Below are 57,671 nucleotides of genomic sequence, written 5' to 3'. Positions count from 1 at the left end.
ACCCAGCTTTGGCCTTCATTATGCAGGTTCATCAGCATCGGCATGGTGCGGTCCAGCACCAGCGCAAAGCGTGCGTCAGCGCTCTCGCCATCTTCATATTCCTGCCACAAAGCGGTGAAATACTCGCGTTGAGCGTCCGGCAGCATGCCAAACAGGCGCCGTGCCGCGGCAACCTCTTGATCGTGGATCGCTGCACGTGCAGCCAGATCGTATACCAGCACGTCGCCGGCATCGATCTCAACGATGTCATGCAGCAGCGCCATTTGGATCACCCGCTGAATATCTACGTCTTTACCGGCGTAAGGAGCCAGACTCATGGCGCCTACGGCAAAGTGCCAACTGTGTTCGGCTGAGTTTTCCTGGCGTTGGGTGCCCAGCACCTTGGTGCGGCGTTGCACGCTTTTCAACTTGTCGATTTCCATCAGGAACTGGATGACCTGGGTCATGGAGCCGAAATCTAACGCGGGTACAGCGGATGACATGGTGTAAACCTCAAGGTAGATGGGTTGAAGCGGATCGATTGTAGACCAGTGAGCGGGGGATTTCGATGGTTACACGCGTACACAGTTTTATTTTAGCGTACACGTGTACACTGAAATTATTCTCAGTTAAGCTGCTTTGCGGTAATTTCGAACAATGTTGAGCGTTTTGAGGGGTTGTGCTTTATGGGAAAAACGGGCGTAGTGAAAGCCGGGACTGAAAAAATCGCCGCTGCGGCCTATCCGTGGGCGGAGGAGATAGCCAACAGCATCAGCCACGGTATCGGGTTGGTTTTTGGCATTGTCGGCCTGGTATTGCTACTGGTGCAGGCGGTCGACAGCGGTGCCGATGTCACGGCCATTACCAGCTACAGTCTTTATGGCGGCAGCATGATCCTGCTGTTCCTGGCCTCCACGCTGTACCATGCGATCCCCCATCAAAAGGCCAAGCATTGGCTGAAAAAGTTTGACCACTGCGCCATTTACCTTTTGATTGCCGGTACCTACACGCCGTTTCTGTTGGTGGGGTTGAACTCACCCTTGGCCAAAGGGTTGATGGCGGTTATCTGGGGCCTGGCGCTGCTGGGTGTGCTGTTCAAACTGGCGTTCGCCCACCGTTTTGAAGCACTGTCGCTGGTGACCTACCTGACCATGGGCTGGCTGTCGCTGATCGTGATCTATCAGTTGGCGACGCGTCTGGCCTTAGGCGGCGTGACGCTGCTGGCGGTCGGCGGCGTGGTTTACACCCTGGGGGTGATTTTCTACGCCTCGAAGCGATTCCGCTTTGGACACGCCATCTGGCATGGCTTCGTGCTCGGCGGCAGTCTGTGCCACTTTATGGCGATTTATCTTTACGTCTGACGTGCACCCCTGCAGCGTTAGTATCATGTTGATTAAGCGTTTCTTTTAAGTTAAAAAAGAGGCGCTTGTTTCTTTCGGGTATCCAGCAAGCCCATTTTTCTGTTTATTCCTGAGCCCGACTTTGCACCTTCGGTGTTTACGTTAATCTTTCAGGACTCATCAATATGATTATTCGCTTATCCAAAGCGCTGCTGGTGTGCGCGATTGCGCTATTTGCCACCCTGGTGGCTTTCGGCAATATTACGGATTACGGTTCCAACTTCGCCTTTGTGCGTCATGTCTTTATGATGGACACCATTTTCCCAGATGCCACCATCACCTACCGTTCCATACAGTCTCCCTGGCTGCATCATGCCGGTTACATCGGCATTATTTTCTTGGAAAGCCTAACGGCACTGCTCTGCTGGGTGGGCGGTGTGCGCCTGCTGTGTGGTCTGAAACTGCCCGCCGTGGCGTTCAACAGAAAGAAAAAACTGGCGGTGGTGGGTCTGACGCTCGGTTTTCTGACCTGGCAGGTGGGGTTTATGTCGGTGGGGGGCGAATGGTTCGGCATGTGGATGTCGAAACAATGGAACGGAGTGCCGGACGCCTTTCGGTTCTTTGTCACCATTATTCTGGTGCTGATTTACTTGGTGCAACGCGATGGGGAGTTAGACGAGTAACGGATATGTCAGCAGGGGCGCAACAGGTTGCGCCCCCAGATAAAGCCGGGAGGTACTCTAGGCTTCCAGTGAATACGGCAGCGGTTTGATCGCCAATTCGCTGGCGGCATCATCGCGCACGCGCAGCTTACTGTCGGCTTCCAGATCGTTATTCAACACCACCTGTACCCACAGCGTGCCGTCGGCAAGTTTGGCGGCGCTCAACACCGTGCCGGTACGGCGCCAGTTTTCACCCAACTGCAGTTCCAGATCCTCGGCCGGCTGCGGCACCCGTCCGGCTTTGCCTTCCAGCCAGTACAGCGCTCGCTTGTTGGCGCCGCGGAATTTGGCGCGCGCCACCATTTCCTGACCGGTGTAGCAACCTTTGCTAAAGCTGATGCCTTCCAGTGCCTGTAGATTGGTGGCCTGTGGGATCAACTGCCCGCTATTGGCGGCGTCAATGACCGGATAACCGGCTTCGATATCCAGCGTCAGCCACTGTTGGCTGTCGTTGAGTTCCGCCTGTTCGTGCAGCCTGGCGACCAGTTGTTCGGCTATCGCTGCGGTGGTAACCAACAGAAAACGTTCCGCCGGTAAAGTGAAGTGCAGCAGGGTGGTTTCACCGTCCTGCACCACCGGATGTTCCGCGTCCGGCAGGCTGTTGAAAATGCCCGTCAGCGCCGCACGCGCCTGAAAACCGGCTACGCCCAGCAGCACCGCTTCGTTATCGGCGGCGATGGTGAGTTTGGAAAACACCGCATATTTTTTGATTTCAGCCAGTTGGCTGTCCAGCACGCTGCGGCGTTCCAGATAGGCAAAGCCTTCGCCACGGTGGAACAGACGCAGGTTGCTCCACATTTTGCCTTTGGCGTCGCAGTGGCCGCACAGCACGTGCTGGTCCGCCGCCAGCGCTTCGATGTCAGCGGTCACCTGGCCCTGAAGGTATTTTACCGTGTCGGGCCCGTTCAGCGTCACCAGTGCCCAATCTTCCAGCGAGATTAAGGTCAGGGGCAGATGGGAAGAGGCGGAAGGCTGACGGGGTGGAAATGGAATTTTATACGCCATAGTAAGATCCTGCTTAACGTTAGCTTACCTGAAGGTGTGTTGGCCCCATGGTAAAAGAGGCGGCGGGCTTTGCAAACTGTTATTCACGCTTGTCGCTGCAGCAGCGCTTTTTTTGACATTTAGCGCTTAATTACGTTTTAGGCAGAGAACGTCCTTCCCGGCGAGTATGTCAAATTGTTACTCTATAGGCTTGCGGCCAAAGGTTACCCTTGCAGACAGATCTTTGGCTGATGGAATTATATCGCGCCGGTGTTGCCATACAGTGTGTCGGTTGAACCCTGCGATGGCGTTGCCACGCTGAAAAGAGGTTAGTCATAACAACATGGATATTAATAACAAAGCACGTATTCACTGGGCTTGTCGCCGTGGCATGCGTGAGCTGGACATCTCGATCATGCCGTTCTTCGAATATGAGTACGATCGGTTGAATGACACAGACAAAGCGCTGTTTATCCGCCTGCTTGAGAGTGACGATCCCGATTTGTTCAACTGGCTGATGAATCATGGCGCTCCGCAGGACAGTGAACTGCAGAGAATGGTGACACTGATCCAGACGCGAAATAAAGACCGTGGCCCAGTGGCGATGTGATGTTCGTATTTCCTGGCGCACCCAGTTACTTTCGCTGTTGACGCATGGCGTTCTGATCCTGCTGATCCTGATTTCACCCTGGCCGGAAGGCTACGGGCCAATCTGGCTGGTGTTGCTGACGCTGGTGGTGTTTGAATGCATACGTAGCCAAAAACGCATTGCGTCGCGTCAGGGGGAGTTACGCCTGCTGGAGAACCAGCGTGTGGGCTGGCAAGGCCAGGAATGGCAGTTGGTCAAGCAACCCTGGATGCTGCGCTTCGGTATTCTGCTGACGTTGCAACCGATGCAGGGGAAAAAGCGTCGTCGCTTATGGTTGGCCTCCGACAGCATGGCCAAGGCCGAATGGCGACATTTGCGCCAACAGCTGTTGTATCCGCCGGCCAGTGATGATGAGGAACCCTGATGAAGCCGACGCTGTGGCTGGTGGAGGATGAACCCAGCATTGCCGATACGCTGATTTATACCCTCGAGAGCGAAGGCTTTCAGGTGCGCTGGTTCGAACGTGGCGAACCGGCCTTGCAAGCATTGGCGCAAGGGGCGCCCGCGTTGGCTATCCTCGATGTCGGCTTGCCGGATATCAATGGTTTTGAACTGTGTCGCCGTCTGCTGTCGCAGGCGGCGGATTTGCCCATTCTTTTTCTTACGGCTCGCAGCGACGAGCTCGATCGCCTGATCGGGCTGGAAATCGGTGCCGACGACTACGTCGCCAAGCCTTTTTCCCCGCGAGAGGTCAGCGCCCGCGTTCGTACCATTTTACGTCGTTTGCAAAAACAACAGCGCTTGCAGCAGCCCACGCTGTATAGCTTCGGCCCCTTTGGGCTGGATGAACCGGCGGCGACCATTTATTACCATCAGCAGCCGTTACCGCTGACCCGCTATGAATTCCTGCTGTTAAAAACCTTACTGCTGGCGCCCGGCCGGGTATTTTCCCGTCAACAGCTGATGGACAGCGTTTGGGCCCAGGCGGAAGAGAGCCTGGACCGCACTGTCGACACCCATATCAAAACCTTGCGCGCCAAGCTACGTCAGATCGATCCGGGCGAACCGCCCATTCATACGCATCGTGGCTTGGGCTATAGCGTGAGCCGCCAACCATGAGAATAGGCCTGCGCCTGCTGCTGGGGTATTTCCTGATTGTGGCGGTCGCGGGCTATTTCGTGCTGAGCATTTTCGTGCAGGAAGTGAAGCCTGGCGTGCGGCGCGCAACCGAAGGCACGCTGGTGGATACCGCCAACCTGCTGGCGCAAATCGCGCGTCTGGACATGCAGCGTACCGACGTCGCACACGGCCAGTTGGCGCAGGCATTCGCCCAACTCAATCAACGGCCCATTGGCGCCAATATTGCCGGTATTCGCAAAGATCGCAGCGAATATCATGTCTATCTTACCGATCGGCAGGGTAAGGTCATTTTTGACTCTAGCGGCAGGGCATTGGGTAAGGATTATTCTCGCTGGAATGACGTGTATCTGACGCTGCGCGGCCAGTATGGCGCCCGCAGTACGCGAAGTGATCCACAGGATGAAAACAGCTCGGTGATGTATGTCGCCGCGCCGGTGCTGGAGCAAGGCAAGATAATCGGCGTGCTTAGCGTCGGAAAACCCAACAGCACCATGGCGCCGGTGATCAAACGCAGCGAACGCCGCATTCTTTGGGCAGGGGCACTGCTGCTGGGCATTGCATTGCTGATTGGTCTGGGTTTTGTCTGGTGGATTAACCGGTCGATTGGTCGATTGGTGCGTTACGCCGACGGTGTCGCGCAAGGTGAAAGCGTGCCACTGCCAAAAATGGGCGGCCATGAGCTGACGCAACTGGCGCAGGCGCTCGAAAGCATGCGGGTGAAGCTGGAGGGCAAAGCCTACATTGAACAGTATGTGCACACTCTGACCCACGAGTTAAAAAGCCCCTTGGCGGCGATCCGCGGCGCAGCGGAGCTGTTGCAGGAGTTCCCACCCCCGGCTACCGCTCAGCGCTTTCTGACCAATATCGAACAACAGAGTACGCGCATCCAGCAACTGGTGGACAAGCTGCTGGTTCAGGCGCGGCTGGAAAGCCGCCCCGGGCTGGAACCGGCGCCGATCGCGATGGCGGCGTTGGTGCGTCAGGCGGTAGCCGGCAAGGAAGCGCAGGCGGTACGGCGCGGTATTTTATTGCAGGTAGACGCTCTAGAAGAGATCACCCTGACCGGCGATGGGTTACTGATCGGCCAGGCATTAACCAATTTGCTCGACAATGCGCTGGATTTCACCCCCGCGGGCGGCACGATCAGCGTGCGTGGCGAACGCGATGAAGGCCATTACCGGATCACCGTCAGCGACGACGGCAGCGGTATCCCGGATTACGCGTTGGACAAAGTGTTCGAGCGTTTCTATTCGCTGGCACGGGCCGACAAGCCGAAAAGCAGCGGCCTGGGCCTGAGCTTTGTACAGGAAGTGGCGCGTTTGCACCGGGGATCTATCCGGTTGCACAATCGTCAACCGCACGGCGTGGCGGCTATTTTCACCTTATCTCTCTGACTTCACCTTCCCTTCACATAACCACATCCTGCTTTCACCGAAGGCCATTATCGTGGCGCCATTACCTACAAGGAGCGCGCAGCGATGATGAAATCGGTACTGTTTTGGAAAATAGCCACCCTGCTGGGATTGATGATTTTGATGATTATCCCGGTGACGCAGTTAATGAATGTGATTGAAGAGCGCAGTGGCTACCGCCAGAGCGTGGTGGGGCAGGTAAGTGAAAGCACCAGCCGCGCACAGCGTATTTTGGGGCCGTTGATTGTCATTCCTTACACCGAAAGGGAAGAAAAGACCGACGATAAGGGGCAGAAAGTGGTGCAAATGGTCAGACATCATCGCTATCTGCTGCCGGAAAACCTGCAGGTGAACGGCAAGCCGAACGTGGAAGTGCGCAAGCTGGGGATTTACCAAACGCAGGTGTACCAAGGGCCGCTGAAGTTTCAGGTGAAATTCGGTCAGCCGGATTTGAGTGACCTGCAACGCAGCAATGTCATGATTGGCCAACCTTTCCTGTTGGTCTCGTTGAGTGATTCACGTGGTATCAAGAGCATCTCGCCGCTTATCAGCACGCAGTCGCAGACGACCTTCGAGCCGGGCACTCAGGTAAACGTGTTGCCGCAGGGGATCCATGCTCCGCTAACATTGGCTTCGCTGCAAAAAACCGGATTGGATGCCGATTTCACCCTTACGCTGGCGGGAACCAGCAGCCTGTCATTGGTGCCGCTTGGGCGCAGCAGCGAATTGACGCTGCAGAGCAACTGGCCGCATCCGAACTTCCTCGGCAACTTCTTGCCAGACGAGCGCAAAGTGACCGAGAAAGGCTTTAGCGCCCGCTGGCGCAGCACCTGGTTCGCTAACAATATCAACAGTGCTTTTCACTACGATGACGGGATCCTCGACGAAGACAAGCTGCCGGCTTTTAGCACCAGCCTGATCGAGCCGGTAGATCACTATCAACTGACCGAACGCGCGGTGAAATACGCAGTGCTGTTTATCGGCCTGACGTTTATGGCGTTCTTCCTGTTCGAAACCCTGACCGGGCTGCGGGTGCATCCGATTCAATATCTGTTGGTCGGTGCGGCGCTGGTGCTGTTCTACCTGATCCTGCTGGCGTTCTCTGAACATTTCGGTTTCGCCACTGCCTATCTGCTGGCCAGTATCGCCTGCAGTGGACTGATCGCCTTTTATCTCAGTGCGGTTCTGCGCGGCCGGTTACGCGGTACGCTGTTCGCCGCCAGCCTGCTGATGCTGTATGGCGTGTTGTACCTGCTGCTGCAGTCGGAGGATAACGCATTGGTGCTGGGCGCGGGGCTGCTGTTTGCGATTTTGGCGGGGATTATGCTGTTGACGCGCAAGCTGGACTGGTATCAGGTGGCCGACCCGGCACGTTTGAGCGGCGAGACGCCAGCAGGAGAAGAGGAAAACCGCTTCCGGTTGTGGAAATAGGCAAGCAATTGGGCGCGGCAACCGCGCCCAAAGGCATTACAGCAGGGGTTCCATTTCCAATAGGATCTGTTCGCACCACTGCTGCATGCGGTCTTCACTCATGTCGTATTGGTTCACATCATCCAGCGCCAGGCCGACAAAGTGTTTGCCGTCGGCGCTCAGCGGTTTAGGGCTGGTGAACTCGAAGCCGTCGATGGGCCAGAAGCCGATAAACTGCACGCCGAGCGGGGCGATATGATCGTGCAGCATGCCGAGTGCATCGAGGAACCATTCGCCGTAACCGAGTTGATCGCCCATGCCATACATGGCAACGATTTTCCCTTTCAAATCCAGCGTGGTCAACTGCGGCCAAATTGCTTCCCAGTCTTCCTGCAGCTCACCGAAGTCCCAGGTGGGGATGCCGAGGATCAGGATGGAGTACTCTTCCATCAGCTTGGGAGAGACGTCTTTCAGGTTGTGCAGGTCGACCAGGTCTTCACCCAGAATCTCACGGATTTTTTCTGCCGCCATCTCGGTGTAGCAGGTGCTGGAGCCGTAAAACAGACCAATCTTCATGTGTAAACCGTTTATATTGCCGTAGGTAGAATTGCGTCGAGTATACCCGATTTGTACCGGTTTAAGGCATAATGCCTGTGGCATAAACGTAACAAAGAGAGGACCGCGTGCAACAGCAAGATCATGCGTTGATTGAGCAATTCCTGGATGCGCTGTGGCTCGAACGCAATCTGGCAGAGAATACGCTGGCCTCTTACCGGCTGGATCTGCAGGCGCTGGTCGCCTGGCTGAACCAACAAAACATTTCGCTGGTAAAGGCGCAGGCGCTGGATCTGCAGGCGTTTCTCGCCGAACGGGTGGAGGGCGGCTACAAAGCTACCAGCTCCGCGCGTTTGCTGAGCGCGATGCGCCGCCTGTTCCAATATTTGTACCGTGAAAATATGCGCACCGACGATCCCACCGCGCTGCTTGCCTCACCTAAGCTGCCGCAGCGGTTGCCGAAAGATCTCAGCGAAGCGCAGGTCGATGCGTTGCTGCAGGCCCCCTGTGTCGATCAGCCCCTGGAACTGCGTGATAAGGCGATGCTGGAAGTGTTGTACGCCACCGGGTTGCGGGTCTCCGAACTGGTCGGATTGACCATCAGCGACGTCAGTCTGCGCCAGGGCGTGGTGCGGGTGATAGGTAAAGGCAACAAGGAACGGCTGGTGCCGCTGGGTGAAGAGGCGGTGTACTGGATCGAAAATTATCTGGAACACGGCCGCCCATGGATGGTCAACGGTCAGGCGCTGGACGTGTTGTTTCCCAGCAATCGTTGCCAGCAAATGACCCGACAGACGTTCTGGCATCGTATCAAACACTATGCGATCCTAGCGGGTATAGACAGCGAGAGGCTGTCGCCGCACGTGTTGCGTCACGCATTTGCCACCCATTTGCTGAACCATGGGGCGGATCTTCGTGTCGTACAGATGTTGCTGGGACATAGCGATCTCTCGACCACGCAAATTTATACGCATGTAGCGACCGAAAGGCTTAAACAGCTACATCAACAGCACCACCCGCGTGCCTGACACGCCGGGTTCAAAAGGATTGGAAGAATGAAGAAAGGTTTAATGCTGCTCTCTCTGCTGGTGGCTTCTGTAACCGGCGCGGCCCATGCCGACGATGCGGCAATTCAAAAAGCGCTTGGCAGCCTGGGCATTCAGCAGGCGGACGTGCAGCCTTCACCGGTGAGCGGCCTGAAAACCGTGCTGACCGATAACGGCGTTCTGTACGTGAGCGAAGACGGCAAACACATTCTGCAAGGCCCGCTGTACGACGTCAGTGGCAAAGAGCCGGTCAACGTCACCAATCAACTGCTGACCGGCAAATTGGAAGCGCTGAAAGATCAGATGATCGTTTATAAAGCGCCGAAGCAAAAGCACGTGATCACCGTGTTTACCGATATCACCTGCGGCTATTGCCACAAGCTGCACGAGCAGATGAAAGAGTATAACGATCTGGGCATTACCGTCCGCTATCTGGCGTTCCCGCGTCAGGGGTTGAATTCCCAGGCCGAAAAAGACATGCAGTCCATCTGGTGTACCGCTGATAAAGCCAAAGCTTTCGACCAGGCAATGAAAGGCGACGCAGTATCCCCGGCAACCTGTAAAACCGACATCAGCAAACACTACGCGCTCGGCGTGCAGTTCGGCATTCAGGGTACCCCGGCGATCATTTTGGAAAACGGCATGATGATCCCGGGTTATCAGGGACCGAAAGAGATGGCCGCCATGCTGGACGCACATCAGACCGCAACTAAAACCGGTGGTTAATCGCCGGTGAGCATCAAAACACAACTTCGCCGCCGTGAAACGGCGGACGGCAGCCATTTGCCTGCCAGCCTGCATCCGCTGCTGCGCCGTTTATACGCGCTGCGCGGTGTGAAGGCGGAGCAGGAGCTGGAGCGCAGCGTCAAAGGCATGCTGCCCTGGCAGCAGCTGGACGGTATTGATACCGCCGTGGGGATCCTGCAACAGGCATTGGCCGATCATCGTCGCATCATGGTGGTGGGGGATTTCGACGCTGATGGCGCCACCAGTACCGCCCTGACGGTGCTGGCGCTGCGCAGTATGGGTGGCAGTGCCGTCGACTATCTGGTGCCCAATCGCTTTGAGGACGGCTACGGCCTGAGCCCCGAAGTGGTGGAGCAAGCGGCGACGCGCGGTGCCGAGCTGATCCTGACCGTGGATAACGGCATCTCTTCTCACGCGGGCGTCGATGTGGCGCACGCTAAAGGCATACAGGTGCTGGTGACCGACCACCACCTGCCGGGAGAAACCCTGCCGGCAGCGGAGGCGATCGTCAACCCGAACCTGCGCGGCTGCGAGTTTCCGTCCAAATCCCTGGCCGGCGTCGGGGTGGCTTTCTACCTGATGCTGGCGCTGCGTGCCCGGCTGCGGGACAGCGGCTGGTTTGAACAACGGGCGCTGGCGATGCCAAATCTTGCCGAACTGTTGGATCTGGTGGCGCTAGGTACGGTTGCCGACGTGGTACCGCTCGACGCCAATAACCGTATTTTGGTGTATCAGGGCCTGAACCGTATTCGCGCCGGCAAGTGCAGACCGGGCATTCGTGCGCTGCTGGAAGTGGCTAACCGCGACGCGCGTCAGCTGGCGGCCAACGATCTTGGTTTTGCATTGGGCCCGCGCCTCAATGCTGCCGGGCGACTGGACGATATGTCGATTGGCGTGGCGCTGCTGCTGAGCGACGATATTGCGCAGGCACGTATGCTGGCGAACGATCTGGATGCGCTTAACCTGACGCGGCGCGAGATTGAGCAAGGCATGCAGGTTGAAGCCTTGCAGCTGTGCGACCAACTGGAACGCAGCAGCACCGCCTTGCCCTACGGGCTGGCAATGTACCATCCGGAATGGCATCAGGGCGTGGTGGGGATTTTGGCTTCACGCATCAAGGAACGCTTCCATCGCCCGGTGATCGCGTTCGCGCCGGCGGGCGAGGGCATTTTGAAAGGCTCCGGCCGTTCGATAGCCGGTCTGCACATGCGCGATGCGCTGGAACGGCTGGATACGCTTAATCCTGGGCTAATGATGAAGTTCGGTGGCCACGCCATGGCGGCCGGACTGTCGTTGGAAGAGGCCAAATTCGACGAGTTCCGCCAGCGCTTTGGCGATCTGGTCGGAGAATGGCTTGATCCGGCGATGCTGGAAGGGGTTATCTGGTCTGACGGTGAGCTGGCCTTGCAAGAGCTTTCGCTGGAAACCGCCGAGCTGTTGCGTGAGGGCGGCCCCTGGGGGCAGGCTTTCCCCGAGCCGACCTTTGACGGCAAGTTTCGCATTTTGCAACAGCGGCTGGTGGGTGAAAAACACCTGAAGCTGATGGTCGAGCCGCTCGGTGGCGGACCGCTGCTTGACGGTATCGCCTTCAACGTGGATACCACGCTGTGGCCAGACAGCAGCGTGCGTGAGGTCGAACTGGCTTACAAACTCGACGTCAATGAGTTTCGCGGCAACCGCAACGTGCAACTGTTGATTCAGCATCTCTGGCCGCGTTGATTCGCACTTCCCTTTAGCCGGGGTTAGCCTGCCTTGCCCCGGCCACATTTCTTGCCCACAAAAACTGAGCAACTCGCTATAAACTGACGCCTGGATCCGATAGAATTACCGGTTCTAATGGCATTTCGCCATCGACGACATCTAACGAAAAAGAACGCTAAAAACCATGTTTGAAATTAATCCGGTAAAAAACCGTATTCAGGACCTGTCCGAGCGGACTGCCGTTCTTAGGGGGTATCTTTGACTATGATGCCAAGAAAGAACGCCTAGAAGAAGTCAACGCGGAGCTGGAACAGCCTGACGTCTGGAACGAACCCGAGCGCGCACAGGCGCTGGGTAAAGAGCGCGCGGCGCTCGAAGCCATCGTTGAAACCATCGACCAACTGGAGCAAGGTGGCGAAGATGTCACCGGCCTGCTGGAATTAGCGGTGGAAGCCGACGATGAAGAAACCTTTAACGAAGCCGTCATTGAGCTTGATCAACTGTCTGCCAAGCTGGAGCAACTAGAATTTCGTCGTATGTTCTCTGGTGAATACGACAGTGCTGATTGCTACCTGGACATCCAGGCAGGCTCCGGCGGTACCGAAGCGCAAGACTGGGCCAGCATGTTGCTGCGCATGTACCTGCGCTGGGCCGAAGCCAAAGGCTTTAAAACGGAAGTGATTGAAGAGTCCGACGGCGACGTCGCGGGGCTGAAATCCGCCACCATCAAGATTATCGGTGACTATGCGTTTGGCTGGTTGCGTACTGAAACCGGCGTACATCGCCTGGTGCGCAAGAGCCCGTTCGACTCCGGTGGCCGTCGTCATACCTCCTTCAGTTCGGTGTTTATCTACCCGGAAGTGGAAGACGACATTGATATTGAAATCAATCCGGCGGATCTGCGTATCGACGTATATCGCGCTTCCGGTGCAGGTGGTCAGCACGTAAACAAAACTGAGTCGGCGGTGCGTATTACCCACTTACCGACCAACATCGTAGTGCAGTGCCAGAACGACCGTTCTCAGCATAAGAACAAGGATCAAGCGTTCAAACAGCTGCGTGCCAAGCTGTATGAGTTTGAGATGCAAAAGAAAAATGCTGATAAACAGATGATGGAAGACAACAAGTCGGATATCGGTTGGGGCAGCCAAATCCGTTCATACGTGCTGGATGATTCCCGCATCAAGGATTTGCGCACTAACGTTGAAACGCGCAACACGCAGGCCGTATTAGATGGCGACCTGGATAAATTCATTGAGGCAAGTTTGAAAGCCGGGTTATAAGGAACAGAAATGTCTGAGCAACAACCACAAGGCGCCGATCAGGCGTTGGATCTCAATAACGAGTTGCAGTCACGCCGTGAGAAACTGGCTGCGCTGCGCGAGAACGGCATTGCGTTCCCGAATGATTTTCGTCGTGACAACACGTCAGACAAGCTGCATGCAGCGTACGGCGAAAAAGACAACGAAGAGCTGGAAGCGCTGGGCGTAGAAGTCACAGTAGCCGGCCGCATGATGACACGCCGTATCATGGGTAAAGCGTCATTTGTCACGCTGCAGGACGTTGGCGGTCGTATCCAGCTGTACGTTGCGCGCGACGATCTGGCGGAAGGCGTTTACAACGAACAATTCAAGAAGTGGGACCTGGGCGATATCGTTGGCGCACGCGGCAAGCTGTTCAAGACCAAGACCGGCGAGCTGTCCATCCACTGCACCGAACTGCGTCTGCTGACCAAGGCCCTGCGCCCGCTGCCGGACAAGTTCCATGGTCTGGCGGATCAGGAAACCCGTTACCGTCAGCGTTATCTGGATCTGATCGCCAACGACGAATCGCGCAAGACCTTCCAGGTGCGCTCTCAGATCATGGCGGCAATGCGTAACTTCATGGTGGAACGCGGCTTCATGGAAGTCGAAACCCCTATGATGCAGGTGATCCCTGGCGGTGCTTCCGCACGTCCGTTTGTGACACACCACAATGCGCTGGACATCGATATGTATCTGCGTATCGCGCCAGAGCTGTACCTGAAGCGTCTGGTAGTCGGCGGTTTCGAGCGTGTGTTCGAGATCAACCGTAACTTCCGTAACGAAGGCGTTTCTCCGCGTCATAACCCAGAGTTCACCATGATGGAACTCTACATGGCTTACGCGGATTACAAAGATCTGATCGAACTGACCGAATCCCTGTTCCGTACCCTGACCCAGAAAGTGCTGGGTAACACTCAGGTACAGTACGGTGATGAAGTGTTCGACTTCGGTAAGCCGTTTGAAAAGCTGACCATGACCGAAGCGATCAAAAAATACCGTCCGGAAACCGATCTGGCCGATCTGGCTGACATGGGCAAAGCGGTGGCTATCGCCGAATCCATTGGCATCAAGGTTGAGAAGAGCTGGGGCCTGGGTCGCGTAGTGACCGAGATCTTCGAAGAAGTGGCGGAAAGCCATCTGATTCAACCGACCTTCATTACTGAATACCCGGCGGAAGTGTCCCCGCTGGCACGTCGTAATGATAACAACCCGGAAATCACCGACCGCTTCGAGTTCTTTATCGGCGGCCGTGAAATCGGTAACGGCTTCTCCGAGCTGAATGACGCAGAAGACCAGGCGCAGCGTTTCGCTGACCAGGCTAATGCAAAAGACGCCGGCGATGATGAAGCCATGTTCTACGACGAAGACTACGTCACTGCGCTGGAGCACGGTTTACCGCCAACTGCAGGCCTGGGTATCGGTATCGACCGTATGGTTATGCTGTTCACCAACAGTCACACTATCCGTGACGTGATCCTGTTCCCGGCCATGCGCCCGCAGAAATAACGTTTCACAGAGTAAATATCAACCGGTGCAGGTAACTGCGCCGGTTTTTTTTGCCCGTTGGGTAGGATAAGAAGCCCATGGCTGCTAACTGCTTAAAACATCAGCAGTTACATGCTATCTCCGCTTGCCCGGCAGGGATAACCGGTTATAATGACTGCCGCACACCGATGCGGGTGTAGTTCAATGGTAGAACGGCAGCTTCCCAAGCTGCATACGAGGGTTCGATTCCCTTCACCCGCTCCAAGCACACTTCTGCAGACATCTCCATTTACTCCAAATTCGAACCCGCTAGTTTTTTGCGTGACAGTATTCTTTTCCTGATAAATTTTTTCACTTCCTGCTGGATGATTTGAAAATTGAATTTGGCCAAAGTGTTTTCGGCCGGTAAGCCAGAATCACTTTTTTGCAAATCTGCCAGATTCATCCTTGGGGTTTTGCTCTCTTGCGTAAGTGATTTTATGCGTAGCTTAGACACCGATCTGACTCCGGTATCCCCCCGGCTGATTTTGACCTCGGCTTGCGGCGTCAGGGCTGAATTGTCGGTTAACTGCCCTTGATGCTTTCCGCTGGTCGGTTGATTTATATCCCCGATCTGATGGCTATTAGGCGACAGGTTATCATCTTGCGTAGAGTGCAAAATCGCAGGAATATTGGAAACGTTAATGATTCTCAAAAGTGATGGCAGTAGCGCCAGCAGCAATAGTAGCATGCTGAGTAAACCAAGCAGGGTTGCACGGTTTAGTCTCACTTTGCGGTTTCCTTCCGTTGTGCAGTCGCTGAGTTGTCGATTACCCGTAATTTATTGTTGACCGGACAATCGAAAACACCGATAAGGCATGCTGTAAATCGAATAGAGAAAATGTATTTATCCCCATATTTAGCCTGCCTTTGGAGAAATAGATGCTTGAAAGTAATGATGGATCTCCCTGTGAGAAGGTTACATCAGAATATGTTTCCCAACGTCCTTCAAACCACCACACAACAACCAAAAATGCAGTTCAGCATTACGTTTGAAATTCAGTTTTCGCATCGCGTTACGTTTATGTTGGCTGATGGTCTTTTCACTGAGATTCAATTTTCGTGAAATCGAAATGTTGGGTAGGCCCAAGGAAAGATAATGAATGACTTCGTACTCTCTGGTAGAGAACTTGGCGAGTCTGGAGGCGTTATTAAAACTGCAGCGATTTCTTTTATTTTGAATTATTTTAGAGAAAATAACACGTTCAATAGCTTCAAATAGAGCCTCTACACTTTTGTTACGCGAGATATAAGTGAATTTCATCCGGCTGGCGCTGTTGGCTACCGGCGTTGAACCTCGTTCCTCCTCAATCAAGAAAACCAATGGACAACAAGCCTTCGCTTGCGAATACAGATAATGAGGCAAGGTGCTTTCGCTTGGATTCGCTGCCAGAAAGATGATGTCGGCGGTCCTGTATTCGAAGGTATTTTCGGTAAATCGCACATTCACATTTTTTGAGTGGAAGTAGATCTCCAGTGCTTGCTGGAGGCCATCTATAAAAAATCGATTTTTGTCTGATAATAATACGGTTATTGATTCTTTGAGCATAAGTGGTTCCTTCCCTCTAAATCGTATTTAGACGCCATATTCACGTTGAACTATAATCGCGTAAGGCGATTGAAGGCGGATATGGGTGATAAGCCTGATCCATGCTTTTGTTGGATGATTATATCGTTAATTATGATAATTATGGATATGGTTTTGCGTTAATGGAATAAAACAGAGTTTTCGACTTAATATGCCATGTTTATTGGTAATCGCGCTCGAAAATCAACTTGTTGTATTACAAGGATGGTTTTTTATTGTGTTAATTGAAAATTACAATGTTGTGTGTTTTTTTATATTTTGTATGTGCTAACTCAGGTAATTATTATTTGTTATGGTAATATTTAAGTGTTTTAAGTAAAACTATGTAACCTTGTACTATCAGTGGCATACCTGAATTGAGTGCGGGTTGTACAATCCGGAAGGGTTTTAATGCTGAGTGACCAGGGAACAATTCCTTTCGCATATTAGAATTGAACCCGTGTTGCCTCCCGTCGAAATTAAGGCTTATCTGTTGGAGTCAGCAAAGACTTGCCGGAAAAGTAGGCGCTAATATTTTCGTAAACCAGTTCCGACATTGCTTTGCGGGTACTCTGCGTGGCGCTGCCCATATGGGGAGTGATCACCACGTTATCGCGTTGCAACAGCGCGCCTGGGACTCGCGGCTCATCGCAAAACACGTCCAGCCCCGCACCGGCAATCAACTTATGCTCAATGGCATGCACCAAAGCCGCTTCATCCACCACCGAGCCTCGAGCGATATTGATTAAAATACCTGTGGGGCCCAGAGCCTGTAATACTTCGGCATTGACCAGGGCGCGGCTGCTTTCTCCGCCAGGGGCGCACACCACCAGGAAATCACAGTTCGCTGCCAGTGCTTGCGGCGTTGCACAGTACTCACCCTCAAAGCCCGCGTGCCGAGTACGGCTGTGATAACACACTGACATATTAAACGCCGAAGCGCGCCGGGCGATAGCCCGGCCAATACGACCCAGACCGAGAATGCCGAGCCGGCTGCCGCTGACCTTGCGTGTCCAGCGGAAGCTCTGGTCGACCCAGTCACCGCGTTCGATAAAGCGCTGTGCGCCGACAATCTGGCGGGCGCAGGCCAGTATCAGCCCAAATGCCAAATCGGCAACGTCGTCGGTGAGCACGCCCGGCGTATTGCTGATCTGAATGTTACGTTTGTGGGCCGCGTGGGCATCCACTCGCTCATACCCTACGCCAAAAACGGCAATCAGCTGCAGGTTGGGAAAGCATGCCATGGCAGCGTCGCTCAAAGATGTTTCACCGTTGATTAATAAAACGCGAACCTGAGGTAACAGTTCAACCTGTTGCTCCGGGGTAAGTTGGGCGTAATTGACTAAGGTGAAATGCTGTTGCAGGCGCTGAGTCAATTGCATGGGCACTGGTGCCATCTGCAAAATAACGTTTGTCATACTTGCTCCTTAATGTTCTGGCATGTCCTGATGTACCGGCAGTTTGGCGATGTGCTTCCGGCGCCCAACTTGCAAACCGATAATTCCCCCTAATACCAACGCAATAGCTACCATAATTAAGGCGGCATCATAGCTGTTGGTCATATCTTTAATTCGGCCAATAACCGGTGGTAACGCCAGCCCAACGATATTGGCCACGGCATTGATCAACGCAATGGAGGCCGCTGCCGCTACGCCGGACACCGTTTCCGTTGTTACTGCCCAGAAGATAGGGATGATCGCCCAGTTCAGCGCAATGGTGAACACCAGCAGAACATAGGCTAACGCCAGGTTGGTGCTGAATATGGCCATTAGTAGCAGCAGTCCGGAAAAGATTAGCGGTAGCCCCAGGGGCAATGCGCGGGCGCGGTGGGTGTCGGAATAGTGACCATTAAAATACATAAACAGGCAGGCGAACAAAAAGGGGACGGCGGAAAGTAGGGTAATGATGAAATTGCTTTGCTCGCTGACCACGCCTTTGATAATCAATGGCAGAAACAGGCCAATGCCGATGGTACCGAAGGCTTGCAATAACCACATTAGGCTCAGCAGCCATACTTTGCGGTTTTTGAACGCGGCCTGCCAATGGTGCTCTTGCTGGGTAGGTGTCTGCCTGGCTTCTTGCGTGAGTATGCCTGTCAACCAGGCGCGCTGCTGGGGTTTCAGCCATTTGGCGTCTTCCGGTTTGTTATCCAGGTAGAAGTAAACCGCGATGCCCAACAACACTGCCGGGGCACCTTCCAGCAGGAATAACCAGCGCCAACCGGCGATACTCAGCACATCATTCATCTGTAAAATAGCGCCGGAGATCGGTAAACCAATGAGCGAAGCCAGCGCTGCGCCGATATAAAACATCGACATGGCGCGGGCACGATCGCTACGAGGATACCAGCAGGAAAGGTAATAGATGATCCCGGGCGTAAAACCGGCCTCCGCCACCCCAAGCAGAAAGCGCATAATGTAGAGCTGCAGAGGCGTTTGCACCAGGCTCATTCCCATGGCAATGATGCCCCAGGTGACCATTATGCGGGCGATCCAGATTTTCGCCCCTACGTGAGTAAGAATAATATTGCTGGGAATTTCAAAGAGAATGTAGGAGACGAAGAATATGCCGGCCGCAATGCCATACATTTCTGCAGTTAATGCCAAGTCGGCATTCATTTGTAATGCGGCCACGGAAATATTTGCACGATCTATATATGCAATTAAATACAGCAGCATGATGAATGGAATTAGTCTTAAATTTATTTTCTTTACAGTTGAGTGATGTAGGTTATTATCCATTTTACCTGGCCTGTATAAAAATTAATGAGGGCGATTTTTTGAATTAATTTTGTGGTTTCTTTGTAACTGTGTTTTTTTGGCTTATTTTCTATGATCTGATTTATCACAGTTGCATCACTGGTGCTATGATTATTTTCTTAAACAAGATTGTCGAGCTTTTAAGTTATTCTTGTTGTTTGTTTTTTTATTTAACTGGTTGAGTTTATCTTGTTGATTGCTGAAGTGATCTGGTAGGTGTTTTAATAAGTGAGTTATTTAATAATTGGTTGGGTGGAATATAACGTTTAGTGTTGTTTTAAATATTAATTAATCTACACTGCAAATGATTGTGTTATCATTGTTACTTGGTTATCAATATATCTGTCAATTAAATATCTCAATCAATCAATCAATCAATCAATCAATCAAGTATTGATGGAGACTTCCTCCCAAAATAGCATCGGCAAGCTATTTTTTGCAGTTATAGCATGTGCAACTGCAGGATCAACTGCGCAATAGCCTGTTTAAAATCCTGCAGATCGCCGGTGAGATTGATTTTTCCCTGATTTAACCGTGTCTCCAATCTTGTCGCCTGCGTGGCCATGATATGGCAATTAAGCGCCCCCAGATCCAATGCCAAATGGCGTACGATCAGAGCTTGCTGCGTGGAAGATCGGCTGGCGGCCAACTGATGCAGCCCATGTTCCAGATTGCCCAGCATCATACTTATGACCACTTTGGCTTTTTCTTCTGAACCATAACGCTTATTCAAGGAGGCCATGTCGACATTAAACAAATGATTTGGGTTGGTTGCGCCAAGGGCTGTTGCGGTCACCATTATTGGCGTGATAAATCGAGTGAGAATTTCCTTCAGTCCTTTAATATCAATGGGTTTTGTCAGGTAAGCGTCCATGCCGGCGGCAATGCACTGATCTTCTTGTTCTTCCAGTACGCCTGCCGTAAGTGCGACAATTTTCAGTCTTGCACTCTTCGTCGCCGCCTCTTTTTGGCGGACCAGGCGGCTTAATTCCAGACCGTCTATATAGGGCATATGGCAGTCGACAATCGCCAGGCCATAACGGTTAGTTTCTATCGCCTGCAAAGCCTGTCGGCCATCCTCGACGAGGTCGAAGCAATAGCCCAGCATTTGCAACTGGTGTTTGATCAGTTCTCGGCTGATAGGGTGGTCTTCGGCGACCAATATCAGGCTTCCGTTCGCCAGGGCATGTTCGCGGTTCTGGATGATATCTGGCACATTTTCTACCGTTGGCTTGTTGGCGTTGACGGCCTGTTTTTTTTGCTCGACGAGCAGAGTGGCGCAGATTTTTTTAACCTTCTCCCACGATAATGGCGTGACGTCGAGGATATGCGGATCGATCGAATTGTCCGGCTGTGATTTTTCAGTCAAAACGATCATGTTGTCCCTGGTGGTGGAAGGCATCGCAAGCGTTGTCAGCGTGGTTTCCTCTATAAACAGTAAATCGCAGCCGGTCATGATAAGCGACGGCGTCTGTGGACCTGACAGGCAGGTGACGGTAACGCCTAATGCCAACAGCATTTCCCGCAGGTTCTGGCTGATAACGACGTCATCACACCAAAGGGTCGCTCGGGTACCTGACAGTTCCGGCAACGCCGCTGACGGTGTATAGACGTCGAAATGAACATCGAAACTGAGGATGCTCCCTTCGCCCGGCTCACTGTGCATAGTGAGCGTCCCGTTCATCTGTTGTGCCAGGCCTTTGGAGATAGCCAATCCCAAGCCGGTTCCGCCAAAACGGCGGGTGGTGGAAGCCTCTGCCTGCTGAAAAGGCTGGAACAGTTGTTGCTGCATATCCGCAGGGATACCGATCCCGGTATCAATAACACTGAAACGCAAAAACTGCCGACCCTTCTGCTCGCCGAGCAGAACCAACCGCAGCGTAATGTCACCCGCATGGGTAAATTTCAGTGAGTTACTGAGAAAATTCATTAAAATTTGGCGTAGCCTGACTGGGTCGAACAACAGTTTTTGGGCAACCCTGCTATCCAGATACAGATGCAGTGACAGACTCTTTTTCAACGCTTGCAGGTTCAGGGTTTGCATCATTTCTGACAGGAATACCCGGATATCCATCGCCAGGTTTTCCAGCGAGACCTGGCCCGCTTCCAGCTTGGAGAAATCAAGAATATCGTCAATCACCTGGGTCAAATGCTGCGCAGAGCTTTGTACCGTAACCAGCATTCTGTTTTGTTCATCGTCCAGTCGGGTTCTTTCCAGTAGCTCCAGCCAGCCAAGAATGCCGTGTACCGGGGTGCGTATCTCATGGCTCATGGTCGCCAGGAAAGTCGCTTTTGCTCGGGCAGCGGCCTCCGCCTTGGTTTTTGCCTCGAGCAGCATGCGTTCCTGGCGGCGGGATTGAGTAATATCTTCAAAGTAGCCGCCCCATAACACATCCCCGTTTTTCTCACGTTTGCCCTTGCCTGAATTGACACGGATCCAGCATTGATTGTTTTTGACCTGCATGCGGAATTCGTTCTGGAAGGGGGCGAGCGTACCTTGCATGCGAACCAAATTCTCTTGCAGCATGGATCGATCTTCGGCATTTACCCGCTGCTGGAAGCTTTCATGGTCTGCCATCATGGTTTCGGCAGATAAGCCAAAGGTGGCCTCTGCAGCACCCGCTACGTAGGTAAAATGTATATCGCCATTGACCGAAAGGCAGACTTGAAACACGGTAACCGGCAGCGATTCGGTCACGTCGGTCAGCAGGGCTTCGGATATCAAAGCTCGTTCTTCAGAACGGCGGATATCCGTGACGTCGACCAAAACGGTAACGCTGCCGCCAGGCCCCCCGTCAACGCTGAAGAAGGGTTTTATCCAGAACAACCCCTCTCGCATTTCTCCTTTGGCATTGGCATAGCGCAGTGGACGGTGGATGCCTTCCTCGGCTGACAAAGCCGCGCGGTTTTCCGGTTCGCGCTCCAGCGATACGATGGCATCGATGTAGCCGCATTCTTCTGGCGTTTTGCCCAACATATGCGCGGACGCATGACCGGTCAGTTTCTCAAAGGCGCTGTTGACCGCGATATAACGATCGCGGTGGTCCTTGCCCAATACCGGGAAAGGGATGGTTTCCAACAGAGCATGCTGGAAACTGAGCTGGTCGTCTAAGGTTATCTGGGCGCGGATCCTGCGGCTGGTCTCCTTGCGCAAACGCCAATAGGCGATGATAAGCAGTGCCATGATGAAGCCGACGGCCAATATGGCGGGCAGAATTTTCCTGATGATAACCATAAGATCGAGGTCTTCATGGAAGGTGATCGGGAACCAGGCGCTGCGGATCTGCTCTTTGCGATCGGTGCTGATATTTGCCAGAGCCTGGTTGATCAGCGGGATGACATAAGCGTACTTTTTGGTGACCGCTACTGCCAGTTCGGCATAGTAACCGGTCGGAGCCGCGACCTTTAATATATTGGGATATTGCTCGGTAATAATGCGATCGGTGACCACCAAATTGCCGATGTAAGCATCTACCTGGCGGTCGGCTAACAGCTGCAAACCTTGTTCGGCTGTATCGGTATGAATCAGCGTCAGCTCCGGGTTTTTACGCAGTAGCGTTGGGATGGGCTCTGCGTCCTCGGATATTGCTACCCGCGCCTTGCCAAGGCTCTCGATACCTTCGATATTGCTGGTTTCTTTACGCGTAGCGATCATCAGTGGAAAGCGCGCGTAAGGTTGGCTGAACGCTAAAAACTGCATGCGCTCTGCGGTTGGCGGCAAACCGGGGACCAGATCGATCTCACCCTCTTTGATCATTTTCATCAATTCATTCAGCGAACGAACCCTGACACGTTCAGATTTAAGCTGCAGCTGGCGGCGTATCAGATCGAAATAGTCCTCGACCAGGCCGCTGGGTTCGCCATGCTGATTGCGGAAAGAGAACGGCGGATAGGATTCCAGGTTGCTGACTTGCAGATGTGGCAGTTGGTTCAGCAAGGTAATCTGGTCGGGAGAAAGATTGATACGTTCAGTTTTTGGCAACCGGGCAGGGAAAGGAGCGACCCATTTTTCAAATAACGCCTGTTGTTCACGCCAGCCAATATCGGTAATGGCCACATCGAATGCGTTGGCCAGTAGCGAGTTTTCCCGTGGAAAGGCGAATCTTAACGTTTGCAGCGGTAAATAGGCATTGCCCACGGTTCTGAAAGCTTCGCTTTTGTTAAGGGCAATATGGTAGCGGATAGTGTAGCGATTGCCGATGAATGCATCGGTTTCGCCCTGCTCGACGCTGAGCAGAGCCGCGGTCTGGTTGGCGAATTCATGCAGCCTGATGGCAGGATAAACGTCCGGGATCAGCTCAGCTTCGGGTGAGCCGGTGACTACGGCGACCGATGCCTTGGCGAGGTCTGAATGATCCAGAATGTGCCGATTGTCGCGGGCGCTGACAATAATCAGATCGTTCTCGCCGTAAGGCTGGCTATAGCGCAGATATTTGGCGCCTGAGAACGTAGGGGACATGTTCATCACCACATCGATTTCACCGTGCCTCAGTGCCTGCATCATATCGAGACGATTTTGATACTCTTTAACCTTTAGCGTTAATTTCAATCGACTGGTGACTTCGTTGAGTACGTCAGGGGCAAAACCGGTTAATTGGTTTTTAACCCTATCTTCCAGTGGAGGTAATCCGCCTTCATAGGTGCCGACCCTCAGTTCCGGGTGGGACCTGATCCACTCTTTTTCTTCCATGGTCAATTCTGCGGCGTGAAGTGCCGGCATGATCAGTGTAAACAGGGTTAATGCGAACCAGAATATAAGGCCGACTAAATTATTTTTAAGCGTTATAAAGAACATATCGGCTTATACCTTGTTTAAAAACGACGCATTGATTATCAATGGCTTTATGTAGAATGCATGGATTTTAATTTCCAGGCTAACGAGGTGTAAATTAGCACTAATTGATAATCATAAAGTCTGGAAATAGTTAAACGGCAGAGGCCGTTGAACCTTAATAAAGTGCAGTTTCTATAGGGATATTGTCAAATGGAGGTGTAGACATTATGGGTGTAAGGCGTTGAGATAGGATATAGATAGATTATAGTGGAGCTTTCCTTTAACCCATCGGAACATACTTTCAATTTTTGTAAGGTAATCCTGATTTTTTTGTAATCATTGACGTTATTTTGTGTAATATTTCCCTTACACAAGCTTTGTGTCTGGAGTCCAGGTTTTCTCCAACGGTCTGGGCGCGAAATTCTCAATAATGATATGATCTGTTAAACAACAAAATAATGAACGGCGCCGGCAGGCAACATCCGCATAACATTAATAAAAACAAATGGTAAGTGAATTATCTCTATGGTGGTGACCGAGAGGGTATAGTATGATTCATTGTTACTGCTAATGGTTTTTTGGGGCTTAATATAAAATAATCTTAGCCATTCATGCCATGTTGAATCGCGTATCGTTGAGCCAGGTTTCAATTGTCCACTGTCATCTTAGTGGGCTTTCCAGGGCAGCAGTAAATTGACGAAAATAATGAGGTAGTGACCGATGAAGAGTGTTTTGGTTGTTGACGACCATCCTGTCACACGTTTTGCCATTAAAGTTTTGTTGGAAAAAGAAGGCCTCAGGGTAATTAGTGAAACGGGTGATGGTTTTGAGGCGCTATCATTAATTGAAAAACACAAGCCGGATCTGGTTATCGTTGATATCGACATTCACTCTATCAGCGGCATTGAACTGGTTCAGCGTTTGCGCAAACGCCAGTTCAGTGGGGCTATTCTGGTGCTTTCGGGGAAAGACGAACCTTACTATATTAAAAACTGTGTGGGCGCTGGGGCGGATGGTTTTATCAGCAAGGCAAATAACCTATGCGATCTGCATAGTGCTGTGGCGGCAATTAGCGCCGGCTATGGCTATTTCCCTTTAAAACAAGCAAGGCAACAAATTTTGCAGCCCGGTGAAGATAAACAAAAGAATGCAATTGCTTCGCTTTCGGCAAAGGAGTTACAGGTATTACGTTATTTGGCAAAAGGCATGCGATTGGTCGATATTGGTTTGCAGATGAACATAAGTGATAAAACGGTAGGGACCTATAAAAGAAGAGTCATGGCCAAGCTGGACCTAAATAGTATGATGGAAACTTATGAGTTTTGCATAAAAAATAATTTGGACTAATGATTTGAGCGAAAAATGCACAAAGCCAACGCGGGGGAAAGTGTAATGGATGATGACAAGTTGTCGTTATCTGCACATGTGGATATCAACCGGCTTTTTCAGGTTGCTGGCAACGACATTTCTTTTATTAAAACGTTACTTTATAAAGCTAATGAAGAAAATATAAAGGAAATTTCCCTGGCCCAAACCTTGGCAAAGCAGGGTGATCGGGTTGGGGTTGCCAAAACGGTCCATCGATTAAAAGGCTCTGCGCAAACCATTTGTGCGAAAGAGATCGCAGCAGCCTGCCTGGCATTCGAGAATCGACGGTTGGAGGATATGCACCCTGATAAAATCTATAGTGGTTTGAAAATAATAGAGTTAATGATATTTTCTCTGAATGATTGTTTAATCCATCTGCGTTAGTTTAAGCACGGTGATGAGGTAATAATAGAGCATTTAAATGCTCACTCCCGGTTATGTCATCTTTACCTTACGAGAGTTACGGGCATTACTCTCACAATAACCGTCAATAGCGTTACGGTGCCGAGCTGAATTCTCATTTTTATCCACTATCTCCAGCGCAATAATGCCCTGACAGGATGAGAAAAATGTCACCAGGAGGGTTTTATGACACGCGATAGCATTGTTCAGGCGCGAATTGACACCAACTTAAAACAACGCGCAGAAGCGGTCTTCAAAGAGATGGGCATGACCGTTTCTGAAGGTATTCGAATGTTCCTTAATCGTATAGTCAAGGAAGGGGCGATGCCGGAAGAACTGCTCAATGGCAGTAGCACTAACCGGGAACAACTTTGCTACCAGGCTTATAATGATATTCTGTCCCAGCTGGAATATCCTGAAATTCAGCGTAACTATTCTCAATATAAATCAGAAAAGCTAGGGGATATGCTGAATGTCGAGAAGCACCGTTAAGTTAATCATTTCTCTATAATTAAATAGAATATTTTCTCACTCGCTCAGCGGTTTCGACCGCTGAGACATATCGCCGACTTTATACAGGAAACCTTCTTGCTGGCTACTTTTAGGAAACGGCAATCAAAACACCCAGAATGGCGAACAGCACAAACCAAAACCACTTAGAGGTTTTTTCAGGCTTCCATTCTTCGCCATACTCAACCCGATAATCCTGCTTACGCTGCTTGTCATCCATTTCATTCCCTGAACATCAAGATCCATAAATATCCGGCTTGCATTTTAAGATAAATCTTAACGACGTTGAATTTAAAATGTATTTTTAGGTAAAAATCCTAACTAGAAGCGTGGGGGAGTCGTAAAAGAATCGTTACGCAGAGCGGTCAATGAGATTGTTGCTGCGGTTTTTCTGAGGGGTATTGCGATGAGGAATTTACTGATTAATACGCTCAGGGTTGCCATAAATGATAAAAGCCCTGACCGTTGCAGCCAGGGCTTTTAAGGTACTATTGACTTCTGATTTAACATTAATGAACTTACTATTATTTACTGCTAGAGTTCTACACTAAATGTACAGGTTAATCACAGATAATATTGGGTTAACTCAAACCTCCCCTATATTTACCAGTTCACAATTACCGCCTACCAAAATAATCAAAGGTATGGCATCTCAACTCGTACATCTCCCCTCGCGATATCTATTCTTTGATGCATAGCCTCACTTCTATTGCGATCTGTTTTCACTGTCTTACTCATTGATCGTAAACAAAAAACAGTTCTATCATGGCCTTACATCATCGCGTTTTGGTACACACCCTGCGATTGTCGGTACTTACAACGTGGCCTTAAAGCTTCATCGAGCAAGACTGTAACTTTTCTCAGCATCGATGACCCATACTAAAAAACTTCGTGGCCTTTATCGCAAAATAACTTAATAACAACTTACTAAACACTTTTACTATTAACAGCTGCTATCATTACGCTGCTGTTGATTACCAATCTACGGATTTATAAAAGAGTGTCAATACTGTTTTTAATGACATGTCTTTATTAACAGTACTTATTAAAAAACATGAACGCTTATTTTAAGTAGTTAAAGCCTATTTTTATCGCCCTCCATTCGCTCAGTGGATTTATTGCAACGAAATTGTTTTTCTGAGCGAAGGTGGGCGCGATGCAATGGGCTGTTTTCGCCCTGTCAGGGCCTGGTAACGAATCGCGCCAGCCGTTGGTGCAACTGGCTGTTCTCTTTACGTAACTGCTCAATCTCTTCGAGCAACGTCAGGGTGACGGCAATACCTGGCCAGTCCAGCGCCAGTTCATGGTGCAATTGCTGAGCTCGATGGAAAGTGATCAAGGCGCGATCGTCAAAGATCCACTCTTCCGTTGCCGGGTTGCGCGGCTCTATCACCCCCAGCCCGACAATCTCCGTTAGCTCTTCTTCTGTCACACCGGTATGCAGACAAAACTCGGTAATGGTGAAGGTTACTTTTAGGTTAGCCATTTTGCTTACTCCACTCTTTGCGCGGATCAAAGCTCGTCTGAGTTTCCGCCAGCTGTTGCCACAGTGCAGCACTCTTTTCGTCCGGCTTCGGCGGCATCACAACCTTGATCACGGCATACAAATCGCCGGTTTCTTTTTTACTGACCAAGCCTTTCCCTTTAACGCGCAGACGTTGTCCGGTTTGGCTACCGGCAGGGATGGTCAACAAAATACTGTCTTTGAGGGTAGGGACTGGCACCTTGGCACCGAGCGCAGCTTCCCAAGGAGCAATCGGCAACACAATTTCCAGGTCGTGGCCTACGACGTCGAACATGGGGTGTGGCGCAATGCGGATGATAAGGTAGAGATCGCCATTCGCACCGCCGTCTATCCCCGGGCCGCCCTGGCCCTTCAGGCGAATGCGTTCGCCGTCGCCTACGCCGGCAGGGATCTTCACATTAAGGGTTTTGGGGATTTCCTGCTCCACCATGCCAAAGGCGTTATAGACCGGCAGGCTATAGCGGATGGTGCGGGCTTGCTCGGCCAGCGTTTCTTCCAGGAAGACGGCCACTTCCATTTCAATATCTTGCCCGCGCATGGCTCGGCTTTGGCGCTGACGCTGGCCGCGCGCATGTTCGCCGAACATGGAGGAAAAGATGTCGGAAAAGTCTTCGGCATTATTTGCATTCGCATGAGCATGCTGGGTTTGGCGGCCGAAGTTAGGGTCATTACGATGTTGACGCAGTTGATCATATTCAGCACGGCGCTCGTCGTCTTTCAGCACCTCGTAGGCTTCGGCCACTTCTTTAAACTGTGCCTCGGCATTTTTTTCTGTGCTGACATCAGGATGATACTTTCGCGCCAACCGACGATAGGCGGTTTTTATCGCCTTGATGTCATCTGATGGTTTGACCCCTAAAATGGTATAATAGTCCTTGAATTCCATAGCGTTATCATCTCATTTCAATCTTTCGTCAGGGGGGAGTAGTTGAACCTGCTTTGCGTGAAACCTTACTAATATTAGGGCACTTGGCCGCCGATGTATCGGGGTAATTGTCGGCTGTGCAGTAGAAAAGCGGAGCCGGGTGGCCCCGCCTGAAATCACGAGCGCTTCAGTTGGCGAGCAACCTGGAACAGGCCAAAAGAGCTGAACAGCATTTCGATGCCGACAATGGTGGTGACCAGAACGACGGAAGTCATAGGATCGGCGCTGAACAGCATCCAGGCAATGATCAGATCCAAAATACCAATCACGTACTGCAGCCAACTGCCGCTGACATCACGTAATTTGTAGCCAGCAATCAGTCGTACGATGCCGCCCAGAGCGAAGAGTACGGCAAGATAGATCGCCATGGCGAAAATGCCTACCGCCGGGGTGGTGATAAACACGTAGCCGATAATAAGGTAAGCGACCCCTAGCAGAATACCGCCGATCATCGGCCAGGTATTTTGTACTCGGTTAGCTATCATACCGAAAATCAGACCGAATCCGCTCAACAGCAAGAAAATGCCCATGACCATACTCAGCGCGGCGCCAGAGGCGAAGGGGCTGAAAAGGCAAAAAATACCGCCTAACAGCAGCAATATAGAGATGATTAACAGCGGGGTACGTTGTTTCTTTAAACTTTGTTCATCGATAATCAGCGAATGGCGTGGACCCATATTTAACATGACGTATCTCCTTAAACTGTTTGGATATCCTATCTCGTATTGTCTTTTTAATTATAATACCTGTCGCCAAGTGCGGGAGGATAATTGTGCGTAATCGTTGTTTTCAATCGAATAAGTCAGCCATCCTGTGCGAAATCTTCGACAACGAAGTCGATCAATGCCCTGACGGCGGGCAGCAGGCCCTGGCGCGAAGGATAAATAGCGACAATTTTGCGCGGCTCCAGCTGCCAGTCATTCAGCACGGTTGTCAGGGTGCCATCGTGAATTTCCTGACGTGCCAGCTTTAGCGGCAAACAACCCGTAGCCCTGCCGCAAAGAATCGCCTCTTTGAGTAGTCTGATGTCGTCACACACCAGGCAGGACTCATTGCTTATCTTGACTTCCCGGCCTTCTTTGTTGAACGTCCATGCGGATTGAAAATGGGAAGATAGCCAGCCAACGGTAGGGAGTTGATGCAGATCTGACGGTTTTTGCACCTGGTTGGGGTGGATCCTGCCGGCAGGATTCAGCATAAAAGAAGAGGAAATGGAGGCAATTTTCCGCATAATCAGATTGCTGTTTTTGGATTCTTTGCCCATCAGTTGAAATGAGATGTCGTACCCCTCTGCAATAATATCCACGTCACGATTGAATATTTTTACCTGAAGTACCACCTCAGGGTAAGCCTGCATAAATTTCGCCAGGGTTTTTGACAGACCGAGATCCATAAGAATCGTGGGGCAGGTAATCCTGATTTTACCCGTGGGTTGGTCACTTTTGTTATTGATCAGGTTTTCCGCTTTTTCTGCCGCAGCGATCATTTGCACGCAATATTGGTAATATTCCTTACCGATTTCCGTGATCATTATATTTCGGGTTGAGCGTTGTATCAGTCTGACATTAAGGCGTTGTTCAAGTGCGGATATTTTTCTGGACAGTGTGGACTTGGGGATACCAAATTTCTTACTTGCAGCAAGAAAGCCTCCGCATTCAATAACCTTGGCAAACATAAACATTTCATTGAAATCTATCATAAAGACCATTTTCCCATTGATGAAACACTCATTTCCAATAATTGGCCTGTTTGCCGATTTGATTCATTGCTAGGTTAAATATGAGGCTTCCATTCATAAGTGCATGCTATATCGATGAAAAGCCTTGGACAATCGGAACTGTCATATTCCAGTCGCCTAAATTTAATGACTCGCTTTAGCCTGCTGAGTTCAGGAAAAGCAGCTCTTTGACCGCTAACGTTTCAGGATGAACAAGTGAGGATCTATGAGTGCCCCAGCAAACTTTAATAACCAGCGTCCGGTAATCAACCCGGCCGATGCCGTAATGCTGCTGATCGACCACCAAAGCGGCTTATTTCAAACCATCGGCGATATGCCGATGCCCGACCTGCGCCGCCATGCGACCGCTCTGGCCAAAATTGCCACGCTGGCCAACATGCCGGTGATTACCACGGCTTCGGTGCCACAGGGGCCAAATGGGCCACTGATCCCGGAAATCCATGCGAACGCACCGCATGCGCAATACGTGGCACGCACCGGCCAGATTAATGCCTGGGATAATGCCGACTTCGTGCAGGCGGTGAAGGCCACCGGGAAAAAACAGCTGATTATTGCCGGCACCATTACCAGCGTCTGTATGGCTTTCCCGGCTATTAGCGCAATTGCCGACGGTTATCAGGTGTTCGTCGTGGTCGATGCGTCCGGTACCTACTCAAAAATGGCTCAGGAAATTACCCTGGCGCGGGTAGTTCAGGCCGGTGCTGTCCCTATGGATACCGGGGCTGTGGCGTCAGAGATTCAACAAACCTGGAATCGTGAGGATGCGGCACAGTGGGCCGAGATCTACACCTTGATCTTCCCGTCATATCAATTGCTTATCGAGAGCTATAACAAGGCGCAAGACGTCATCACGCATCACGAAACCTTAGACTCGGAGAAATAAACCGCTGTGCGCCTCCATGGTCAGCCTAATGCCATGGGGGCCATTGCGTCGATACTTCGGGCTGGGCATTAGGCCTGCGCATGTATGCAGCAGGGATGTAAACATCATGTCATTCCTCACCACCGAGGTGTGCCATTCAGGTGATCAGGGTTCAAAAGAGCCGCATCGGAGAATTGCCGAAGGTTTTTCGTGGCATACGTGCCAGAATATACAAAACCATGCCGCACTGCTGACCGAGACAATTGATACCTGATATGGACCGTTCCCGCTTATTGAAGTTTCTGCTGCCCTACCTGTGGCCCAAAGAGAACCCCCGGCTGCGTTATTACCTGGTGATTGCCTTTGTTTTTATGGTGGTCTCCAAGGTCAGTATCACGCTGGTGCCGCTGGCTTATAAAGCCATGGTCGATGCCTTGAGCGGTGAAACCGCCAAAATGCTGGCCATTCCCATCGGTTTGATCCTGGCTTATGGCGTGGCGCGTGTTGGGGGGGCGTTATTTGAAGAATTACGCAACGTGATGTTCGTGCACGTTAGCCAGAATGCGACCCGGCTACTGGGGCTACGCGTCTTCAGACAACTGCACGCGTTGAGCCTGCGTTTTCACCTGGAGCGGCAGACCGGCGCGCTGTCGCTGTCTATCGAACGCGGCACTCAGGCGGTGGCGACGGTGCTTTCGCGGTTGCTGTTCTCCATTTTCCCCATTCTGTTCGAAATCACCTTGGTTTCGGTGATCATGTGGCATCTGTTAAACGGCTGGTTTGCGCTGGCGATTGTGGTGACTGTTGGCTGCTATATTCTGTTCACCGTGATGGCCGTCAGTTGGCGAACTCGTTTCAGACGTGAGCTCAACCGAGCCAACGCCGATACCAACAGCAAATCACTCGACAGCCTGCTGAATTACGAGACGGTTAAATACTTCGGTAACGAGGACTTTGAGGCCGATCGGTTCAACATGTCGCGTCGCCTGTATGAATACGCCGCCATCAAAAACCAGTTCAGTTTTACCGCCATCAACCTCGGACAAACCGCCATTATTTCCATCGGACTGATCGTGATGATGGCGATGGCGGCGCAGGGCATTGTGCAGGGGCGGATGACGGTCGGCGACTTTGTATTGGTGAATGCCTATCTGCTGCAGCTCTATCAGCCGCTGAATTTCTTCGGATTCATTTATGCTGAAGTCAGACAGGCGCTGATCGACATGGAGAACATGTTCGATCTGCTGCAGGAAGAGCAGGAAATTGTCGACAGGCCGGATGCGTCGGCGCTGCAATTGCGCGCAGGGGAGGTGCGTTTTGACTCGGTCAGCTTTGGCTATGATGAGCGTCGGCCGATCCTGAAAAACGTCAGTTTTACCATCCCGGCCGGCAACACGGTGGCGATCGTCGGTGCTTCGGGGGCCGGCAAATCCACGCTATCCCGATTGTTGTTTCGTTTTTATGACGTCAGCGGCGGCGCTGTCTCGATTGACGGCCAGGATATCCGCAGCCTGAAGCAGGCTAGCCTGCGTGCGGCAATCGGCATCGTGCCGCAGGACACCGTGTTGTTCAACGATACGTTGGGCTACAACATTGGTTACGGTAAAACCGGTTCGAGTCAGGAAGAGATCGAGCGCGCGGCTAGGTTGGCGCATATTCACGAGTTTATCGTCAGCCTGCCTGACGGGTATGAAACTCGGGTGGGCGAACGCGGGCTCAAGCTGTCGGGTGGGGAAAAGCAGCGGGTGGCGATTGCGCGCACCATCCTGAAAAATCCGGCGATCCTGGTGTTCGACGAGGCGACCAGTGCGCTGGATACCCAGACCGAACGCGAAATCCAGGCGCATCTGCGTGAAGTGAGCCGCGACCATACCACGTTGGTGATTGCGCACCGGCTGTCGACGGTGGTGGATGCCGACGAAATCATCGTGCTGGAGGCCGGTGAGATTGTTGAGCGTGGGCGGCATGACGCCTTGCTGGCTGCCAACGGCCGCTATGCTGCAATGTGGCAAAACCAATATAGCGAAGAACAGCAGCCCTGAAAGTGCGTCCCCCAGTCGATGCTCAGTCTGGGGGACAGCGCGCTAAAGATCACCGGTCAGGTATTGTGCCACGCCGTTGCCGAAGCTCCAGTCTCCCTTGCTGTTGGTGGTGATGGATACCATCAAATCACTGCCTTCAATCCCACAACTTTCTTTCAGCTCACGGCTAAGTTCGGCATAAAACTGCTGTTTTTGTTCTTCGGGGCGCGGGCTGGTAATCACCCGAACCACCACCAGATCGCGGGTACGGGTCAGGTTAAGGCCGGTATCTTCAATCACCATATGCTTAGCCTTGTTTTCATGAACAATCTGGTAGCGATCTCGTACGGGAACCTCAAAGGCGCTGAGGACGGCTCGGTGGGCGGCGTCGAGCAGTGTTTGCAGTTGGGCGTCGCTGCGACCTTCGATGACGTCAAAGATGAGTAATGGCATTTTAATAATCCTGTCAGTGGGTTAATAGTTATTGATGCGCGCAGGGCAGCGTTTTGACATCGCCTTTGAGGATCCATCTTAGCCAAACGCTGGCGCGGGAAGAAGCGCTATACTTGAACTCATTGTTTATATAAATGAACAGTCGACGATGAAAAATCCAAAAATAGAAACCCTGTGGACCCATTTACACTGGCTCACCGTATTGGCTGAGCAGGGGAGTTTTACCCGTGCGGCAGAGCGGCTGGACGTCAGCAAAGCGGCCATGAGCCAAAAAATCAAAGAGATTGAAATGCTGGCAGGGGTGCCGTTGGTGCAGCGCACCACTCGCAGCGTCAGGCTGACCGATGCCGGGCTGAGGCTGGTCGAGGAACTGCGCCAGCCTTTCGCACAAATCAAACAGAGCTTTTCCGGCATTTGCGATTCTGCCGGGCCGCTGCGCGGTTCGGTGCGGGTCACGGCGCCGGTGGCGTTTGCCCGCCAGCAACTGGTGCCGCGTATTACCGGTTTTCTACGCGAAAATCCTGAGGTGCGGGTGCAGCTTGAGGTTTCGGATCGGCTGGTGTCGTTGGCCACCGAGGGTTTTGATTTGGCGATCCGCCACAGCGACAGCTTGCCCGACACCCACGTCGCCTGGCGGTTGTGCTCAACCGAAACGGTGGCCGTGGCGTCGGCGGACTACCTGAAACGGCACGGTATGCCGACGTCACCGACGGAGCTGCAACGGCACCAGTGCCTTTACTATCCCCGCGGTACCGAAGCGCCGGAGTGGAGCTTCGCCGCGAAACAGGGGCTGCCGGGCCAAGCTGAAAAGACCCGCGTGCCGGTCAGCGGTCCTTTTGCCACCAACAACAGTGAATCGATACGTGATGCGGCGGCAGAAGGGCTGGGTATTGCCTTGCTGCCGGACTTCAGTGCGCAGCAGGCATTGGCGGACGGCCGGTTGATTGAGGTACTGCCGGCCTGGCGCCCTATAGGTGCTTTTGCCGACAGTCTTTATGTAGTGCGCCCCTATGCGCCGCAGGTATCGCGAGCAGTGACGGAGTTCAGCCGTTATTTGCGCAACGCCTTTGCCGAAGGGTTTTTCATCCGCTGAGTGCCTGGCGGCTTCAGGATCCGCCAGGAGAGGGGGCTAGCCGCGTCCGTGGACCAGAGAGCCGGCGCCAATCTCAGCAATGGTTTTTGCTCCGGTGAGCGTCATGGCGACGCGCATCTCTTTATCCAACAGCTCCAGCAGGTTAGCGACACCGGCCTGCCCGGCGGCGGCCAGTGCGTAAACGAAGGCGCGCCCCAGCAGTACGCTGTCGGCTCCCAGAGCGATCATTCGCACCACGTCCAACCCGCTGCGGATGCCGGAGTCGGCCAGCAGCGTAATGTCGCCTTTTACCGCATCGGCGATCGCCGGCATGGCGCGTGCGGTTGAGAGTACACCGTCCAACTGACGGCCGCCGTGGTTGGATACGATGATGCCGTCGGCGCCGAATCGCACTGCATCTTTGGCGTCTTCGGGATCCAGAATCCCTTTAATGATCATCGGCCCCTCCCAGAATTCACGGATCCACTCCAGATCTTTCCATGAGATGGAAGGATCGAAGTTGGCCCCCAGCCAGCCGATATAGTCTTCGAGACTGGTCGGTTTACCGCGATAGGCTGACACATTGCCCAGATCGTGAGGTTTGCCGAGCAGGCCAACGTCCCAGGCCCACTGCGGGTGAGTAACGGCCTGCAGCACGCGGCGCAGGGAAGCGTTAGGGCCGCTCATACCGGAATGGGCGTCGCGATAGCGCGCGCCGGGGACCGGCATATCAACGGTGAACACCAGCGTTTTCACCCCGGCCGCTTTGGCACGTTCGAGCGCATTGCGCATAAAGCCACGGTCCTTCAGCACGTACAGTTGGAACCACATGGGCCGATCGATGGCCGGCGCGACTTCCTCTATCGGACATACCGAAACCGTAGACAGCGTAAAGGGAATGCCTTTCTGCGCAGCAGCCCGGGCCGCTTGTACCTCGCCACGACGGGCATACATGCCGGTTAACCCGACCGGGCCCAGTATTACCGGCATCGCCAACTTTTCGCCGAACAGGTGGGTTTCCAGACTGAGGTCCGACATATTGCGCAGCACACGCTGTCGCAGGGCGATATCGGCCAGATCTTCGGTATTACGCTTGAGCGTATGCTCCGCGTAGGCCCCGCCGTCAATATAGTGGAACAGAAAGGGCGGAAGCTTGGCTTGCGCGGCGGCCCGATAGTCGGTTGAGGCGGAGATGATCATGTTTTTTACCTTCTTTCGATAACGTACTTTGGATCAGAGAGCCAGGATCTGGGCCATGACGGCGGCGATCCCTCCGTACGCCAGCATCGGCAGCACGGTCTTTCTGATGATTTTTCCTTCGGCGTTGCCGATCCCGAGGATCGAACAGACGGCGATAATATTGTTCAGGCACACCATATTGCCCATGGCGCCCCCGACGGATTGCAGCGCCAGCGTCAGATTGACGTTGAGTCCGCTGCTCAGGGCGATCGACTGTTGAATGCCGCCGAACGTCAGGTTGGAAACGGTATTAGAGCCAGAGAAGAAAGACCCCAGCGCACCCAGGAAAGAAGAGAACAGCAGCCAGCTTTCCCCCGTCAGTGCCGCAAGCGCTTTGCCAATGAGGATCACCGGCGCGTCGTTTTCTCCCTGCATCATCAGGTTGACCATCACCAGGGCCCCCAACAGGGCGATAAAGGGTTTGGCTATCCGTTGACCGGTTTCGCTGAACATCTGTTTGACCTGGTGACGGTTCAGCCGAAACAGCGGAATACACAGCACTACCACCAGCAGAAAGGGGATCAGCGCGGGCACGTACAGCGTTTTGTAGTTGGCAGCGGCCTGCGTGCCGAGCACCTGTTGCAGCTCGATAATCAGGGCGTCGCTGACGCGCAGCTCACCCAACCAGCCGAGGCTCCCTTGCCACAGCGGTGCCGTACTGTTGAGCAGCGCTTTGATGCCCAATTGGTGGATGCGGGTCACTATCAGGATAGCAATCAGCAGCAGGGTCGGCGTCATGGCTTTGAGCACCTGGATAAAGGGCACCGGCTGGCCGGGTTCCTGGTTTTTATCAACCCGTACCAGGCCGATGCCGGCGCGGGCCAGCAACACCGACACCGCCAGGCCAATGGCGCCGCCGACCAGCGCCGGAAACTCATAATTCACCTGCGCCAGCAGCAGATAGGGAAGGGTACAGCTCAGGACGCTAAGCAAAATAAAAGGCAGATTGCGGCGAATGTCCCGCCAGGAAACGATAAAACGCAACGCCAGCAGCGGGATCGCAAACCCGGCGACAAAGTGGATCAGCGCGGTCTGGCGGCCAATCTCCAGCAGACTGGCGTCCGACAGGCCCAGATTGGCAAAGCCAAACCAGGTAGGGGTGCCCACGGCGCCGAAGGAAACGGGCACCGAGTTCATCACCAGCGTCAGCAGGGCGACCCGCAGTGGGTTAAAGCCCAACCCCACCAGAATCGGGGCCGCGATAGCCGCCGGCGTGCCGAAGCCGCTGGCACCTTCTATCATGAACGCGAATGCCCAACCAATGATCATCAACTGGGCCACGGGATTGGGGCTGATATTCTCCAACCAGCGGCGTACCACGTTTTCCGCCCCGCTGATCTGCATCAATTTGTTCAGCAAAATCGCACCGGCGATGATGGTGATAGGGGTCAAAACCGCCACCAATGCAGTGACGATATTGGCATGCAACAGCAGGGGGGCGCTGTCGAACCACAGTAGCTGCACGGTATACACGACGGCAGCCGTCAGCGGCAGAGCGAGGTAAGAGGGAACGCCATTCCTTTTGGTCATCATCCAAATCAGCAGGACGATGGGCGCAACGCTGAAAAAAAGGGACATAAGATCCTCTTCGGTTATTATTTTTATTTTCACGGAGATGTAGCTAAATAGTTAATTGCCGCAACATTTTTATTCTAATCACAACATTGGAGGCGGTGCTATACGGCAATTTTTTAACATCGAAGTGCTTAGGCGTGATGATTACGAAATGAGACTATTGGTATATGAAAGGTGAGGTTGTATTTATCTAAAAATCAATGAGTTGAATTTTCACTTAAGATGTGGGTGGGGCTGGTTCACATTAATTAGGCGTTAATTGACCATAGATTATCCCCAAAAATGACGTAATCCCCCGTCGGCATCTTACTGCTGGTGGGAATAATATTGTGATCGACCTCAAAAATAATGGCTGATATTTTGATAGCCCGCGATGATATGTTCGATCAACAACCGGGTCTTTAAGGGTAAATTGCGGGTATAAGGGTAGACCGCGTAAACGCCTAATATCTTGCCACAGTGCCCGGACAAGACTTCTACCAGTGTTCCTGCCTGCAAATCCTCAAATACCATGCAGCGTGGCACCATGGCAATGCCATAACCGCCGATCGCCGCCTTGCGGATGGCCCGCGCGTTATTGGCCGACAAATTGCCTTTAACCTGTAGCTCATAAATTTCGCCGCCGCCCGGTGGCTTCATCAGCCAGTTGTCGGTACCACTTTCCTGATAGGTGTAGGTCAGGCAATTATGCTTGAGCAGATCGTCGGCCGAATGGGGTTCGGCATGCTGTTGCAGATAACCGGGCGAGCAGACTATTACCCATCGGGAGTCAAGAATGTGGCGTGCGATAAGGCTTGAGTCCGGCAGGGTGCCGGTGCGGATCGCCAAATCTATCCCTTCGTTGACCAGATCGGCAAAGCGATTTTCCAGCCGCATCTCTACCTTCAGGTTCGGGTGCCGCGCACAAAATTCGGCCACGCTCTCACTGAGCAGCAGCTCGCCAGAAATCGTCGGTACCGACATGCGGATGACGCCAGTCAACTCGTCGCTATTTTCACTGACGACATTCAAAGCATCTTGAATTTTGGCGCTGATCTCTTTGGCCTGGCGATACAGGCTGCGGCCATTTTCCGTCAGCGTCAGGCTGCGCGTGGTGCGGTAAAGCAGGCGCGCGCCGAGGGATTTCTCCAGACGTCCGATACGCTTGCTGACCACCGAACTGGTGATGCCGGCCGTTTCTGCGGCTTTGCTGAAAGAACCGCAGTCAACAATTAAGGCGAACAGGATCAGATCGTTGGCATATTCATGTGTAGGCAGCATCAGTCTTGGTTTTCCTTGTCCCAGATCTCCAGCCAGTGTAAATCCTCTCGGGCAGGAATCAATCGTCGACGACAATATGAGAATTGTTATTGATATCACTTTTTGGCCGCTTACAATGCCTGCCATCTCAATATTTCAGGGTAAGGGTTTTTCATGGAGTTGCTACGGGTGGTTTACCGCCAATATCGCTGGCCGTTTGTGGCGGTAATGGCGTTGACCATGGCCAGCGCGGCATTGGGTATCGGCATCATTGCCTTTATCAACCTGCGGCTGATGACGGCGGCGGGCGATCCGCTGGCGGTATTGCCGGAGTTTCTCGGGTTACTGGCATTGCTGATGGCTGTGACGCTGGGTTCGCAGTTGGCGCTGACCGCCTTGGGCCACCACTTCGTGTTTCGGCTCCGCGGTCAACTGGTGAAGCGGATCATGGATACCCATATTGAGCGGATCGAGCAGCTTGGCAGTGCGGCATTGCTGGCGAGCCTGGCCAGCGATATTCGCAATATTACCCTGGCTTTTGTGCGTTTGCCCGAACTGGTTCAGGGGGTGATATTGACGTTGGGGTCGGCAGCTTATTTGGGCTGGCTGTCGCCGCAGATGCTGGCGGTGACGGCCATTTGGGTCGCGGTGACGGTGTTTGGCAGCGGGTGTCTGGTATCGCGGGTCTATCGTCACCTGACCAACGTGCGTGAATCTGAAGAGCGACTCTATCAGCACTATCAGTCAGCCATTGACGGCCGCAAAGAGCTGGCATTGAACCGCGATCGTGCCAAAGCGCTTTACCGCCAGGCCTACCAGCCGGATGCCGAAGAGTATCGCCATCATATTATTCGTGCCGATACCTTCCACCTCAGCGCGGTGAACTGGTCGAATATCATGATGCTGGGCGCGATAGGCCTGGTGTTCTATATGGCCAACAGCCTGGGCTGGGCCGATACCGCCGTGGCGGCGACCTATTCACTGACGCTGCTGTTCCTGCGCACGCCGTTGCTGCAGGCGGTGGGGGCATTCCCTACGCTTGTCAGCGCAGAAGTGGCTTTTAACAAGGTCAAATCCTTACGGCTCGCCGACTATCAAGAGGAATTTCCGGCGGGAACGACCAAGGCCTGGCAAACATTGGAGCTGCGTGAGGTGATGTTCCATTATGGCGCGACGGAAGAAAAGGCCGGATTCGCCGTGGGCCCGCTGAATTTGACGCTGCGCCGCGGCGAATTGGTGTTCCTGATTGGCGGCAATGGCAGCGGAAAATCGACGCTGGCTATGCTGCTGACCGGACTGTATCAGCCGGTCAGCGGGCAGATACTGCTGGACGGCATTGCGCAGAATCCGGCGGACATGCATGACTATCGCCGGTTGTTTTCCGCCATTTTCACCGACTTTCACCCGTTCCAGCTTTTGCAGGGGCCTGAGGGCGGGCAGCCGGATGCTGAACTGGTGGAAAGCTGGCTTCATCGCCTGAACATGAAAAACAAGCTGGAGTTTGACGGTCTTCGGGTGACCAACCCTCAGTTATCCCAGGGGCAACGCAAGCGTCTGGCGCTGTTGCTGGCGGTGGCCGAAGAGCGGGATATTCTGCTATTGGACGAATGGGCGGCGGATCAGGATCCGCAATTCAGACGCATCTTTTATCGTGAGCTGCTGCCGCAGCTGCGCGCGCTGGGTAAAACGGTGTTTGCCATTAGCCATGACGATCACTATTTCGAGCATGCGGACCGCCTGTTGCAAATGCGCGATGGGCACCTTAGCGAATTGACCGGCAGCGATCGTGAACTTGCCAGTAAAGACTCGGTTTCCCATCTTGACTGATTGATATCACTCGGGCGGCGGTCGCTGCCCGGACCATCCTTTCCCTTCAACTCCCTTTCAATAACCCATTTAACCCTGTGTTAATCATGGTCTTGGTCGATCGTGCGATTAATTTGGTTTTTTAATAGTTTTTTATTTCAATAAAGCTCGTATTACCCATTGTTTTGTCCTTGTCATCAGTATCATAAAAAACGGCCAGAGGTCCCGTGCGGGACTCATTCTTGTGTGCCGAGAACCGCGCCCCTCGGGCGTTCTCCCTTCATTTACGTGGATCCCTCTAAGTGGGTAGCATGTATTTTTATAATTACCATAGGAACAAACTACTTTATTGATCGTTTAAATAGATCAATAATCGATTATCGATTAGTTTAATCTATTGGATGGAGTGACTGTGATAGGCAAGGATGACGCGGATATTAAACGTAAAACTTGGTTGTGCGTATTTATCGGCTGCGGGGTGTTTTGGTTGGCCGTCGCCGCCGTGATTTATTGGCTGTTTATTTAGGAAGTAGGGTGATGGAAAAAAAACGCGTAAAGCGCACAGGGGGCGACCGGGATGAAAGTCCGGCCAAAATCCCCCCGTCATGGCAGTTGACGAGCGAGCAACGGGATTTTATCAACGACCTCTGGCAGGACGACGCCGGGGAATCCGGGCCGGAACACCCCATTCCCCCTGAGGTTAACGAATAACCTGATTGCGCCCGGCCAACATGCCAAACAGCATTTGCAACAGTGTCAGGCACAGCAGAACCATCAGTGGCAATCGCCAACCCTGAGTCAGATCGTGTAACAAACCGAACAGCGTGGGTCCCAGCGCCGCCAACAGATAGCCGACCGATTGCGCCATGCCCGACAGCTGCGTGGCCTGATGATGATGGCTGCTGCGCAGGCCAAAGAAGGACAGCGCCAGCACCAAAGAACTCCCCGCCCCCAGTCCGGCAAAAATCAACCACACCAAAGAGTAACCCGGCAGCAGCAGCAGACCGGCGACGCCGATAAAAATCAGCAGAGAACTGCATAGCGCGATGGCGCGCTGATCGCGGGCGCGCGGCAGAATAAACACCATGACAAAGTTGGCGACGATCGCCACCACCTGATAGATAAACAGCTCAAAACCGGCCTGTTGCGGCGACGTGCCGTGGCTGGCAGCAAAGGTGCTGAACCAACCAATAATGGTGTAGAAGGTGATGGATTGCAGGCCCATAAACAGCGCCACCTGCCAACCAAGAGCACTGCCCCAGGGGGAACGTGACAGGGCGGGTTGAGCCGGTGTTGCGTTACCGGCCGTCGGGGCCGAAGAGCGACGCAGTTGCGGCAGCCAGACAATCAGCGCCAACAGCGCCGGCAGGCTCCAGCACAGCAGGGAAAAACGCCAGCCTCGATCGTGCAATGTCGCCAGCGGTACCGCCAGGCCGGAGGCTGTGGCTGCTACCAGTGACATGACTGCCGCATAGGCGGCAATCATGGCGGCTGCTCGGCTCGGGAAGTCGCGTTTCACCAGCGTGGGAAGTACCACGTTGGCAAAGGCGATGGCCGCACCGATCAAAATACTGCCCAACCACAACATGCCGGTTTGCGGCATCGAGCGCAGCACAATACCAATCACCAGCAACAGCAATGCCATGCCCAGCGTACGCTCAATGCCGATGCGCTTCGCCAGACCGGGCGTGACCGGCGACAGCACGGCAAACAGGATTAGCGGCAGGGAATTAAGTAGGCCGGCCGAAGTGGCGGAAAGCATCAACTGCTGCTGGATCTGTTCCAGCAGCGGCCCCACGCTGGTCAGCGCGGCACGCAAGTTGGCAGCGACCAGCATAATGCCGGCAACCAGTAACAAGGGGTGACGTAAACGGCTGCGTTTTGTCGCAGCAGGCGTTGGGGTTACAGTGGGTTGTGGCATCAGTTCCTCACACCAGGGCATGCAGTCAATCAATTCTGCACGGCATGATGCGTTGATTGACGTTAACGCTTACGTAGCGGCAGGGAACCGCTATCTGCGCGCAAGTGTAGGGAAGAACCCGTGGCCTGACAAGGGGCCGATTCAGCAGTGCGCAAGCCTTTCCCCTGTCGTAAGCGGTAAGCAGAATACGCATAATTACGATTATGTGATCCCGATCACCCAGCGAACTAAAAGTCGACCAACCTGGCCGTTGCGCGGACGCTTTCGTTCTGCGCATTGCGGCAGGCTTCTCACCCCGGCTACCGCGCTCGCCCTGACATTTCATTTTGTCTTTCGCTGCGGCCATTAATTTTCACTTCATTTCGATTCGAAAGGTTTTTAGCCACTTTTTCTGCTAAAACAGCGCTGTAACCGCGATCACAATTTCATTGCTTTCGCTTTGCTGTAATGCCTGCGCAGTAGAGCGAAAGCCATCTTCTCCCCGGCCTGGCCGGAAACCTGAGGACCGCAGCTCATGCCAGTGAATACCGCAAAGCGCCGTGAACACATTATCGATCTGTTATGCGAACACGGCAGCGTTCGTGTGGAGCAGCTCAGCAAACAGTTTGCAGTATCCACGGTGACGATCCGCAACGATCTGCGCTTTCTGGAACGAAAAGGGTGTGCGCTACGGGCCTATGGCGGCGCAATGCTCAATCAGCAATTTGCCTTCGATCGTCCACTGCATGACAAAGGACGGTTGAACCGCGATGTGAAGTCGCAGATCGCAAGCGTAGCGGCAAGCTATGTGCGTGATGGCGACGCGCTGATCCTCGATTCCGGTTCCACCACCACCCAGATAGTGCCGTTCCTGAAAGGACGACGCGATCTGGTGGTGATGACCAATGCGCTGAACATTGCCTATGAGCTTTCCGGTAATGATGGGGTGGAGGTGATGGTGTTGGGCGGCAGCGTGCGCCGTAATTCTTACTCGCTCTACGGTCCGGCTGCCGAGCAGCAATTGCGCCAGTACCGCTTCGACAAACTGTTTTTGGGCGTCGACGGTTTCGATCTGGTTGCCGGTATCACCACGCCTCACCCTGGAGAGGCACACCTCAACCGCGTGATGTGCGAGGTGGCGCGCGAGATTATCGCCGTGGCGGATGCCAGCAAGTTTGGTCGCAAGAGCTTTTGCATGATTCGCGAAGCCGGACAAATTCATCGGCTGATTACCGACAGCCTTCTTCCGGACGATTACGAGCGGGCGTTAACCGAGTTGGGCGTGGAGGTAGTCATCGCCGATCGGTAGTACGGCGCCTGCATGGGGGATTCATGCAGCAGTTGTTACAGCTTGTTGAGCAGCACAAGGCCGGTAAACCGGTCGGGATCTTTTCCGTTTGTTCCGCTCACCCCTGGGTGCTTAAAGCGGCCCTGCGGCAGGCCAAAACGCGCGGCACGCCGGTACTGGTCGAGGCCACCTCGAATCAGGTCAATCAGTTTGGCGGCTACACCGGCCAGACGGCGGAACAGTTCCGCGACGCCCTGTGGCGATTGGCGGACGAGGAAGGGTTGGCACGCGATCGTTTGTGGCTGGGAGGCGATCATCTCGGCCCCAACGCCTGGCAGGATCGGCCGGCAGAAGAAGCAATGCAGTTGGCGGAAACGCTGATCGACGATTATGTTCGCGCCGGTTTTCGCAAAATTCACCTCGATTGTTCCATGTCCTGCGCTGGCGATCCTTTCCCTCTAAATGATGAAACCGTCGCTGCCCGTGCGGCACGTTTGTGCGCCATTGCTGAACGCGCCTGGCAGCAAAGCGGCGGTGAGCCGCCGGTGTATGTGATCGGGACCGAAGTGCCGGTGCCGGGCGGCGCTCAGGAGGCGTTGGAAGGTATGCAGGTCACCACGCCACGGGCGGTGCAGCAAACGCTTGAAATCCATCGCCTGGCCTGGCAGCAAGCCGAACTGGTCGATGCCTGGACGCGAACCATTGCGCTGGTGGTGCAGCCGGGCGTTGAGTTTGATCATCACAGCGTGGAGCACTATCAACCGCAACGGGCCCATGAACTGAGCCGCTTTATCGAACGGCAGCCGGGCATGGTGTACGAGGCGCACTCGACGGATTACCAACCGCCGCAGGCCTATCGACAGCTGGTGGGCGATCATTTTGCCATCCTGAAAGTCGGCCCGGCACTGACTTTCGCACTGCGCGAAGCGCTGTTCGCACTGGATCACATTGAACGTGAATGGCTTGGCGAGCACCAATCGGCGCAGATGTGCGCCACGCTGGAGCAGGTCATGCGCGAACAGCCACAGCAGTGGAGCCGTTACTACCATGGCAACCCTCATCAGCAGTATCTCGATCGCCACTACAGCCTGAGTGACCGGGTACGTTATTACTGGCCGCAACCACAGGTGCAGCAGGCGGTAGATAGCCTGATCGACAACTTGCGCCGCCATCCGGTGCCGTTAGCGCTATTGAGCCAGTACCTGCCAGACCAGGCGCGCGCGCTGAATGCCGGGGAACTGAGCAACGACCCGCAGGATTGGGTAATGCATAAGGTGACGCAGGTGCTCGACGACTACCATGCCGCCTGTTATCCGGAGGTGCATTGAAATGCCGAATATCTTGATGACTCGTATCGATAACCGACTGGTGCACGGCCAGGTCGGCGTCACCTGGACCAACACCTTGGGCGCCAATCTGGTGGTGGTGGCCAACGATGAAGCGGCAGCGGATCCTGTGCAGCAGAACCTGATGGATATGGTGGTGGCGGAAGGGGTGCAGACGCGCTACTTCACGCTGCAGAAAACCATCGACGTGATCCACAAGGCGGCGGATCGCCAGAAAATCTTTTTGGTGTGCAAAACGCCGCAGGATGTTTTGCGGCTGGTGCAGGGCGGGGTGCCGATCCGCTTCGTGAACGTCGGCAACATGCATTTTGCCGAGGGGAAGCGGCAGGTGCATAAAACGGTCTCGCTGGATGAGCGCGACGTCGCCGCTTTTCGCGAACTGGCGGCGCTTGGCGTTGAATGCGAGGTACGCCGGGTGCCGGATGAAGCGGGTGAGGCGGTCGGCAAGCTGCTGTTCTGAGTTCGGGGGAAATCATGTTAACTGATGCGTTATTGATTGCACTGTTGGCCGGGCTGGCGGGGGTCGATCTGTTTGACGGACTGACCCACTTTCATCGCCCGGTGGTGCTGGGGCCGCTGGTCGGCCTGATTTTGGGGGATGTGTACACAGGTCTGCTGGTGGGCGGTACGCTGGAATTGGTATGGATGGGCATGGTGCCGCTGGCGGGCGCCCAGCCGCCAAACGTGGTGATTGGCGGGGTGATCGGCACGGCGTTTGCCATCCTGACCAAGGCCGATCCCAAGGTGGCGATCGGCGTGGCCGTGCCGTTTTCTATCGCGGTGCAGGGCTGTATTACGCTGCTGTTTACCCTGTTTTCACCGATGATGCACCGCTGCGATCGGATGGTGAAAGAGCTGAACTGGCGCGGTATCGAACGGGTGAATTATCTCGGTATAAGCATCCTGTTCGCGTTCTATTTTGTCGTGGCTTTTTTGCCGATTTATTTCGGTGCCGATGCGGCCAGCGCCATGGTGCAAAAAGCACCGACCTGGCTGCTGGACGGCCTGGCGGTGGCGGGGGGCATGATGCCGGCGATCGGTTTCTCGCTGTTGATGAAAGTGATGATGAAAAAAACCTACGTGGCTTATTTCATCCTCGGCTTTATTTCCGTCACCTTCCTGAAACTGCCGATCCTGGCGGTGGCGCTGGGGGCACTGGCGATCGCACTGATCGATTTCTTTAACAGCCAACGATCCGGGGCGGACACGCCCAAACCGTCCGTACAACAGGAGGATGCTGAAGATGGCATTTAATGATTCCGACGATCTGCTGGCGCAAAAAGCGGAACAGCGTATGGCGCAGGCCCTGGCGACCAGTCAGGTAGACCAGGACGATTATGTCGACAGCGAGCCGGCAGAGGCGCTGACCCGTGGCGATATCAACCGCATGGCATGGCGTTCCTTACTGCTGCAGGCGTCGTTCAACTACGAACGTATGCAGGCCGGTGGCTGGCTTTATCAGTTAATTCCAGGATTACGCAAGATCCATCGCAATCCGCAGGATCTGGCCAATTCGATGAAGATGCACATGGAGTTTATCAACGTGCACCCGTTCGACGTCACCTTCCTGTCCGGGCTGGTGCTGGCGATGGAACAGAACAAGGAGAAGATTTCTACCATTCGTGCGGTAAAAGTGGCGCTGATGGGGCCGCTGGGCGGCATTGGCGATGCGCTGTTCTGGCTGACGCTACTGCCGATCTGCGCCGGGATCGGCGCCTCGTTGGCGCTGGAAGGCAGCCTGTTCGGGCCGATCGTCTTCCTGCTGCTGTTTAACGTTTTTCACTTCGGCTTGCGGTTCGGGCTGGCGCATTATGGCTATCAGGCCGGCACCAGCGCCTTGGCGCTGCTGAAAACCCATACCCGACGAATATCACACGCCGCCTCGATTGTCGGCATGACGGTGATCGGCGCGCTGGTGGCTTCCTATGTCCATCTTTCCACCCCGTTGGTGATGCATGCCGGCAAGGCCAGTGTGGCGTTGCAGACCGACGTGCTGGACAAACTGATGCCCAATCTGTTGCCGCTGTGCTTTACGCTGCTGATTTTCTTCCTGATGAAGCGAGGGTTCTCGCCAGTGAAGCTGATTGGCGTGACGGTGGTGATTGGCGTCGTGGGCAAATTTATCGGTTTATTGTGAGGAAAGGGCGATGCCAGGCATTGTGATTACCGGCCACGGCAGCTTTGCCAGTGGCCTGCTGCAGGCGGTAGAACAGGTGGTGGGGCCGCAGCAAAATTGCGTCGCGGTCAATTTCCCGGAGCAGATGAGCACCGCTCAGTTAAGGGGCGCCCTTAATGCGGCGCTAACCGAAGTGGCGCAGGCGGACGGCGTGGTGTTTCTCACCGATATGCTCGGCGGATCGCCGTTCCGCTGCGCCAGCGAACTGGCGGACGAGCGCGGTGATTGCGAAGTGCTGACCGGGGTAAATATGCAGCTGGCAGCGGAAATGATGCTGGAACGCGATGGGCTAAGCCTGGATGAGTTTCGCGAAGTGGCGTTGGCGTGCGGCAAACGTGGGCTGACCAGCCTGTGGCACGAAAGGCGTCGGGTGAAATGCGAGGACGTTCAGGCCGATGGCATCTGAGTAAAGCCGGGCGCAACCGTACAGGCTGCGCCCGAGCACTTAGCCGGCAACCGGCAATGGGCTGAGTGCCATGCGTGCCGGTTGGCTTTCTTCCGCGCGGCTAAAGCGCCAGCAGCTCTGATGATACTTCGCCACGCTGTTGCGATGCGCCACGCTAACCAGCGTCACATCCGGCAATTCATCCACCAACAGGCAGTACATCAGTTGCTCGGTTTCGTCGTCCAGCGCGCTGGTGGCTTCGTCGAGGAACAAAATGTCCGGGCGGGTCAGAATCGTACGGGCGAAGGCTAATCTCTGTTGTTCACCTGGAGACAGGCGTTGGCTCCAGTTGGCGCTGGTATCCAGCCAGCGCTGAAGGTGTTTAAGGCGGCAGTTATCCAGGGCTTTCAGCAGCTGTTCATCGCTGTACTCGGCGGCAAGATGCGGATAGCTGAGCGCCTCTCGCAGCGTACCGATCGGAATATAACTGCGTTGCGGCAGGAATAACGTACTGCTGGCGGCGTCGAGCCCAATCGCACCGGAACCATACGGCCAGATCCCGGCAATGGCGCGCAACAGGGTTGATTTACCGCAGCCTGATGGGCCAACGATCAGCACCCGATCGCCACGTTTGAGCGTCATTGAGGTCGGCTCCAGTAAGCGTTGGCCATCCGGCAATTGCAGGCTGAGGCGGTCAAGGACCATCGGCTGTTCATTCTCCGGCTGCAATTGAATGCCGCGCTGTTGATGGTGCACCTGATCCACGGCGGCGTTAAAACCGGCCAGACGGTTAACGCAGGCTTTCCAGGTGGCCAGATCGGTAAAGGCATCGATAAACCAGGACAGAGCGCCCTGTACTTGCCCAAAAGCGGAGGCTATCTGCATCATTCCGCCCATTTGGATGGCGCCGGAAAAATAGCGTGGGGCGGCCACCAGTAGCGGAAAGACAATGGCGAATTGGCTGTAGAAATTGGAGGCAATATTGAGCCGCCGGGTAATGCGCATGATTGACCACCAGTTGGCACGGATGGCTTCAAAGCGCCCGCCCAACTGCTGTGCTTCATGCGGCTCGCCGTGATACAGCGCGATGGCATCATTATTTTCGCGGATGCGGATCAGCCCAAAACGAAAGTTCGCTTCATAGCGCTCCTGATTAAAACCCAGTTGTACCAAGGGTTTGCCGACCCACCAAATCAGCAGTGATCCCAGTCCGGCGTACAGCAGAGCGAACCACACCATATAGCCGGGTAGGGTAATAGCGTGCTGGCTGATGACAAAGGTAATAGGGCCACTGACATGCCACAGGATGGCGATAAAAGAAAACAGCGTCACCAGGCTGGACAGTAACCCCAACGAAAGCGACAGCGTGTATTGGGTCAGCACGTTGAGATCCTCGGCGATACGCTGGTCCGGGTTATCGACGATTTGCTGCTGTTCGGTATGGTAATACGCCTGATGCGCCAGCCATTTACCCATGAATTTTTCGGTCATCCAGCGCCGCCAGTGCATCTGCAGGCCCTGTGTCAGGTAAATTTTAAACACCGCCAATACGATGAAAATCAGCGCCAGATAGGTAAAGCGCCACAGCTGCGCCTTGAATACCGGGTAATTTTTATTTTGCAGCGCGTCGTAAAACACCTGGTTCCACTGGTTGATCAGCACGCTGATGTACACCAACCCCAGTGACAAGGCGATGATGGCGATCAGCATCGCCCAGGCCCGCAGTTTCTCCTCCGAGACCCAGAAGGGTTTAATCAGTTGCCAGACGGCGTTTTTGGGGGTGGGGATAGCGTTCATGGACCCTCGCAGGTTTAATCTTTTTTTCAGCATGGGCCGGGGACAGGTAACAAACAAACGTTGACTGTAAGCAGTTTTAACGCCGCTAACCGTTTGAAATATCGCGGCTGAATCGTCAGGGGTGATGCGGTGGCGGTTGGCGGTTATACTGGCGCCGAAATTTGGCTCGTTTACTGCGGAAAGGATAAGTGATGAAGGCGTGGGTTCCCCTGCTGTTGGCCTATGGTGCGCTTGCCTGCGACCAGGCGATGGCGCAGATTGACGAGCCGGATATTGATGCCGATTGTCACAAGGTCGCAAGCTATGCCGAGTTGGGCAAAAATGCCTATCAGCGTGGCGATTACCCACGCGCCGCAGATATTTTCCGCGATCAGGCCGCCTGGAGTGAGTTCTGCGGTTTGGATAGCCAGGCAACGGCCACTGCTTATAACAACGTAGCGCTGGCGCTGATACACGCCGGCGAGCTGCTTAAGGCGCGTGCCTATTTAGAATTGGCACCACAAGACAGCAAGTCCCAACATAATCTCAAGCTGTTGCAGGAGCGGCTGGCGAAACGAACGCCGTCGATCGGGCCGGGCGGAGTGTATTGGCAATATGCCGGGCGTGGCGTCTGGAGCGAGGTTGAGGTCAAGCCGCAAGATGGCCGCTGGCTGATCGTTTACTCTGGCTATTACATGCGGCAGATGGGGTTGTATTACGGGCCGAATATGGGGGAGTTCACTCAGACGTTGCCGATAGAGCACGGCAAAGCAGTATACCGTCAGCGGGAACCGGAAGATGTGATGGCGTGCGATGTGGCGATGCAGTTCGGTAGCGATGGTCTGGACATGCACACCGAGGGGGATTGCGGGTTCGGTTTTAACGTGCGTGCGGAAGGACACTTTGTACGGGTTGAATAATCAGCTCCGGGCATCCAATACTTTGAACACCCGGCAGCCGTAACAGGTATTAGGCCCAGGTAGCGGCGCCGCTCAATAACTCTTTCCAGGCCTCAACGTTGCCCAGATAGTTGCCCGCCGGGATCTGGCGCAGCTGGCCTTCGCTGTCTTGCAGAGCGAAAGTTGGGAACCCCTGGCCCTGAACCTTGGCAAGCAATGCCCGGCTTTGCGCGATGTGCTGCGCGGTTGGCGCACCGGCGTTAAACCGCATTTCGGCGATAAACGGAGCAGAGGGCAAGCCCAGCTCTTTTGCCAGCGCTTCCAGCACCGGCGTGTCGGCGATACGGCGACCTTCCTGGTAATGCGCTTCCTGAATGCGGTGCAGCATATCCAGCCCGCGTCCCGCCAGCGCTTGCGCTGCCAGTATGGCGGTAATCGGCGGCTCCGAATCCATCACCGCGGTGGTATCACGCAACAATCCATTGAAATAAGCTTCGCCAAAGGGTTGGCCGGTTAACTCCGCAATGCGCTTGTCATGCGGGATCACATAATTGCGCCATTCATCCGTGATTTGGCGGCGGTTGTTGCCGGTCATCATGCCGCCGGCGTGCAGGGCGATGGATAGCCCTGGAATGGTTTTGGCCGCCTTCACCAGCGGGGCTGCGCCATAGCACCAGCCACACAGCGGATCGAAAATGTAGTGCAGAGTCGTACCGGTCATGTCTTTTCCTCGTTATACCCGCCGCCTTTGCGGCGGCTGGGTAGCAGTAGCGCCTTGGCCTGGGTGTTTCGGCGTGCTTATTGCGGCCACTTCATTTCGCCTTTCAGCACTTTGGCGCTCAGTTCCAGGCTGGATTCGTCTTTCAGATCCGGGTAATGCTTTTTCATTGCCGCCACCAGTGCTGCAGAATCTTTGGCTTTTGGCAGTTCAGCTTCCAGCGTGGTCAGGTAGTTCTGGGTAAAGGTGACGGACTTCAGCGTCTGGTCTGCCCCCGGCAGGAAATGGCCAGGGACCACGACTTCCGGTTTCAACGCTTTGATGCCTTCCAGCGTTTGCTGCCAGTGCGCGCGGGATTCAACGGTTTGGTTATCGGCAATCCACGGATGGATATTGTCGCCGGCTACCGGCACACCGCCCACTACCGCTTTCAGCGCTGGGATCCACACGTAGGTGCGTTCCGGCGTCGGGCCGGTCAGGCCTTTCACTTCCACTTTCTGGCCGTCTACGGTGAAGCTGTCACCCTGCAACGCCTGAGGCACCACCACCGCTTTCGGCGCGTTGTCCTTCAAGATTGGGCCCCAGTACGCCACTTTGCCGTCTTTGGTGGCATTGATTTCTTCGATGGTACCCGGTGACGCGATGATTTTAGCCTCAGGGAACGCGGCTTTAATGACGTCCAGACCAAAATAGAAATCCGGATCTGAATGGCTGATGTATACGGTGGTCAGCTTCTTGCCGGTCGCCTTGATCTTTTTCACCAGGGCTTCCGCGTCGTTACGCTGGAACTGGGCGTCGATCAGTGCGACTTCGTGTTTGCCGCTGATGATTTCGGAAGACACCGGGAACACGCTTTTCTCACCTGGGTTATACACTTCCATCGTCAGGGTGTTGGCGGCGGTAGCGAAGGTGCTTACTGTGGCGATGCCGGCAAAAGCCAGGGTCAACAATGATTTCTTAAACATGGGTAGAGGTCCTTGGGATGCGATTAATGTTGTATAGATGTTAGGTTGCATAAAGCGATAGAAAAACCGGATAATGAGCAACTATTCATTGCGTAAATCGGACGAATCATGGATCGCATTACCGCTGCTGAGGTTTTTATCACCATCGTCGACCGTGGCAGCATGATTGCCGCCGCGGAAACGTTGGAAATGTCGCGGGCGATGGTGACGCGTTATCTGGCACAAATGGAGCAATGGGCCGGCGCGCGTTTACTGCATCGCACTACTCGTAAGCTTAGTCTGACTGACGCCGGTGAGCGCACGCTGGAACGCTGTCGACAGATGCTGGCGCTGGCGGGCGAAATCGATTTGGTCGAAGGGGAGCAGAGTGACGAGCTGCGTGGCCTGTTACGCATTACCTGTTCACAATCGCTGGGCCAGACGGCGCTGGTGGGCGCGGTGGCGCAATACCTGAAACGCCATCCGCAGGTTGCAGTGGATCTGCAAATGAACAATCGCACGGTGAATCTGGTGGAGGAGCGTATCGATCTGGCGTTACGCATCACTAACGAATTGGATCCCAATCTCATCGCCCGGCCATTATCCTCCTGTGCTTCCGTGGTCTGCGCTTCCCCGGCCTATCTGGCGGCACACGGCACGCCGCGTCATCCGCAGGATTTGGCGCTGCATAACTGCCTGACTTATTCCTACTTCGGTAAGAGCCTGTGGCATTTTGACCTTCAGGGTGTGAAATCGGCGGTCGCGGTCAGCGGCAACCTGAGCGCCAACGAATCGGTGGTGTTGATGGCGGGCACGGTACAAGGCGCGGGTATTTCCATGCAGCCTTACTATTCTGCAGCCCCTTTACTGGCCAGTGGCGAACTGATTGAGCTGATGCCGGATTATCGGCCCCAGTCGATGGGGATTTACGGTATCTATACCTCACGCCGCCAGATGCCGGCGACATTGCGCACCATGTTGGACTTTTTGGTGGAGTGGTTTGCCCACGATCCGGATTGGCAGGCAACGCTGCGCTGATAGCGTTAACACACGGGTAACATTTTTACACATTTTTCATCATCAGCGCATTCAACCAGTTAGCGAGCCAGGCATGGCTTTTTGTGCGCAGCGGCCGTTTTGCCACTGGTTTTTACGCGGGATTGCGTGCTATTTCTGTAACGTGAAAAGCGTGAATAAGACTTAATAATTATAGGGTTAAGCAGTTAAGCCCGCTCTTTGAACACCCTCTCTGACCCTTTTTCGCGGGCAGCCTGCCGGGCTGCCCGTCAATTTTATGTGTTTTTACCGGCCCCGAGTGCCTGACACCGGGGCTTTGTTGACTGGGAGCTTTCCGCATGCCTGTTTCTCTGCTCGCACTGGCATTAAGTGCATTCGCTATTGGCACCACCGAGTTTGTGATCATGGGGTTGCTGCCTGAAGTGGCGGGAGATCTGCAGGTCTCCATTCCTTCTGCCGGCTGGCTGATCAGCGGCTATGCCCTTGGCGTGGCTATCGGTGCACCCATCATGGCCTTGCTGACCGCGAAGCTGCCGCGCAAAAAAACGCTGTTGCTGCTGATGGTGATTTTCATCTTCGGCAATATTATGTGCGCCCTGGGGTACAGCTATGACTTCCTGATGCTGGCGCGCATTATCACCGCTTTGTGCCACGGTGCCTTCTTCGGTATTGGCGCGGTGGTTGCGGCCAATCTGGTGCCGCCAAACCGCCGGGCTTCAGCCGTGGCATTGATGTTCACCGGCCTGACGCTGGCCAACGTGCTCGGCGTGCCGCTGGGTACCGCTCTGGGTCAGGCGCTGGGTTGGCGTTCGACGTTCTGGGCGGTGGCGGTCATTGGCGTGCTCTCTCTGTTGGCGCTGTACAGCAAGCTGCCCAGCGTGAAGGACGAGGCCCCGACGGATCTGAAAAAAGAGCTGGCGGCGTTGCGCGGCGGCGGTATTTGGCTGTCATTGCTGATGACCGTGGCCTTTGCCGCATCGATGTTCGCGCTGTTTACTTATATTGCCCCGTTACTGACCGAGGTGACGGGTGTTTCTTCCCATGGCGTCAGTTGGACGCTGTTGCTGATGGGGGTTGGTCTGACGCTGGGCAACATCCTGGGTGGACGTTTGGCGGACTGGCGCTTGCCGTTGACGCTGACCTGTACGTTCCTGGTGATCGCCTGCTTTGCGGCATTGTTCAGTTGGACCAGCCATTCGATGGTACCGGCTGAAATTACCCTGTTCCTGTGGGCCGCTGCGGCGTTCGCCGCTGTACCGGCGCTGCAAATCAACGTGGTGACCTACGGTAAAAAGGCCCCCAATCTGGTGTCCACGCTGAACATTGCCGCGTTCAACGTCGGTAATGCGATTGGTGCCTGGGTCGGCGGTGTCGTGATAGCGCAGGGGTTGGGCTTGACCAGCGTACCGCTGGCCGCTGCGGGGATCGCGTTGCTGGGTCTGGTACTGTGTCTGGTGACGTTCAGCCGCGCCAAGCGCCCGGCTAGCGCGTAATCACGGCGGCCAGACGGGCGGGCAGCGTTTGTGCCTGTTGCTGCAAATGTTGAGTAAAGGCCGTGACCAGCGCCGACGACGGGCGGTGCAGCGGCCGGATCAGGCTAACGGTAAAGGGCACGTCAACGCTGAATGGCCGTATATGCACACCGTTGTTGGCGTAGTCCAACGCCGTTAGCGGATTGACTATCGATACCCCCACGCCGGCTTTGACCATGGCGCAGACCGACGCTGCGCTGTGGGTTTCCATCACCAGCCGGCGGTTAACCCCTTCCTCACTGAACAGCGAATCCAGCAGTTGGCGATAGCTGTCGGTGTTCGACAGGCTGATAAAGTTTTGTCCGGCAAAATCCTGCGGCGTCAGCCGCTTTTTCGCCAGCAGCGGATGCCCGGCCGGCAAGACACACACTTCGTTCAGCGTCATCAAGGTCATTCGCTCGGTGCCCGCCGGAGTCAGGGTATTTTCCGTCAGGCCCAAATCGTGGCGCTGCGCCGATAACCACTCTTCCAGCAACGGTGATTCCTGCGGTATCACGCTGAAGCTGACCTCCGGATAGCGATCGATAAAGGGTTTGCACACCGCCGGCAGCAGCGATTGTGAAAATACCGGCAGGCAGGCAATCGAAAGCTGCGCCTGCTGAAATTGTCGGATACCGGCGGCGGCATTGACGATGCGATCCAGACCGTAATAGGAACGTTGAACCTCTTCCAACAGCCTCAGGCCCTGTACCGTGGGGGATAATCGCCCGCGCACCCGTTCGAACAACTGCAGTTGGATCAGTTTCTCGAAGCGCGCCAGCTCGCGGCTGACGGTGGGCTGCGAGGTTTGCAGCAGCGCGGCGGCTTCGGTCAGATTGCCGGTCGTCATCACCGCATAGAAGATTTCAATCTGGCGCAGGGTTATCGCGTGCATCGGGCGGCTCCATCATGAGCAAAGCCATATCATAAATGAATAGACTCTGGCTAAATAGATATTTTCCACCCGAGAAAGAGTGCGGCAATATTGAGGGCATACCATTTTCGAACCAGGAACATCACTATGCCACGCGCTTTGCACGACACTTCTACCGCTCTTAACGCCGCTAACCTATTGGCGCTGCCTCAGCGCTTTGGTTGCCCTGTGTGGGCCTATGACGCAGCGATTATCAGCGAGCGCATCAGCCAATTGCGGCATTTTGACGTGATCCGTTTTGCCCAGAAGGCCTGCTCGAATATTCATATTTTGCGCCTGATGCGTGAGCAGGGCGTCAAGGTGGACTCGGTGTCGTTAGGCGAGATTGAGCGTGCATTGCAGGCCGGTTTTCAGCCGGGTGGCGAACCAAGCGAAATCGTGTTTACCGCCGATGTGCTCGATCACGCGACTCTGGCTCGCGTCAGCGAATTGAAAATCCCGGTCAACGTCGGTTCGATCGACATGCTGGAACAGCTGGGGCAGGTCTCTGCCGGGCATCCGGTGTGGCTGCGCATCAATCCAGGTTTCGGTCACGGCCATAGCCAGAAAACCAACACCGGCGGTGAGAACAGCAAGCACGGTATTTGGTATGCCGACTTACCGCAGGCGGTGGAAAAAATTCAGCAATACGGTCTGAAGCTGATTGGCGTGCATATGCATATAGGGTCGGGGGTGGACTACCAGCATCTGGAGCGCGTGTGTGACGCCATGGTGCAACAGGTGATCGACCTCGGCCAGGACATCAGTGCGATTTCTGCCGGAGGCGGGCTGTCGATCCCCTATCAGTACGGCGAAGAGGCGATTGATACCGAACACTATTTTGGCCTGTGGAACAGCGCCCGCGAGCGTATTGCCGCACATTTGGGTCATCCGGTGAAGCTGGAGATCGAACCGGGCCGTTTCCTTATGGCGGAAGCCGGTGTGCTGGTCGCCGAGGTGCGCGCAGTGAAAGACATGGGCAGCCGGCACTTTGTGCTGGTGGATGCCGGTTTTAATGATTTGATGCGTCCGGCAATGTACGGCAGCTATCACCACATATCCCTGCTGCCGGCCGACGGTCGCGATACCGCACACCAGCCACTGCGTGAAACCGTGATTGCCGGACCGCTGTGTGAATCCGGAGACGTCTTTACTCAGCAGGCCGGTGGCGGTATTGAAACCCGCGAGCTGCCGCCGGTGCAGGTTGGCGATTATCTGGTGTTCCATGACACCGGTGCTTATGGCGCGTCTATGTCTTCAAACTACAATAGCCGCCCGCTGCTGCCGGAAGTGCTGTTTGAGAACGGTGAACCGCGCCTGATCCGTCGTCGCCAGACCATCGAAGAGCTGATTGCGCTGGAACAGATCTGATGCTTTTGGGCGCATCGTGGTTTCAACGACAGCGCCCGGAGGGATCAGTTGGCGTAAGGCCCGGGAAGCACCGATTCACGCAGCCGCAGTTCGCCGGTGAACGGGGTAAGTGGCTGTGTGTCTTCCCCATTGATCAGGCGAAAAGCCTGGCTGATGGCGGCTTCGATCATCACGTCGATCGGCAGATACACGGTAGATAGTGCAGGTTGCAAATAGGCGGCGCTGGGCTCGTCGTCAAAGCCGAACAGTGAGACATCCTGCGGCAGGCGTTTGCCCGCATCGAGCAGCGCCTTCATCGCGCCGACCGCCATGTCGTCGTTGCAGGCGAACAGCGCGCTGAAATCGATATGTTCGGCCAGCAAACGCCGGGTGCCCTGATATCCACTTTGCACGCTGCTGTCACCGTAGGCCACGCGGGCTTCGTTGAAGGCAATATGGTGCTGCTCTAACGCTTGTTGATAACCTGCCAGCCGCGCCTGTGCTGTTGGCGTGGCGATGGGGCCGGTAATGCAGGCGATCTCGCGATGCCCCTGCCGAATCAGATAATCCACCGCATGGAAGGCCGCCTTTTGCTGTTCGAAGAACACGCAGCGTGCGCGCGCCTGCGGCAGATCCCGATTGATCACCATGATCGGCACCGGCAGGCTGTCCAGCAGCTTCATCAGCGCAGTTTCTGACATGAAACGCGTATACAGAATAATGGCATCACAGCGGCGATCCGCCAGCAGCTGTACCGCCTGCAGTTCATCTTCCGGCGTGTCGTGGCCGTCGGTCACAATCAGATGTTTGCCGCTGGCCTCGATCAGCTTGGCTGCGCGACGAAGCAGGCGTCCGAAGTAGGGGCCGTCGAAATTGGACACTACCAGGCCAATGCTGTTGGAGCTTTTGTTTGCCAGCGATTGGGCGAGGAAGTTCGGGCGGTAACCCAAATCGTCCATGGCCTTGAACACCGCATCGCGGGTGCTCTTTTTCACCTGGCCGGTGCCATTTAACACGCGTGAAACCGTGGCTTTGGATACCCCCGCGCGAATGGAAACATCCAACATGGTGATCATCAGTGGCTTACCCCTTTCAACATCCGCTGTGGTAAATATCGCTCAGTCTAGCATAGGCTTACCCCTTGGCTGCGTGGGATTTTT

General features: G+C 54.2%; 54 protein-coding genes and 1 tRNA gene (1 of these 55 running past the window's edge). 32 read left to right on the top strand and 23 right to left on the bottom strand.

Features of this window, described 5'->3' with window-relative positions; genetic code table 11:
* Positions 1–482, bottom strand: partial view of an HD domain-containing protein gene (locus tag H0S68_RS20170; RefSeq protein ID WP_048760837.1) — the 5' portion only. It extends 127 nt beyond the left edge of the window; 482 of the gene's 609 nt are visible here — the first part of the coding sequence; it begins with the start codon at positions 480–482; its stop codon lies off the left edge, out of view.
* A 183-nt stretch (positions 483–665) separates the two neighbouring features.
* Here H0S68_RS20170 and trhA point away from each other — a divergent pair, with 183 nt between their 5' ends.
* Positions 666–1,340, top strand: coding sequence for a PAQR family membrane homeostasis protein TrhA (trhA, locus tag H0S68_RS20165; protein WP_020828479.1), 675 nt, complete (start codon positions 666–668; stop codon positions 1,338–1,340).
* A gap of 164 nt (positions 1,341–1,504) precedes the next feature.
* Positions 1,505–2,002, top strand: a complete 498-nt coding sequence (locus H0S68_RS20160) for a DUF2165 family protein (protein ID WP_020828478.1) — start codon at positions 1,505–1,507, stop codon at positions 2,000–2,002.
* Between the two features lie 57 nt (positions 2,003–2,059).
* On the opposite strand, the gene ygfZ is transcribed toward H0S68_RS20160, so the two are convergent.
* Positions 2,060–3,046, bottom strand: coding sequence for a tRNA-modifying protein YgfZ (gene ygfZ / locus H0S68_RS20155; protein WP_410528985.1), 987 nt, complete (start codon positions 3,044–3,046; stop codon positions 2,060–2,062).
* 322 nt (positions 3,047–3,368) lie between these two features.
* Between ygfZ and sdhE the strand changes: the two genes are divergently transcribed.
* The 5 genes from sdhE (at position 3,369) to creD (ending at position 7,597) form a co-directional block, all read left to right on the top strand.
* Complete coding sequence (sdhE, locus tag H0S68_RS20150; protein ID WP_020828476.1) at positions 3,369–3,635, top strand: FAD assembly factor SdhE; 267 nt, start codon at positions 3,369–3,371, stop codon at positions 3,633–3,635.
* Positions 3,616–4,038: a protein YgfX gene (locus tag H0S68_RS20145; RefSeq protein WP_020828475.1), complete on the top strand. Its 423-nt coding sequence runs from the start codon at positions 3,616–3,618 to the stop codon at positions 4,036–4,038. The genes sdhE and H0S68_RS20145 overlap by 20 nt, the downstream gene beginning before the upstream one ends.
* The gene (creB, locus tag H0S68_RS20140; protein WP_129984121.1) at positions 4,038–4,733 is read left to right on the top strand and encodes a two-component system response regulator CreB; all 696 of its coding nucleotides are present in this window, start codon (positions 4,038–4,040) and stop codon (positions 4,731–4,733) included. Before H0S68_RS20145 ends, creB begins: the two co-directional genes overlap by 1 nt.
* Entirely contained in the window at positions 4,730–6,148 is a 1,419-nt protein-coding gene (gene creC, locus H0S68_RS20135) for a two-component system sensor histidine kinase CreC (RefSeq protein WP_142814474.1), read from the top strand. Before creB ends, creC begins: the two co-directional genes overlap by 4 nt.
* Positions 6,149–6,232: 84 nt before the next feature.
* Positions 6,233–7,597 (top strand): cell envelope integrity protein CreD, encoded by a 1,365-nt coding sequence (creD, locus tag H0S68_RS20130; protein ID WP_410528984.1) that lies wholly within the window; start codon positions 6,233–6,235, stop codon positions 7,595–7,597.
* A 36-nt stretch (positions 7,598–7,633) separates the two neighbouring features.
* Here creD and fldB read toward each other — a convergent pair whose 3' ends face one another.
* Positions 7,634–8,152: a flavodoxin FldB gene (gene fldB, locus H0S68_RS20125; protein ID WP_020828471.1), complete on the bottom strand. Its 519-nt coding sequence runs from the start codon at positions 8,150–8,152 to the stop codon at positions 7,634–7,636.
* 107 nt (positions 8,153–8,259) lie between these two features.
* Between fldB and xerD the strand changes: the two genes are divergently transcribed.
* The 6 genes from xerD (at position 8,260) to H0S68_RS20095 (ending at position 14,678) form a co-directional block, all read left to right on the top strand.
* On the top strand, positions 8,260–9,159 hold the full coding sequence (gene xerD, locus H0S68_RS20120) for a site-specific tyrosine recombinase XerD (RefSeq protein WP_020828470.1): 900 nt from the start codon (positions 8,260–8,262) through the stop codon (positions 9,157–9,159).
* Between the two features lie 27 nt (positions 9,160–9,186).
* The gene (dsbC, locus tag H0S68_RS20115) at positions 9,187–9,903 is read left to right on the top strand and encodes a bifunctional protein-disulfide isomerase/oxidoreductase DsbC (protein ID WP_115058103.1); all 717 of its coding nucleotides are present in this window, start codon (positions 9,187–9,189) and stop codon (positions 9,901–9,903) included.
* A gap of 6 nt (positions 9,904–9,909) precedes the next feature.
* Positions 9,910–11,643, top strand: a complete 1,734-nt coding sequence (recJ, locus tag H0S68_RS20110; RefSeq protein WP_115058104.1) for a single-stranded-DNA-specific exonuclease RecJ — start codon at positions 9,910–9,912, stop codon at positions 11,641–11,643.
* Between the two features lie 166 nt (positions 11,644–11,809).
* A protein-coding gene (gene prfB / locus H0S68_RS20105) for a peptide chain release factor 2 (protein ID WP_104410945.1) occupies positions 11,810–12,908 on the top strand; the annotation gives its coding sequence in 2 pieces (ribosomal slippage) (positions 11,810–11,884 and positions 11,886–12,908; 1,098 coding nt in all).
* Between the two features lie 9 nt (positions 12,909–12,917).
* Positions 12,918–14,435, top strand: coding sequence for a lysine--tRNA ligase (lysS, locus tag H0S68_RS20100; RefSeq protein ID WP_020828465.1), 1,518 nt, complete (start codon positions 12,918–12,920; stop codon positions 14,433–14,435).
* A gap of 169 nt (positions 14,436–14,604) precedes the next feature.
* A tRNA-Gly gene (locus tag H0S68_RS20095) sits at positions 14,605–14,678 on the top strand.
* 25 nt (positions 14,679–14,703) lie between these two features.
* On the opposite strand, the gene H0S68_RS20090 is transcribed toward H0S68_RS20095, so the two are convergent.
* From H0S68_RS20090 to H0S68_RS20070, 5 genes are all read right to left on the bottom strand, one after another.
* Positions 14,704–15,183, bottom strand: a complete 480-nt coding sequence (locus H0S68_RS20090; RefSeq protein ID WP_259218557.1) for a hypothetical protein — start codon at positions 15,181–15,183, stop codon at positions 14,704–14,706.
* A gap of 189 nt (positions 15,184–15,372) precedes the next feature.
* On the bottom strand, positions 15,373–16,002 hold the full coding sequence (locus H0S68_RS20085; RefSeq protein WP_122080126.1) for a LuxR family transcriptional regulator: 630 nt from the start codon (positions 16,000–16,002) through the stop codon (positions 15,373–15,375).
* Between the two features lie 497 nt (positions 16,003–16,499).
* Positions 16,500–17,438 (bottom strand): 2-hydroxyacid dehydrogenase, encoded by a 939-nt coding sequence (locus H0S68_RS20080; RefSeq protein WP_259218558.1) that lies wholly within the window; start codon positions 17,436–17,438, stop codon positions 16,500–16,502.
* A 9-nt stretch (positions 17,439–17,447) separates the two neighbouring features.
* Positions 17,448–18,761 (bottom strand): MFS transporter, encoded by a 1,314-nt coding sequence (locus tag H0S68_RS20075; protein ID WP_130016945.1) that lies wholly within the window; start codon positions 18,759–18,761, stop codon positions 17,448–17,450.
* A 460-nt stretch (positions 18,762–19,221) separates the two neighbouring features.
* Complete coding sequence (locus tag H0S68_RS20070; RefSeq protein ID WP_410528983.1) at positions 19,222–23,469, bottom strand: transporter substrate-binding domain-containing protein; 4,248 nt, start codon at positions 23,467–23,469, stop codon at positions 19,222–19,224.
* Positions 23,470–24,273: 804 nt separating this feature from the next.
* On the opposite strand from H0S68_RS20070, the gene H0S68_RS20065 reads away from it, so the two are divergent.
* The 3 genes from H0S68_RS20065 (at position 24,274) to H0S68_RS20055 (ending at position 25,815) form a co-directional block, all read left to right on the top strand.
* Positions 24,274–24,900: a response regulator gene (locus H0S68_RS20065; RefSeq protein WP_128865154.1), complete on the top strand. Its 627-nt coding sequence runs from the start codon at positions 24,274–24,276 to the stop codon at positions 24,898–24,900.
* A 45-nt stretch (positions 24,901–24,945) separates the two neighbouring features.
* Entirely contained in the window at positions 24,946–25,305 is a 360-nt protein-coding gene (locus tag H0S68_RS20060; RefSeq protein WP_162302911.1) for an Hpt domain-containing protein, read from the top strand.
* 204 nt (positions 25,306–25,509) lie between these two features.
* Positions 25,510–25,815, top strand: a complete 306-nt coding sequence (locus tag H0S68_RS20055) for a type II toxin-antitoxin system RelB/DinJ family antitoxin (protein WP_122080120.1) — start codon at positions 25,510–25,512, stop codon at positions 25,813–25,815.
* A gap of 109 nt (positions 25,816–25,924) precedes the next feature.
* On the opposite strand, the gene H0S68_RS20050 is transcribed toward H0S68_RS20055, so the two are convergent.
* From H0S68_RS20050 to H0S68_RS20030, 5 genes are all read right to left on the bottom strand, one after another.
* Positions 25,925–26,053, bottom strand: a complete 129-nt coding sequence (locus tag H0S68_RS20050) for a hypothetical protein (RefSeq protein WP_262504729.1) — start codon at positions 26,051–26,053, stop codon at positions 25,925–25,927.
* A 960-nt stretch (positions 26,054–27,013) separates the two neighbouring features.
* Complete coding sequence (gene cbpM, locus H0S68_RS20045; RefSeq protein WP_020828439.1) at positions 27,014–27,319, bottom strand: chaperone modulator CbpM; 306 nt, start codon at positions 27,317–27,319, stop codon at positions 27,014–27,016.
* On the bottom strand, positions 27,312–28,244 hold the full coding sequence (gene cbpA / locus H0S68_RS20040; RefSeq protein ID WP_020828438.1) for a curved DNA-binding protein: 933 nt from the start codon (positions 28,242–28,244) through the stop codon (positions 27,312–27,314). Before cbpA ends, cbpM begins: the two co-directional genes overlap by 8 nt.
* A gap of 155 nt (positions 28,245–28,399) precedes the next feature.
* Positions 28,400–28,969: an HdeD family acid-resistance protein gene (locus H0S68_RS20035; protein ID WP_128865153.1), complete on the bottom strand. Its 570-nt coding sequence runs from the start codon at positions 28,967–28,969 to the stop codon at positions 28,400–28,402.
* 116 nt (positions 28,970–29,085) lie between these two features.
* Entirely contained in the window at positions 29,086–29,982 is an 897-nt protein-coding gene (locus tag H0S68_RS20030) for a LysR substrate-binding domain-containing protein (protein ID WP_201896039.1), read from the bottom strand.
* Positions 29,983–30,226: 244 nt separating this feature from the next.
* Between H0S68_RS20030 and H0S68_RS20025 the strand changes: the two genes are divergently transcribed.
* Positions 30,227–30,904, top strand: a complete 678-nt coding sequence (locus H0S68_RS20025; RefSeq protein ID WP_020828435.1) for a hydrolase — start codon at positions 30,227–30,229, stop codon at positions 30,902–30,904.
* Between the two features lie 254 nt (positions 30,905–31,158).
* Complete coding sequence (locus H0S68_RS20020; RefSeq protein WP_201896040.1) at positions 31,159–32,925, top strand: ABCB family ABC transporter ATP-binding protein/permease; 1,767 nt, start codon at positions 31,159–31,161, stop codon at positions 32,923–32,925.
* A 42-nt stretch (positions 32,926–32,967) separates the two neighbouring features.
* On the opposite strand, the gene H0S68_RS20015 is transcribed toward H0S68_RS20020, so the two are convergent.
* Complete coding sequence (locus H0S68_RS20015) at positions 32,968–33,357, bottom strand: tautomerase family protein (protein ID WP_201896041.1); 390 nt, start codon at positions 33,355–33,357, stop codon at positions 32,968–32,970.
* A 148-nt stretch (positions 33,358–33,505) separates the two neighbouring features.
* Here H0S68_RS20015 and H0S68_RS20010 point away from each other — a divergent pair, with 148 nt between their 5' ends.
* A complete protein-coding gene (locus tag H0S68_RS20010) occupies positions 33,506–34,450 on the top strand; it encodes a LysR family transcriptional regulator (RefSeq protein ID WP_142814497.1) in 945 nt (314 codons plus the stop codon).
* A gap of 36 nt (positions 34,451–34,486) precedes the next feature.
* On the opposite strand, the gene lldD is transcribed toward H0S68_RS20010, so the two are convergent.
* From lldD to H0S68_RS19995, 3 genes are all read right to left on the bottom strand, one after another.
* Positions 34,487–35,629 carry an FMN-dependent L-lactate dehydrogenase LldD gene (lldD, locus tag H0S68_RS20005; RefSeq protein WP_020828431.1) on the bottom strand — a complete coding sequence of 381 codons (1,143 nt, stop codon included), beginning with the start codon at positions 35,627–35,629 and terminating at the stop codon, positions 34,487–34,489.
* A 33-nt stretch (positions 35,630–35,662) separates the two neighbouring features.
* The gene (locus H0S68_RS20000) at positions 35,663–37,246 is read right to left on the bottom strand and encodes an L-lactate permease (protein ID WP_410528982.1); all 1,584 of its coding nucleotides are present in this window, start codon (positions 37,244–37,246) and stop codon (positions 35,663–35,665) included.
* A 336-nt stretch (positions 37,247–37,582) separates the two neighbouring features.
* Complete coding sequence (locus tag H0S68_RS19995) at positions 37,583–38,503, bottom strand: LysR family transcriptional regulator (RefSeq protein WP_122080113.1); 921 nt, start codon at positions 38,501–38,503, stop codon at positions 37,583–37,585.
* Between the two features lie 153 nt (positions 38,504–38,656).
* On the opposite strand from H0S68_RS19995, the gene H0S68_RS19990 reads away from it, so the two are divergent.
* From H0S68_RS19990 to H0S68_RS19980, 3 genes are all read left to right on the top strand, one after another.
* Positions 38,657–40,309, top strand: coding sequence for a multidrug ABC transporter permease/ATP-binding protein (locus H0S68_RS19990; protein WP_130016952.1), 1,653 nt, complete (start codon positions 38,657–38,659; stop codon positions 40,307–40,309).
* Between the two features lie 385 nt (positions 40,310–40,694).
* A complete protein-coding gene (locus H0S68_RS19985) occupies positions 40,695–40,814 on the top strand; it encodes a YmiA family putative membrane protein (RefSeq protein ID WP_369982347.1) in 120 nt (39 codons plus the stop codon).
* Positions 40,815–40,825: 11 nt separating this feature from the next.
* On the top strand, positions 40,826–40,999 hold the full coding sequence (locus H0S68_RS19980) for a hypothetical protein (RefSeq protein WP_165366299.1): 174 nt from the start codon (positions 40,826–40,828) through the stop codon (positions 40,997–40,999).
* On the opposite strand, the gene H0S68_RS19975 is transcribed toward H0S68_RS19980, so the two are convergent.
* Complete coding sequence (locus H0S68_RS19975) at positions 40,989–42,209, bottom strand: CynX/NimT family MFS transporter (protein ID WP_128865146.1); 1,221 nt, start codon at positions 42,207–42,209, stop codon at positions 40,989–40,991. The two genes, H0S68_RS19980 and H0S68_RS19975, sit on opposite strands and share 11 nt — an antisense overlap.
* A gap of 514 nt (positions 42,210–42,723) precedes the next feature.
* On the opposite strand from H0S68_RS19975, the gene agaR reads away from it, so the two are divergent.
* From agaR to agaF, 6 genes are read left to right on the top strand one after another with little or no spacing between them, the layout of a single operon-like run.
* The gene (gene agaR / locus H0S68_RS19970; RefSeq protein ID WP_012146552.1) at positions 42,724–43,497 is read left to right on the top strand and encodes a transcriptional repressor AgaR; all 774 of its coding nucleotides are present in this window, start codon (positions 42,724–42,726) and stop codon (positions 43,495–43,497) included.
* Between the two features lie 23 nt (positions 43,498–43,520).
* Positions 43,521–44,804: a D-tagatose-bisphosphate aldolase, class II, non-catalytic subunit gene (locus tag H0S68_RS19965; protein ID WP_217331839.1), complete on the top strand. Its 1,284-nt coding sequence runs from the start codon at positions 43,521–43,523 to the stop codon at positions 44,802–44,804.
* A 1-nt stretch (position 44,805) separates the two neighbouring features.
* Positions 44,806–45,282 carry a PTS N-acetylgalactosamine transporter subunit IIB gene (agaV, locus tag H0S68_RS19960; RefSeq protein WP_116691835.1) on the top strand — a complete coding sequence of 159 codons (477 nt, stop codon included), beginning with the start codon at positions 44,806–44,808 and terminating at the stop codon, positions 45,280–45,282.
* A gap of 14 nt (positions 45,283–45,296) precedes the next feature.
* Positions 45,297–46,076 (top strand): PTS N-acetylgalactosamine transporter subunit IIC, encoded by a 780-nt coding sequence (gene agaW / locus H0S68_RS19955; RefSeq protein WP_020828422.1) that lies wholly within the window; start codon positions 45,297–45,299, stop codon positions 46,074–46,076.
* On the top strand, positions 46,066–46,959 hold the full coding sequence (locus tag H0S68_RS19950) for a PTS system mannose/fructose/sorbose family transporter subunit IID (RefSeq protein ID WP_046372743.1): 894 nt from the start codon (positions 46,066–46,068) through the stop codon (positions 46,957–46,959). The genes agaW and H0S68_RS19950 overlap by 11 nt, the downstream gene beginning before the upstream one ends.
* A 10-nt stretch (positions 46,960–46,969) precedes the next feature.
* Positions 46,970–47,404, top strand: a complete 435-nt coding sequence (gene agaF / locus H0S68_RS19945) for a PTS galactosamine/N-acetylgalactosamine transporter subunit IIA (RefSeq protein WP_020828420.1) — start codon at positions 46,970–46,972, stop codon at positions 47,402–47,404.
* A gap of 39 nt (positions 47,405–47,443) precedes the next feature.
* Here the strand turns inward: agaF and H0S68_RS19940 are convergent, their stop codons facing one another.
* The gene (locus H0S68_RS19940) at positions 47,444–49,180 is read right to left on the bottom strand and encodes an ABC transporter ATP-binding protein/permease (RefSeq protein WP_217331840.1); all 1,737 of its coding nucleotides are present in this window, start codon (positions 49,178–49,180) and stop codon (positions 47,444–47,446) included.
* 191 nt (positions 49,181–49,371) lie between these two features.
* Between H0S68_RS19940 and H0S68_RS19935 the strand changes: the two genes are divergently transcribed.
* Positions 49,372–50,079 carry a tetratricopeptide repeat protein gene (locus H0S68_RS19935; RefSeq protein WP_410528981.1) on the top strand — a complete coding sequence of 236 codons (708 nt, stop codon included), beginning with the start codon at positions 49,372–49,374 and terminating at the stop codon, positions 50,077–50,079.
* A 49-nt stretch (positions 50,080–50,128) separates the two neighbouring features.
* Here the strand turns inward: H0S68_RS19935 and H0S68_RS19930 are convergent, their stop codons facing one another.
* Positions 50,129–50,779: a DsbA family protein gene (locus H0S68_RS19930; protein WP_128865141.1), complete on the bottom strand. Its 651-nt coding sequence runs from the start codon at positions 50,777–50,779 to the stop codon at positions 50,129–50,131.
* A gap of 77 nt (positions 50,780–50,856) precedes the next feature.
* Positions 50,857–51,741 carry an MBL fold metallo-hydrolase gene (locus H0S68_RS19925; protein ID WP_020828416.1) on the bottom strand — a complete coding sequence of 295 codons (885 nt, stop codon included), beginning with the start codon at positions 51,739–51,741 and terminating at the stop codon, positions 50,857–50,859.
* 108 nt (positions 51,742–51,849) lie between these two features.
* On the opposite strand from H0S68_RS19925, the gene H0S68_RS19920 reads away from it, so the two are divergent.
* A complete protein-coding gene (locus H0S68_RS19920; RefSeq protein WP_020828415.1) occupies positions 51,850–52,758 on the top strand; it encodes a LysR family transcriptional regulator in 909 nt (302 codons plus the stop codon).
* Positions 52,759–53,075: 317 nt separating this feature from the next.
* Complete coding sequence (locus H0S68_RS19915) at positions 53,076–54,230, top strand: MFS transporter (protein WP_046372746.1); 1,155 nt, start codon at positions 53,076–53,078, stop codon at positions 54,228–54,230.
* Here the strand turns inward: H0S68_RS19915 and H0S68_RS19910 are convergent.
* A complete protein-coding gene (locus tag H0S68_RS19910) occupies positions 54,220–55,143 on the bottom strand; it encodes a LysR family transcriptional regulator (RefSeq protein WP_046372747.1) in 924 nt (307 codons plus the stop codon). The two genes, H0S68_RS19915 and H0S68_RS19910, sit on opposite strands and share 11 nt — an antisense overlap.
* Before the next feature lie 126 nt (positions 55,144–55,269).
* Here H0S68_RS19910 and lysA point away from each other — a divergent pair, with 126 nt between their 5' ends.
* Positions 55,270–56,532, top strand: a complete 1,263-nt coding sequence (lysA, locus tag H0S68_RS19905) for a diaminopimelate decarboxylase (protein ID WP_128865139.1) — start codon at positions 55,270–55,272, stop codon at positions 56,530–56,532.
* Positions 56,533–56,576: 44 nt separating this feature from the next.
* Here the strand turns inward: lysA and H0S68_RS19900 are convergent, their stop codons facing one another.
* Positions 56,577–57,587 carry a LacI family DNA-binding transcriptional regulator gene (locus H0S68_RS19900; protein WP_142814508.1) on the bottom strand — a complete coding sequence of 337 codons (1,011 nt, stop codon included), beginning with the start codon at positions 57,585–57,587 and terminating at the stop codon, positions 56,577–56,579.
* Positions 57,588–57,671: the final 84 nt, after the last annotated feature.

Source organism: Serratia sp. AXJ-M, assembly GCF_046531865.1.
Lineage (GTDB): Bacteria > Pseudomonadota > Gammaproteobacteria > Enterobacterales > Enterobacteriaceae > Serratia > Serratia liquefaciens.
This window is presented reverse-complemented; position numbering and strand designations above follow the sequence as displayed.

Coding starts and splice junctions, on each gene's coding strand:
- trhA (WP_020828479.1), top strand. CDS start 666: ATGGGAAAAACGGGCGTAGTGAAAGCCGGGACTGAAAAAATCGCCGCT.
- H0S68_RS20160 (WP_020828478.1), top strand. CDS start 1,505: ATGATTATTCGCTTATCCAAAGCGCTGCTGGTGTGCGCGATTGCGCTA.
- ygfZ (WP_410528985.1), bottom strand. CDS start 3,046: ATGGCGTATAAAATTCCATTTCCACCCCGTCAGCCTTCCGCCTCTTCC.
- sdhE (WP_020828476.1), top strand. CDS start 3,369: ATGGATATTAATAACAAAGCACGTATTCACTGGGCTTGTCGCCGTGGC.
- creB (WP_129984121.1), top strand. CDS start 4,038: ATGAAGCCGACGCTGTGGCTGGTGGAGGATGAACCCAGCATTGCCGAT.
- creC (WP_142814474.1), top strand. CDS start 4,730: ATGAGAATAGGCCTGCGCCTGCTGCTGGGGTATTTCCTGATTGTGGCG.
- creD (WP_410528984.1), top strand. CDS start 6,233: ATGATGAAATCGGTACTGTTTTGGAAAATAGCCACCCTGCTGGGATTG.
- fldB (WP_020828471.1), bottom strand. CDS start 8,152: ATGAAGATTGGTCTGTTTTACGGCTCCAGCACCTGCTACACCGAGATG.
- dsbC (WP_115058103.1), top strand. CDS start 9,187: ATGAAGAAAGGTTTAATGCTGCTCTCTCTGCTGGTGGCTTCTGTAACC.
- lysS (WP_020828465.1), top strand. CDS start 12,918: ATGTCTGAGCAACAACCACAAGGCGCCGATCAGGCGTTGGATCTCAAT.
- H0S68_RS20085 (WP_122080126.1), bottom strand. CDS start 16,002: ATGCTCAAAGAATCAATAACCGTATTATTATCAGACAAAAATCGATTT.
- H0S68_RS20080 (WP_259218558.1), bottom strand. CDS start 17,438: ATGACAAACGTTATTTTGCAGATGGCACCAGTGCCCATGCAATTGACT.
- H0S68_RS20075 (WP_130016945.1), bottom strand. CDS start 18,761: ATGGATAATAACCTACATCACTCAACTGTAAAGAAAATAAATTTAAGA.
- H0S68_RS20070 (WP_410528983.1), bottom strand. CDS start 23,469: ATGGAAGAAAAAGAGTGGATCAGGTCCCACCCGGAACTGAGGGTCGGC.
- H0S68_RS20065 (WP_128865154.1), top strand. CDS start 24,274: ATGAAGAGTGTTTTGGTTGTTGACGACCATCCTGTCACACGTTTTGCC.
- H0S68_RS20060 (WP_162302911.1), top strand. CDS start 24,946: ATGGATGATGACAAGTTGTCGTTATCTGCACATGTGGATATCAACCGG.
- H0S68_RS20055 (WP_122080120.1), top strand. CDS start 25,510: ATGACACGCGATAGCATTGTTCAGGCGCGAATTGACACCAACTTAAAA.
- H0S68_RS20050 (WP_262504729.1), bottom strand. CDS start 26,053: ATGGATGACAAGCAGCGTAAGCAGGATTATCGGGTTGAGTATGGCGAA.
- cbpM (WP_020828439.1), bottom strand. CDS start 27,319: ATGGCTAACCTAAAAGTAACCTTCACCATTACCGAGTTTTGTCTGCAT.
- cbpA (WP_020828438.1), bottom strand. CDS start 28,244: ATGGAATTCAAGGACTATTATACCATTTTAGGGGTCAAACCATCAGAT.
- H0S68_RS20035 (WP_128865153.1), bottom strand. CDS start 28,969: ATGTTAAATATGGGTCCACGCCATTCGCTGATTATCGATGAACAAAGT.
- H0S68_RS20030 (WP_201896039.1), bottom strand. CDS start 29,982: ATGATAGATTTCAATGAAATGTTTATGTTTGCCAAGGTTATTGAATGC.
- H0S68_RS20025 (WP_020828435.1), top strand. CDS start 30,227: ATGAGTGCCCCAGCAAACTTTAATAACCAGCGTCCGGTAATCAACCCG.
- H0S68_RS20020 (WP_201896040.1), top strand. CDS start 31,159: ATGGACCGTTCCCGCTTATTGAAGTTTCTGCTGCCCTACCTGTGGCCC.
- H0S68_RS20015 (WP_201896041.1), bottom strand. CDS start 33,357: ATGCCATTACTCATCTTTGACGTCATCGAAGGTCGCAGCGACGCCCAA.
- H0S68_RS20010 (WP_142814497.1), top strand. CDS start 33,506: ATGAAAAATCCAAAAATAGAAACCCTGTGGACCCATTTACACTGGCTC.
- lldD (WP_020828431.1), bottom strand. CDS start 35,629: ATGATCATCTCCGCCTCAACCGACTATCGGGCCGCCGCGCAAGCCAAG.
- H0S68_RS20000 (WP_410528982.1), bottom strand. CDS start 37,246: ATGTCCCTTTTTTTCAGCGTTGCGCCCATCGTCCTGCTGATTTGGATG.
- H0S68_RS19995 (WP_122080113.1), bottom strand. CDS start 38,503: ATGCTGCCTACACATGAATATGCCAACGATCTGATCCTGTTCGCCTTA.
- H0S68_RS19990 (WP_130016952.1), top strand. CDS start 38,657: ATGGAGTTGCTACGGGTGGTTTACCGCCAATATCGCTGGCCGTTTGTG.
- H0S68_RS19980 (WP_165366299.1), top strand. CDS start 40,826: ATGGAAAAAAAACGCGTAAAGCGCACAGGGGGCGACCGGGATGAAAGT.
- H0S68_RS19975 (WP_128865146.1), bottom strand. CDS start 42,209: ATGCCACAACCCACTGTAACCCCAACGCCTGCTGCGACAAAACGCAGC.
- agaR (WP_012146552.1), top strand. CDS start 42,724: ATGCCAGTGAATACCGCAAAGCGCCGTGAACACATTATCGATCTGTTA.
- H0S68_RS19965 (WP_217331839.1), top strand. CDS start 43,521: ATGCAGCAGTTGTTACAGCTTGTTGAGCAGCACAAGGCCGGTAAACCG.
- agaV (WP_116691835.1), top strand. CDS start 44,806: ATGCCGAATATCTTGATGACTCGTATCGATAACCGACTGGTGCACGGC.
- agaW (WP_020828422.1), top strand. CDS start 45,297: ATGTTAACTGATGCGTTATTGATTGCACTGTTGGCCGGGCTGGCGGGG.
- H0S68_RS19950 (WP_046372743.1), top strand. CDS start 46,066: ATGGCATTTAATGATTCCGACGATCTGCTGGCGCAAAAAGCGGAACAG.
- agaF (WP_020828420.1), top strand. CDS start 46,970: ATGCCAGGCATTGTGATTACCGGCCACGGCAGCTTTGCCAGTGGCCTG.
- H0S68_RS19940 (WP_217331840.1), bottom strand. CDS start 49,180: ATGAACGCTATCCCCACCCCCAAAAACGCCGTCTGGCAACTGATTAAA.
- H0S68_RS19935 (WP_410528981.1), top strand. CDS start 49,372: ATGAAGGCGTGGGTTCCCCTGCTGTTGGCCTATGGTGCGCTTGCCTGC.
- H0S68_RS19930 (WP_128865141.1), bottom strand. CDS start 50,779: ATGACCGGTACGACTCTGCACTACATTTTCGATCCGCTGTGTGGCTGG.
- H0S68_RS19925 (WP_020828416.1), bottom strand. CDS start 51,741: ATGTTTAAGAAATCATTGTTGACCCTGGCTTTTGCCGGCATCGCCACA.
- H0S68_RS19920 (WP_020828415.1), top strand. CDS start 51,850: ATGGATCGCATTACCGCTGCTGAGGTTTTTATCACCATCGTCGACCGT.
- H0S68_RS19915 (WP_046372746.1), top strand. CDS start 53,076: ATGCCTGTTTCTCTGCTCGCACTGGCATTAAGTGCATTCGCTATTGGC.
- H0S68_RS19910 (WP_046372747.1), bottom strand. CDS start 55,143: ATGCACGCGATAACCCTGCGCCAGATTGAAATCTTCTATGCGGTGATG.
- lysA (WP_128865139.1), top strand. CDS start 55,270: ATGCCACGCGCTTTGCACGACACTTCTACCGCTCTTAACGCCGCTAAC.
- H0S68_RS19900 (WP_142814508.1), bottom strand. CDS start 57,587: ATGATCACCATGTTGGATGTTTCCATTCGCGCGGGGGTATCCAAAGCC.